This window comes from Cellulomonas marina (genome assembly GCF_900111925.1).
Classification (GTDB): domain Bacteria; phylum Actinomycetota; class Actinomycetes; order Actinomycetales; family Cellulomonadaceae; genus Cellulomonas; species Cellulomonas marina.
The window spans coordinates 1-57,671 of the sequence record NZ_FOKA01000006.1 but is presented as its reverse complement, the minus strand read 5'-3'; the positions used below and the strand labels follow the sequence as shown (position 1 = coordinate 57,671).

The following is a 57,671-nucleotide window of genomic DNA, read 5'->3' as shown; positions in this document are numbered from 1 at the left end:
CCGGAGCAGGCGCTGGTGCGGCGCGCGCGCGGCGCCCAGCACGGACGCGCCGACCGTGCCCAGCGCGTCCCCGACCGGCATCCGGCGGACCTGCGCCGCGGCGTCCCGCACCCGCGAGACGCCGTCGCCGAGGTCCGCACGGAGGGCGCGGAAGAGCACCAACGAGGTCATGGAGGCACGGGCCTCCCGGCCGACGACCGTACCGAAGCGCACGCCTCCGCCGGCAGCCGCCAGCACACCGACGCCGATGGCGCGGCTCAGGCCGCCCGACACCACGCCGAGGAGGTCGCCGGCGACCGTCCACCAGGTGGTCTCGTCGTCGCCCTGCAGCTTCCGGCACAGATCGCGCACGAGAGCCACGACGGCCGCGACGGTCGCGAGCACGATCAGCACCTGCCCGAGCACCGGCACCCACCCGAGCAGGAACGCGCCGATCGAGAGCACCGGCGCGATGGTGTCGAGGCGCTCCAGCAGCCACCGACCCGCTGCCACCACGCCGTCCCAGGCCGTCCCGGCGGCGGTCGCCACGCCGGTCCCCACGCCGGTCCCCACGGCGTGGACCACCGCCCCCAGGACGGCTCCCACCGAGGCCGCCAGCCCTCCCAGGGCGGACCACGGCAGCGGACCGTTCGCGTCGAGCACCCGCGCGGCCGCCAGGGCGGACGCGTCGCGGGCGGCCTCTACCGCCGCCACCGAGGCCCGCGCCGCCGCGAGGTCGTCCTCCGCGGCGGCCATCGCCCCCGCCGCGGCCGCCCCGTCGGCGGCCAGCGCCGCGACGCGGACCGGGTCGACCTCGCGGACCTGCTGCGCGACGACGTCGTCAGCCGCGGCAGCCGCACGGTCCCGCACCCGCTCCGCCGCGCGGGCGTGCTCGAGGGCCGTGCGGGCGCGAGCCTGCGCCTCCTCGAGGTCGGCGGCGTAGGTGCCGAGCGCGCGCGACGCGGCCGCCGCCCGGTCGGCGACCCGGTCGAGGTCGATGGCCGTCCCGCCGGCACGGGAGGCCAGGGCGGCGGCGGCCAGGGACTGCCCGGCGACCACCGAGCCCCGCACGCGGGAAGCGGCGTCGAGCAGGGCACCCGCCGCGAGGGCGAGCTCGGCCGCGGCAGCGCTCACGCGGTCCGGTCTCCCGGGGACGGGGTCTTCGGCCGCGAGCGGCGACAACCCGCCGGCGGGCCGGCTCACGCGGCGCCGCCCACGGCCGGCACCCCGGCCGCCAGCCGTCCGTCCGCCGACTCGAAGCCGTCGGCCACCGCCCGGCAGCCCTCGGCCAGGGACCGCAGCTCGTCGTCCATCCCGACCAGGTCCGCGCGGCGCCCGTCGACGTGGTCGCGCGCGGCGGCCGCCAGCGCCGGGTGCCCGACCGCGGCCGGCAGCTCGTCGAGCGCGGGTGTGCCGCCGGGCAGCAGCGCGCGCACGGCGTCGAGCGCGGCCGCGAGCGATCGCAGCGCCCCCGTGTCGACGACGAGGGTGCCGCCCGCCGGCGCGCCCCCGCCGCCCGTGTCCGTCGCCACCGCACCCACCCCGTCCCGGCGGGGACGGTCGCCCCGCGCGGAGCCGGACGCTAGGGCAGGGGCGGCGGCACGCGTGCGGCGGCCTGTGGACGACCGCCGCCGCCGCGCTCGGCGGCCGAGGTCAGCCCTGCGGCGTCCCCCCGGGCGCCGACGGTCCCGGCTCGCCGCTCGCGGTCCGCGGCGGGGTGGCGGGCGCGCCGGCCGTCGGGTCCACGCCCGGCGTCGGCTCCGTCGAGGACGAGCCCGACGAGCCCTGCAGCTTCGCCTTCGCCGCGCCCACGGCCTTGTCCTTCAGCGCCGACCCCTGGCTCTTGGCGAAGGTCGCGACCTGGTCCTCGGCGCCGTGGACGTAGTCCTGCACCTTCGGGTTCTGCCACACCTTGTCGGCCTGCGCCTTCAGGCGGTCGAACTGCTGGCGGCCGGCACGGGTGCCGAGCACGTAGCCCACCCCTGCCCCGAGGACGAACGCGACCTTGCCCCGCATGGGGACCTCCCTGACGTCGGTGCGGCACGCCCCCGCGCCGCGCACCGCCGGGCGGCGGCACGCGTCGAGCCTAAGAGGGCGGGGCAGCCTCCGCCCGGCGTCAGCCCGACGTCAGCCCGCCGTCAGCCCGGCGTCAGGCCGGCGTCAGAGCGCGCCCGTGCCGAACGCGAGCCCCAGCGCGTACGTGACGGCGGCGGCGCCGAAACCGATCGCCACCTGCCGCAGCGCCCGCCGCAGCGGCGGCGCCCCGGACAGCAGCCCGACGACGGCCCCCGTCGCGCACAGCGCCAGCCCGACGAGCGCGGCCGACCACGCGACGGCCACGAGCCCCTCGGCGCCGAGCAGGTAGGGCAGCACGGGGACCGCGGCGCCGGAGGCGAAGAACGCGAACGACGCGAGCGACGCCCCGACGGCCGTGCCGACCGTCTCGTGGTCGCCCTCGTCGTCCGACGGGCTGAGGCCGGACGCCGGGCGGCGCGGGTTGCCGGCCTGCAGGGCCGCCAGGACGGTGTGCGCCCGCTCGGCGGCCTCGTCGGGCGCCATGCCGCGCGCGCGGTAGACCAGCGCGAGCTCGTTCTCCTGCACGTCGACGTGCTCGAGGGCGCTGCGGGCGTGCGGCCCGGGGCGCGAGGCGTCGAGCAGCTCGCGCTGGGAGCGCACGGACACGTACTCCCCCGCCGCCATGGACAGCGCCCCGGCGAGCAGCCCGGCCAGGCCCGTCAGCAGCACCACCGACGTCGACACCCCGCCGGCCCCCACGCCCAGGACGAGCGCCAGGTTCGACACGAGCCCGTCGTTCGCTCCGAAGACCGCGGCCCGGAAGGTCCCGGACATGCGGTTGCGCCCCCGCATCGCCAGGCCGCGCACGACCTCCTCGTGGAGGCGCTCGTCGGCGGCCATGCGCGGCGTCGCGTCCTGGTCGCGCTCGTAGGTGGAGCGGGCCTCGGCGCGCTGCGCCAGCGCCAGCACGAACACCGACCCGAAGCGCCGCGCCAGCACGCCGAGCACGCGGCTGCGCCAGTCGCCCCGCAGCGGCCGGCCGACCTGGTCGCCGAGCAGGTCGAGCCAGTGCTGCTCGTGGCGCCGCTCGGCCTCCGCCAGCGCGAGCAGGATCTCCCGCTCCTCGCCCTCGCGCCGTGACGCCAGGTCCCGGTAGACCGCCGCCTCGGCGCGCTCGTCGGCCAGCATCTGCCGCCAGCGCCGCACCTGGGCCGGCGTGGGGGCGGCCGGCGCGGGCACGGCGGAGCCCGGGGTGGAGAAGGAGGTCATGGGACGATCCTGGCACGCGGCTGCGCCGCCGGTCACGCCCGAGCGCGGTGTTCGGGCGTACGAATCCGCAGGTCAGGGCGCCCGACGAGCGTCGGTGCGCCCCGACCTGCAGCGAGCCGACGGGCCCTCAGGCGCTGGGCGCGGCCGCGCGGAGCTTCTCCAGCAGCGGCCCGGCGGCCGTGTCGAGGAACTCCTGCTGGCCCTCGTCGCCCACCTGCACGAGGGCGATGTCGGTGAAGCCGGCCTCCCAGTAGGGCTGCACGGCCTCGACGATCGCGTCGAGGTCCGGGCCGCAGGGGATCGTCTCCGCGACGTCCTCGGGGCGGACGTACTGGCTCGCCGCCTCGAAGGCCTCGGTCGTCGGCAGGTCGGCGTTCACCCTCCAGCCGCCGGCGAACCAGCGGAACTGGTCGTGCGCCTTCGCGAGCGCGGCGTCCTTGTCCGGGCCCCAGCAGATGGGGATCTGGCCGACGGCGCGCGACGGCCCGGTCCCGGCCGGGCGCGCCTCCTGCCACATGTCGACGAGCTCCTTCTCCGGGTCCGTGGCGACGAGGTGGTCGCCCAGCGGCGCGAACCGGTGCACCGACTGCGGACCGGAGACGGCCAGGCCGATCTCGACCTTCTCGTCGGGCAGATCCCAGAGGCGGGCGGAGTCCGTGCGGAAGTGCGTCCCCTCGAAGGTCAGCCGCTCGCCCGAGAGGAGCTCGCGGATGATGTGCACGGCCTCCTCGAACATGTCGTGCCGCTCGCCCACGGCCGGCCAGCGCTCGCCGACGACGTGCTCGTTGAGGTTCTCCCCCGCGCCGAGGCCGAGGGTGAAGCGCCCGTCGGAGAGGATCCCCAGCGTCGCGGCCTTCTGGGCGACGACCGCGGGGTGGTACCGCAGGATCGGGCAGGTCACGTAGGTCATGAGGCCGACGCGCGACGTCGCCTGCGCGACCGCGCCGAGCATGCTCCACGCGTAGCCGGCGTGCCCCTGCGAGTCCAGCCAGGGGAAGTAGTGGTCGCTGGAGACCTCGAAGTCGAAGCCGACCTCCTCGGCCGCCACGGCATACCGCACGATGTCCTTGGGACCGGACTGCTCGGTCATGAGGGTGTAGCCGAAACGCGTCATGCGGCTACCGTCGCGCGGCCCCGGTCACGCCGCATCCGGAACGTCCCCGACGAGGGTCGTGCCACGTCAGGCCCACGCCTCCGCGACCGTGCGCACGACGCCGCCCGACGACGCCGCCTCCCCGATGGCGAGCCCGAGCAGGTGGTCCTGCAGGCCCTCGGCCAGGGGGTAGGGCGCCGGGCCGTCGCCGCGCACCCAGGCAGCGGTCGCGGCGAGCAGCCCCGCGACCGCGTGGTCGTCGTCGGCGAGCCGGCCGCCCTCGTGCTCCGCGCGCCACAGGACCCGGCCGTCGAGGCTGACGTGCTCGAGGTCGTACCCGTCGAGGTCCTGCTCGACGCCGGACTGCCGGCGCACCAGCGACGACGTGACGACCGTCCGCGGGTCGAGCCACCGCGTGAGCCGGTCGTCGACGAGCTCGCCGTGGCTGCCGCGCACCAGCAGGCGGTTGGCCCGCAGCGGGTTGTGCCACTGGTTGTCGGTGAAGTCGTACAGGCCCAGCCGCCCCTCGCCGAGGTCCAGCGTGGCGAGGGTCGTCGTCGCGGGAACCGGCTCGGTCGCCCCCGTCCAACCCGCGCGCGAGGCCGGGTCCAGCAGCGGGGCCACGTGCGTCGTCGCCCGCACCTCCGCCGGCCCCCGGCCCGCGCCCAGGAACCGGCGCAGCAGCGCCACCGCGTGGTACTGGTGCGTGGAGGACACGTGCACGGAGGTGACCGTCCCCAGCAGCCCCGCCCGCACGGCGGCCAGCCGGGCGACGTGCTGCGGCATGAAGACGCTGTGCTCGGCGACCTGCACCAGGTCGGTGCTGCCGACGTCGGCCCAGAGCTCGCGCATCGCGTCGACGTCCGGCGCGGGCGGCGTCTCGGCCAGCACGGGCACGCCCGCGGCGACGACCTCCCGCACGACGTCGGGCGTCACGGGCCAGGGCGTCGCGGTGACGACGAGCTGCGGGCGGTCGGCGCGGGCACCGGCACCGGGCAGGGCGCCGGTCACGAGCTCCTCGACCGTGCGCACGGTCGGCACGCCCCAGGCCCGCTCGACCTCCGCCCCGCGCTCCGCGGACCGCGCCACCACCCCGATCAGCGTGTAGCGCTCGGGGAAGAGCCGGGCGACGCGCGCGAAGAACTCCGCGCGCCACCCGCTGCCGACCAGCCCGAACCGCAGCGGCTCCGCCACGTGCACCTCCCCGTCGTCGTGGACCCCGGGCGCACGCTAGAGGACGGCACCGACAGACCACCGGCAGAGTCACCGGCAGCGCGCCCAGGGGGCGTCCAGGACCGTCGCGTACCGTCGACCCCGGACCGCAGCGCGTGCGGGCCGTCGCCGGGTCGCCGAAGGCCCGCCGGGCACCGCGCGCCGACACCCACCCCCAGCCCCGAGGACCGCCGTGCGCCGCACCGCCCGCTTCCGCAAGATCGTCGCCGCCGGCGGCGTGCTCACCCTCGGCCTCGTGGCCGTCGTCGCCGGGTGCTCCGCCGACGACGGCACCGACGGCGCGAGCGCCAGCCCCTCGTCGTCGGCCTCCGCGACGGCGGACACCAGCGCCGCCGACCAGGCGGCGCTGGAGCAGGTGGTGGTCGAGGGCGAGCCCGGGGCCGCCGCCACCGTGACGCTGCCCGAGACCCCCTTCACCGTCGGCGACGTCGCCGCCCGCATCCTCACGCCCGGCACCGGCGAGACCCTGGAGGAGGGCCAGATCGTCGCGCTGGACTCCACGTGGGTCTCCGGCGAGGACGGGTCCGCGCTCGGCTCCACGCACGACGAGGGCGGCGCCCCCGAGCAGCTCGTGCTCGACGGCACCTCCCTGCCGACCGCGTTCGTCGAGGCCCTCGTCGGGCAGCAGGTGGGCGTGCGCGCGCTCCTCGCCATCCCGGGCGAGCCGACGCGGGTCGCCGTGGTCGACATCCCCTCCGCGCAGACCGTCCCCGACCGTGCGGAGGGCACGGCCGTCACGCCCCCGGAGGGCCTGCCGACCGTGACGCTGGCGGAGGACGGCGCGCCGTCCATCGAGCCGGTCGCCGGCGACCCGCCCACGACCCTGGTCTCGCAGGACCTCATCACGGGGACCGGGCCGGTCGTCGCCGAGACCGACACGGTCATCGCGCACTACAGCGGGTGGCTGTGGGACGGCACCTCGTTCGACTCCTCCTGGGAGCGCGGCACGCCCGCGTCCTTCTCGCTGCAGCAGGTCGTGCAGGGGTGGACGCAGGGCCTGGCCGGCAAGACGGTGGGCTCGCAGGTGCTGCTGGTCATCCCGCCGGACCTCGGCTACGGCGCCGAGGACAACGGCGACATCCCGGGCGGCTCGACGCTCGTGTTCGTCGTCGACCTCCTCGGCACGGTCCCGGCGCCGGCGGCCTGACGCGCTCGCGCCCGCGCCGGGCGCCGCCCTCGCGGTGGCGCCCGGCGCGCGGCGGCCTAGCGTGGGCGTCGTGGCCCGCTACTACGACGTGCACCCGCAGGACCCGCAGCCGCGCGCGATCTCGCAGGTCGTGGCGCAGCTCCGCGACGACGCGCTCATCGCGTACCCGACGGACTCCTGCTACGCCCTCGGCGCGCGGCTGGAGAACCACGGGGGCGCGGAGCGGATCCGGCGCATCCGGCACCTCGACGACAAGCACCACTTCACGCTCGTGTGCGCGGACTTCGCGCAGCTCGGGCAGATGGTCGACCTGTCCAACAGCGCCTTCCGGGCCATCAAGGCCGCGACGCCGGGGCCGTACACCTTCATCCTCCCGGCCACGCCGGAGGTCCCGCGACGGCTGGCGCACCCCAAGAAGCGTTCCGTCGGCGTGCGGATCCCGCAGCACCCGGTGGCGCAGGCGATCCTCGCGGAGCTCGGCGAGCCGATCCTGTCCTCCTCGCTCCTGCTGCCCGGGGCCGAGTGGCCCATGACCGAGGGCTGGCAGATCAAGGAGGAGCTCGACGACGTGCTCGACGCCGTCGTCGACGCGGGCGACTGCGGCACCACGCCGACGACGGTCGTCGACCTCACGGGCGGGTCGCCCGAGGTCGTGCGGGAGGGGGCCGGGGACCCGTCGCGCTTCGCGTGACGGGTCACGCGACGAGTCACGCGTGACGGGTCCCGGCCGCCGTCCGGTCAGACGATCTTGCCGCCCGTGGCGACGATGCGGTCGCCGGTGACGTAGCTCGAGTCCGGCGAGGCCAGGTAGACGTAGGCCGGGGCCATCTCCGCCGGCTGGCCGGCGCGGCCGAGCGGCGTGTCGCCGCCGAACTCGTCGACCTTCTCCTCGGGCATCGTGGCGGGGATGAGCGGGGTCCAGATCGGGCCGGGGCACACCGCGTTCACGCGGATCCCCTTCTCGGCCAGGGTCTCCGCCAGGCCCTTCGTGAAGTTGAGGATGCCGGCCTTCGTCGTGGCGTAGTCCAGCAGCGGCGGGCTGGGCTGGAAGGCCTGCACGGAGCTCGTGTTGACGATGGTCGAGCCCGCGCCGAGGTGCGCCAGGGCCGCCCGCGTGATCCAGAACATCGCGTAGAGGTTGGTCTTGAAGACGCGGTCGAGCTGCTCGGTGGTGATGTCCTCGAGGCCCGCCGGCTGCGCCATCTGGTACGCGGCGTTGTTGACGAGCACGTCGAGGCCGCCGAGCCCGGAGGCGGCGCTCTCGACGAGCTGCGTGCAGAAGGACTCGTCGCGGATGTCCCCGGGCAGCAGGACGGCCTTCCGGCCGGCCTTCTCCACCCAGGACGCGGTGACCTTCGCGTCCTCCTCCTCCTCGGGCAGGTAGGAGATGGCCACGTCGGCACCCTCGCGGGCGAAGGCGATGGCGACGGCGCGGCCGATGCCGGAGTCGGCGCCGGTGATGAGGGCCTTGCGGCCGTCGAGCTTGCCGTGGCCGACGTAGCTCTCCTCGCCGTGGTCGGGCTCGGAGGGCATGTCGCCGGTGAGACCCGGGTGGGCGATGGTCTCGGCGTCCTGGGCCTCCGTGCCGGGGTGGGCCTCGCGCGGGTCGGGTGCGGTGTTGTCTGTCATCACTTCATCGTGTGACGTGCAGCGGATCCCGCCACCGGGGGCAGCGCTGCGTCCACGTCCTGGACGACACCGTCCGGGACGGTCAGCCACGCGGCCGCGGTCACGGTACGCACCGCGGCCCAGGAGCCCCCGTCGTCACGGCCCTGCAGCCAGGCCGACAGCGCCACGTCGCCGCTGCTGCTGCCGGCGGGCGCCCCGGGCGCCGGCCGGTCGAGCAGCACGGCGACCCCGGACCCGTCGGCCCGTCCGACGACGAGGTCCGCGACCGTCCCCTCCGGACCGGCCGGGTCGCGCACGACGAGGCCCGCCGCCACCAGCGCGGCGGCCACGGCCGCCCGGTGCCGCCCCCAGGCCGGGCCGCCGCCGGCCGCCCGCAGCTCCGGCCGCCGGGGGCCGCCGCCGTCCTGTACGGGGGACGCACCGGCGCCGAGGACGACGAGGGCGCTGGCCGGGTCGGGGGGCGCCCCTCCCGTGCGCTCGACGAGCAGCACGCGGCGCGCCCGCGACGCGGCCACCGCGACCCGCGCCGCCGGCACCCGGCCGGCGTCCTCCACGACGAGCACCGCGTCCTCGTGCTGCAGCGGCAGGGCACGGCCCAGCAGGTCCAGGGGCACGAGCACCGCCGGCAGCAGCACCGCCAGGTCGTCGCCGCGGCCCGCGAGGAACGCCCACAGGGGCCGCATCGGCACGGCCGCCGCGAGGTCGGCGACGAGGCCGTCGGCCAGGGCGACGCGGGCCTCCTCCGGCAGGGCCGCGAGCAGCCGCAGCGGCACGCGCGCCCGGGCCGCGGACCGCTCCGCGAGCTCCAGGGCGGCCAGCCGATCGACGACGGCCGCCCGCTCGGCCGGCCGCAGCACGGCGGTGCCCGAGGAGCGCGGGTCCAGGGCGGCCCGGCGCTCGTCGAGAACGGCGTGGGCCGCCGCGAGCTCCACCGTGCCCACGAGGTGCTCCGGTGCGACCCGCGCGCGTCGCCGGCCCCCGGGCCCGTCGGGCAGCAGGACCGCCGCGACCTCGTCGGGCAGCGCCGCCCGGGCCAGCCGCAGGCCCGCGCGCGCCCGCAGCCCGGGCAGGCCCGCCGCGACCTCGTCGGCCCACCGCGGACCGTCGTGGGTCAGCACCGCGGCCGGGGGCCGGTCGCCGCACGCCCTCGCGAGCCCCGCCAGGTCCGTGCCGAGCGCGGCCGGCAGGGCGGACCACGCGGCCGCGAGCGCGCGGACCGCCTCCGCCGCCGCGCGCGCCTCCGCCGGCCCGGGCGGCACGGCCGCGTCGACGGCCCCCGGGCCGACGCCGGGTGCCGTGGCCAGCGCGGCGGTGGCCGCGCGCAGGTCGAGGTCGGCGAGCAGGGCGTCGGCGGCGGCGTCGTCGAGGGGCTGCCACCCGGGGGGCAGCACGGTCCCCGGGACCGCGGCCACCCGCCGGACGACCTCCCTCGCGGCGTCCCGCAGCGCCAGCAGCGCCTCGACGAGCCCGGGCGCGTCGTCGGGCTCGAGCGCGACGTCCGGCCGACGGTGCGGGGCGAGCGCGGCGAGCACCGCGGCCCGGCGCCGGCGCCGGTCCCGCTCGGGCCACCAGCGCCGCTCCGGGGTCGCGACGAGGGTCGCGTCCAGGACGTCGAGGTCGAGGCCGAGGGCACCGGGGCCGACGGAGCCGTCCGGCCCGACGAGCTCCCTCCCGGCGGAACGGACCCCGGCGAGCGCGGCCCGCGCGGCGGACGCGGCGGCGTGCCAGGAGTCGTCGACGGTCCGGACGCACGCGGACGCGGCGACGGGACGCGAGGCCGCGCCCGCGTCCAGCCACGCGGCGACGAGTTCGAGGTGCGCCGCGACGTCGACCAGCACGCGCGGGGCGGCCACGAGGTCGGCGAGCGCGCTGCCCGTGGCGCGGACGGCGCGGTCGGCAGCGAGCAGGCCGGTGACCGCCACGGCGACGCGGTCGAGGTCGGCCTCCGCGGTGCCCGCGAGGTGCTCGGCGGCCCACGCGTCGGGGTCCCCGCCCCCCACGAGCGCCTCCGCCAGGTCGGCGACGGTCGACCGCAGCGCGGGCAGCGCGTCCGGACGCCGCGCGAGGTCGCCGACGGGCAGGGCCGGCGCGAGGGCGACCGCCTCGGGCGGCAGCTCCGCCTCGAGCCGCAGCACCGCCGCGAACGCGTCCCACAGCGCCACGCCGGCCGGGCCGGGCAGGTGCCCGGCCGCGTCGTCGCGCGCCAGGCGGGCCGTGAGCGCGGCGTGCTCCGCGGCGTCCCCCGTGACGCCCTCGAGCAGCGCCGCCGGGGGCCGCCCCGCGCTGCGCAGCCGGTCCCGCAGCCCCCCCACGGTGGCGCCGCGCCCGGTGAGCGCGAGCACGAAGGGTCCGAGGGCCGCGGCGTCGAGCCGGGCGGCCAGGTCGTCGAGGTCCGCGTCCTGCCCGGCGACGACCGTCACCGGCGTCCCGGCCGTGAGCGCGGCGACGAGCACGTCGGCCACGGCGCGCGTGCCGCCGGGCCCGGCGGGCGTCTCGAGCACCTCGACCCCCGGGCAAGGCCCGCGCGGGTTCAGCCCCGCGACCGGCAGCGGCAGCGCTCGGAGGGCGGCCGCGTCCTCGAGGGGCGCGAGCGGCAGGAGGGCGAGCTCGGCGGCGCGGGTCGCGCGCACCGGTGGCGTCGCGGCGGCGAGGACCTCGTCGAGCACCCCGGCCAGCCGGGTCACCGGGACGGGGGCGGGGTCGGCGAGCGCGGCGGCGAGCGGCCCGTGCTCGGCGGCCACGGCGCGGCCCGCGGCGGCGTTGCGGCGGGCGGGACGGCCCGGCTCGCACCGCAGCTCCCACGCGTCGGGGGCCTCGGGCGACGGGTGCAGCCGTACGGGCAGGAGCAGGGCGGCGGTGCGGCCGAGCCGGCTCCCGCCGGCGGCGACGGACCAGCCGGGGGCGTCGTCGGCGTCCGACAGCCGGCCGAGCGCGAGGACGAGCTCCGCGCCGTCGAGGCGCCGGTCCGCGGCCGCCGCCGCCCGGGCGAGCGCCTCGAGCGGGTCGCCCGGGGGCTCGTCGACGGGCACGGGCGGGGCACCGGGCGTGACACCGGGCGTGACACCGGGCGTGGTGGCCGGCCCAGCCGTCGCGGGCGGCGGGAGCACGCGCCACACGCCCTCGCCCCCCGCGGGCTCGCCGGCGACGAGCAGCACGCGGCGCCCCTCGACGAGGCGGTCGAGCAGGTCGCGGCCCTCGTCGGGCAGGTCGAGGACGACCGAGCGGACCGCGTCGAGGTCCCGCAGCGGGTGCCGGCGGGGGACGCCGAGCACCTCGTCGGCCCAGGGCACGGGAGCGGGCGAAGGGTCCGGCGCGGGCGGCGCCGCGGCGGCGGCCGTCTCGTCGTGCACGCGTCCCCCGTCCCAGGTCGCCGCTCGCGGCGGGCGGCGGCGGGCCGGCCGGCCCGTCAGCCCATCGGCGGCGCGGCGTCCGGCGTGAGCGCCCGCTGTGACGGACGACCCGTCCGCACCGGCCTCGGGGGACGCCGCGGACCACTACCGTCGGGCGCGCGGACGACGGGGGCGCGCTCCCGGCCGCCGGCGGGGCAGCGCTGCCTCGACCGAGGGGAGGCGACCGTGCCCAGGACGGTGGACCGCGACCGCCGCCGCGACGAGCTCGTGGCGGCGACGGGCCGGCTCATCCTCGACGAGGGGCTCGCCGCCGTGACCCTGCGCCGCGTGGCCGAGGTCACCGGGTTCGCCAACGGGGCGGTCAAGCCCTACTTCCCGACGAAGGACGAGCTGCTGCACGCCACGTGCCGGCAGGCGTTCGAGCGGGCGGAGGCCCGCGTCGCCACGGCGGTCGACGGCACGACGGGGCTCGAGGCGCTGCGGCGGCAGTGGGTGGAGCTGCTGCCCCTCGACGACGAGCGCCGCCTCGAGGCACGGGTCGTCACGGCCTTCTGGGAGGCGGCGACGCAGGACCGGGCCGTGGCGGCGCTGTTCGCCGGGCACCACGAGCGCTGCCGGACGCGGATGTACCAGCACCTGCGTGAGGGCCGCGCCCGGGGCGAGGTGCGGACGGCCGAGTCCGACGAGACGGTGGTGGACGAGGCCCTGTGGCTGCTCGTCGGGCTGCGTGCCTCAGTGGCGCTCGGCGGGGACGCGATCACCCCGCGGCGGCAGCGGATGCTCGTCGAGAAGCTGCTCGAGCACCTCACCGTCCCGCCGCGCTGAGCCCCAGCGCGGCCGCGACCGCCGGCAGCCCGTCCACCCGCCGCACCCGCGGGTGATCGGCCAGCGCGGCGGGCAGGACCGTGGCGGGCTGCACCGCGTACGTGAGGGCGCCCGCGGCGAGCGCGGCGGTCACGCCGGTGAGGGAGTCCTCCACCGCCACGCACCGCGCCGGGTCCGCGCCGAGGGTCGCCGCGGCCGTGAGGTACGCCTCGGGGTCGGGCTTGCCGCGGCGCACGTCATCGCCGGCGACGACGACCGCCAGCGCGCCGGGCGGCGCCGCGTCGCGGACCGTCGTCGCCAGCCGTCGGTAGGTCATCGTCACGAGCGCCGTCGGCACGCCGGCGTCCACGAGGGCGCCGAGCAGCGCGGTCGCACCCGGGCGCCACGGCGGCTCGGCCCCCATGAGCGCGGCGACGCGGTCGTTGAGCCACTCCTCGACCACGGGGGACGGCAGTGCCACGCCCCGCGCGACGAGCAGCGCCGCGATGTCCGGGATCGCCCACCCGACGATGCGGTGGCCGTCCGTGGCGTCGTCCCAGGGCGCGCCGTGCCGGGCGGCCAGCTCCGCCGTGGCCCGGGACCACAGCGGCTCGGAGTCCGCGAGGGTGCCGTCGAGGTCGAGCAGGACGGCGTCGGGCGGTGTGGCGGGCCGTGTGGCGGGCGGTGTGGCGGGCGGTGTGGCGGGCGGTGTGGCGGGCGGTGTGGCGGGCGGCGTGGCGGGCAGGGGGTCGGGCAGCAGGGCGATCTCCTCGGGTCCTGTGTCGCGGCACGTCGTCGCGATCGAACCACGCGTGCGGCGGCTCGGTACGGTTCGGGCCACGACCGCACCCGACCGGGGCGGCGCGCCGCGGACCGCGGGCAGGGGCGAGGGGCCGCACGACGGACGGAGGCCGGGCGTGGCACGAGGGCGGACGACGGGCAGCGGTCGGCGGCTGCGGACGGTGGCGGTGTGGTCGGTCAAGGGCGGGGTCGGCAAGACCACGGCGGCCGTCAACCTCGCCCACGCCGCCGCGGCGGGCCGGGAGGTGCTGCTGTGGGACCTCGACCCGCAGGGCGGCGCGACGTGGCTGCTCGACGTGAAGCCGCGGCTCAAGGGCGGCGCCGAGGCGCTCGTGCAGGGCCGGTCGACCGTCGCGTCGGCCATCCGGCAGACCGCGTGGGAGACGCTCGACGTGCTGCCCGGCGACGCCACCTACCGCGACCTGGAACTCGCGCTCGACGCCGCCAAACGGTCGGGGCGCCGCATCGAGGAGACGCTCGAGCCGGTCCGCGACCGCTACGACCTCGCCGTGCTCGACTGCCCGCCGGCGGCGTCGCTCGTCGCCCGCAACGTGCTGCGGGCCGCGGACGCGCTCGTCGTGCCGCTGCCGCCGTCCCCGCTGGCGCTTCGCTCGCTCGAGCAGGTGCTCGAGCTGGTCGCCGACGCGCCGCGGCCCGTGCCCGTGCTCGCCTTCCTGTCCATGGTCGACCGACGACGCACCGCGCACCGGCAGGCCGTGGGGGAGCTGGCGGGAGGGCGGCCCGACGTGCTGGACGTCGTCGTGCCCGCGGCGACCGCGGTCGAGCAGATGGGCGTGCACCGGGCGCCGCTGGTGACGTTCGCGCCGCGCTCCCCGGCGACGGCCGCCTTCGCGGCCCTGTGGGCGGCCGTCGAGCGCCAGGTGCTGCCCGCCGAGCCCGCCACCACCGCCGCGCCCACTACCGCGCCCACCACCGCGCCTGCCACCAAGACCACCACCGGTCGGACGAAGGCCGGGACGAAGCCGCCCAAGGGCGCGAAGGGCGGCAAGCGCTAGAGACCCGCGTCCCCCGGGCCTCAGGTCGGCCCGCACCCGTGCCGATGGAGGCGGCAGGGAGGCATCATGACCATGGACGACCTGCACGGGGCCCCGGTGCCGACGCGGCGCCTCGAGGGCTGGACCGTGCTGCACGGACCGCGTGTGGCGGAGCTGCCGGGCGCGGCGGCCGAGTGCATCGTCGTGGGCCCGGGCGGCGTCGTCGTCGTGGTGAGCGCGACCGGTGGCGGGCCCTTCGCCGCGCGCCGGCTCGACGCCGCACGCGGCGCGGTCCAGCGCGCGGGCAGCGTCATCACCTCGCTCCTCGACGCCCGGTTCCGGCACCTCGTCCGCGTGGCCGTCTGCGTGCCCGACGAGCGGTCGCCGCACGAGCTGTACCCGCTGGTCGGCGGCACCCGCGGCGTGGCGGTCGTGGGAACGCACGAGCTGCCGGGCATCCTGCACGCCCTGCCGGCGCGGCTCGGGCCCGACGAGGTGCGCGCCGTCACGGACGCCCTGGTCCGCGCGCTGGTCCGCCGTCCCGACGGCCCGATGCTGTCCACCGCCGACCTGCCGCACCGCATGCACGCGCAGGCGCGGCGGGAGCGCGCGGCGCTGGCCCGATCCGACGCCGGCGCCGGTACCGGCACGGCCGGGCCGGCGTCCTCGACCCGGACCCCCGACCCGGCCACCGATCAGGCCGCCGAACGGTCCGCCGACGCCACGCCGACCACCGACGCGACGCCGACCCTCCCGGTCCTGCCCACGCAGCGCTCCCGCTCCGCCGTCGGGCGGTTCCTCGCCCCGCTGCGCCGCGCCGCCGGTCGCTGATCGAGCCGTCCCCAGCCCCGCCCCACCCGGGCGGCGCGCCACGCCGCAGGGCTCGACCGGCGGACCGTGCCGCGGGTGGCACCCTGCTGCCCGGCTCGGGGCATCCCCGGGGCACGTCGTGGGGTGCCCGTGCGAGGTGCGTGCGGTGTGCGTGCCAGGTGCGTGCGAGGTGCGTGCCAGCGCGGGCGAGGTGAAGCGGGAGGTGGACGTGGCGAGGACCCGCCGAGGGACCCCTCGACCGGGCACCCGGCCACCCCGCCGACGACGCCGCTGGCATCTGCCCGGATGGGTGCCGCTGCTCGTGCTGCTCGCGGTCGCGGTGGCGGTCGGGGCCGGGACGCCGGTGTGGACGCAGGCCCAGCAGGCGGCCCGGTTCCCCGTCACCGCGCAGGACCTCGCGGCCGGGCGGTCCGCCCTCGAGGGTCTGGCGGTGAAGGGGCGCGCGCCGAGCAAGGGCTACGACCGCGCCCGGTTCGGCGAGCCGTGGGCGGACGTCGACGGCAACGGCTGCCGCACCCGTGACGACGTGCTGGCGCGCGACCTGGAGGCGGTGCGGACCGACCCCGAGGACGCCTGCGTCGTCGTGGCCGGGACGCTCGCGGACCCCTACACGGGGAGCACGCTGACCTTCCGCCGCGGCCCGGACTCCGCGGCGGTCCAGATCGATCACGTCGTGGCGCTGGCGGACGCCTGGCAGAAGGGCGCCCAGGGCTGGACGGTCGAGCAGCGCGAGGCCTTCGCGAACGACCCGGCGAACCTGCTCGCGGTCGACGGGCCCGCCAACCAGCAGAAGGGCGCGGGCGACGCCGCGACGTGGCTGCCCCCGCAGACCGGGTACCGGTGCGCGTACGTGCTGCGGCAGGTGCGGGTGAAGGCGGCGTACGGCCTGTGGGTCACGCCGGCCGAGCGGGACGCCATGGCGCGGTGGCTCGACCGGTGCGTCGTCGCGGGCTGAGTCCTCTCCCGCCGCGTCACGCGGTCGCCGCCGCCCAGAGCCACGTGGCCGCCAGCGCGGTGCACCCGACGCAGACCAGCCCGAACAAGGCGACCCAGAGCGTGCCGGGGACGCCGGTGAGCCCGGCGAGCTGCCCGGCGTCCGACGTGTCCTGGCGCCGGCCGCCGCGCAGCCGCCGCCGCGACCGGCCCAGCTCCACCACGGCCCGCACCGACCCCAGCAGCAGGAGGCCGGTCAGCGCGTGCGCGACGACCCCCTGCACCTCGGGCGACGCCTGCTGGGTGACGGCGACGAGAAGCCCCCCGGCGACGAGCACCGTCCACAGCCCGAACAGGTTCCGCACGACGAGCAGCACCAGGACGACGACGACGAGCAGCTTCCACAGCACGAGCGCGGCGCGACCCTCCGCCAGCACCCGCGCCGCCGCGAGGCCGACCAGCGCCGGACCCGGGTACCCGGCGAGCAGGGTCGCCACCATCCCCGGCCCGCGCGGCCGGCCCGCCGACACCGTGAGCCCCGACGTGTCGGAGTGCAGCCGGATCCCGGCCAGCCGCCGTCCGACGAGCAGCGCCACCGCGCCGTGCGCCGCCTCGTGGACCAGCGTCACGCCGTGCCGGGCGACGCGCCACGCCGGACCCCAGGACACGACGAGGACGACGAGCGCCGCGACGGCCAGCCCGAGCGCGGGCCGCGGCACCGCGGCGAGCTCGGCGCTCACGACGACGCCGTCAGGACCACGTCGGTCCCGGCCGCACGGACCCGCACGCCGTCGGCCACCACCTCGGCGTCCGTCAGCGCGAGGCCGGCCGGCAGGCCCGCGACCGGCACCTCGAGCCCCTGGACCCGGCTGGCCAGGACGCCCGGGAGGTCGTCGACGTCCACCCGCGCGCTCGCCACGGTGCCGCCGACGACGTCGACGAGCAGGCGGGCGTCCTCGACCCGCAGGCCCAGCTCGACCCGGACGGGCAGCCGCAGGACCTCCAGGTCGGCGGTCAGCGCGCCGTCCCGGACGGCCAGCTCGGTGTCCACGTCCACCTGCTCGTCGACGAGGGCCTGCAGCGACGCCACCGGCACGGTGGCGTGCAGGACGGCGTCCTCCGCGGTGGGGGCCACGCCCGTGCTGACCCCGCGGAGCCGCCCGCTCACGTCCGTGACGTCGACGCCGTCGAGCGTCGCGCCGTCGAGCCGGACGTCGACCCGCTCCAGCCGGCCGGCGACCAGCTGCGTGAGCACGGGCCACCCGTGCACGACGACCTCGGGCTCGCCGCGAGCGCCGGGGACGGCCTCGGCCACGGCAAGCGCCACCCCGTCGCGCACCCGCCGACCGGCCCAGCCGTCGGCCCACCACAGCCCGCCGAGCACCACGGCGACGAGCACCAGCACGGCGACGAGCACCGCCCAGCGGCCGGCTCGTCGCCCGTCAGCAGCCCGGGCGCTCATGTTTCCGTCCCCGTCCCGTCCCTGTGGATCGTGCGTCCGTTTCCTTCGCCCGCCGGAGAACGACGGCAGGACCGCTGGTCAGCGGCCCCGCGAGCGCTTCCCGGCGCCCGAGCTCCGCGCGACGGCCCCGCAGGTCGCCCCCAGCGGTACGCCCGGGGTGTCCGCTTCTGTTCGCAAGTGAGGCGTACGTCACGTAGCATCGTGCTCCCAGCCGAACGAAGGACACACGATGACGTGGGTGCTGCTGCTAGTCGTCACCATGGTGACCTCCTCGGTGCTGTGGCTCGTGTGGATGCTCGTCCCCACGGGACACGACGCCGACCGCCGCTCGTCCGCCCCTGCGCGGACGCCGGCCGTGCTGCCCCAGCAGGGGTCCGGCACCAACCGTGTCGCGCTCCTCGACGGCCCCATGAACGGCCGGGCCAAGGGCGAGGAGGGCGGCGCCCTCGACCCGTTCGACGCGCTGCTCCTGCAGACCCGGCTCAGCGCCGTCGTCAGCAACGTCCGTGAGCTCGAGGACGACCCCACGGCCTACGCCCGCACGACGCGCCTGCTCGCGTGCCAGCTCGCCTACGACGCCCTGCTCGCCGAGGCGTGCGGGCTCGCCGGCATCGAGGTCGACCGCCGGCGTCCGATGGACGAGTCGGAGCGGTTCCGCGAGGAGTCCGAGCTCGTCTCCCGCGGCTGGACCTGGTAGCCGCCGCTCCCGGGCACACGCCCTCCCGCTCATCCGGCCAGCACCCGCAGCGTGCTGGACCCGTCGCCGCACGGCCGCACCTCGATGCGGTCCGCGACCGCCTGCTTGAGCGCCTCCACGTGCGAGACGACGCCCACCGTGCGTCCACCGGCCCGCAGCCGGCCCAGCTCGGCCAGCACGCCCTCGAGCGTCCCGGGGTCGAGCGACCCGAAGCCCTCGTCGACGAAGAGCGTGCCCAGCCGGATGCCGCCCGCCTCGGCCGACACCACGTCGGCCAGCCCCAGCGCCAGGCACAGCGAGACGTAGAACGTCTCCCCGCCCGACAGCGTCCGCGGGTCGCGGGACGCGCCCGTCCGGTGGTCGAGGACCTTCATGGCAAGCCCCGTGCGCCGCGTCCGCACGTCCTCGCGCTCCTCGGACCGGGCCAGGGCGTACCGGCCGTCGGACATGACCGCGAGCCGCTCGTTGGCGGCCGCGACGACGTCCTCGAACCGGCGCCCCAGCACGTAGGTCGCCAGCGAGAGGCCGGTCGCGTTGTCCCGGCCGGTCCCGGACGCCAGCGCCGCCAGGCGCTGCACGGGGGCCGCCGCGGCCACCGCCGCGTCGAGGTCAGCGGCGGCGGCGGTCAGCGCGTCGGCGTGACGGCGCAACGCCTCGACGCGGTCCGCGGCGGCCTGCGCCCGGCCGGCCGCGTCCCGGGCGCGTGACCGCGCCTCCGCGCGGGCGGCCGTGAGCAGGGTCAGGTCGGGCAGGGCGTCGGCCGACAGGTCGGCCACGGCGGCGAGCTCGGGGTCGGCCAGCGCCGCCGTCACGGCCGCGAGGCGTGCCTCGTGGGCGCGGACCTGCGCGTCGAGCCGCTCCTCCTCCTCCGGCTCGAGCAGGGCCGCCCGGCAGGCGGCCTCGTCGCCGTGACCGGCGGCGAGCAGCGCCGCGGCCAGATCGGCCTCGCAGCGCGCCGCCGTCCGGTCGGCCTCGGCGTGCGCCCGCACGGCCTCGAGGAGCTCGACGAGCACGTCGACCTCGGCGGCGGCCGCCGAGTGCCGGGCCGCGACCGTCGGGTGCCCGTCGCGGGCCGCCCGCACCTCGGCCTCGTCGGCCTCCAGCGCGCCGACGAGGACGACGAGCCCTGCCTCCGCCTCGGCCCGCCGCCCGGCGGCCTCCTGCGCCTCCGCCCGCAGCCTCTCCGTCCGCGCGTCGTGCTCGCGCAGGTCCGCCTCGGCGCGGAGGAGGGCCGTCCGGTCCGCCTCCGCCGCCTCGAGCGCGGCACGCGCCGCCGCGAGCACCTCCCGCGCGTCGTCGGCCGTGGCACCGCCGACGGCGGCGTGCGCGGCGTCCGCGAGGGCCGTCACCTCCGCGAGCCGTGCGGCAGCGGCCGACAGCCGGGCCTCCGCCCGCTCGCGCGCCGCCGTGAGCCGCTCGACGTCCTCCTCCGTGACGTGGTCGGGGGCCAGCGGCGCCGGCAGCGGGTGCTCCCGCCCGCCGCACACCGCGCACGGCGTGCCCGGGACGAGGTCCTGCGCCAGCTCGCCGGCGAGCCCCGCGACCCGCCGCGTGCGCGCCTCCGCCTCGGCCGCCACCGCGACCCCGGCAGCACCGGCGCACCGCGTGACGGCGTCCTGCGCCGCCCCCACCTCCTCGGCCGCGGCCGCCGCGGCGAGCACCCCCCGCGCGAGCGCCTCGGCCTCCGCGACGGCGCCCTCCGCCCGCACCAGCGCGGCCGGTGCGTCGGCGAGCGCCTCGCGGGCCTCCTCCAGCGCTGCGCGCCCCTCCGGCCGCGCGGCGAGGGCGACCGCCACCGCCGCGGCGACCGCCGACGCGTCGTCCACCTCAGCCCGCGCCTCGCGGACGCCGCGCCGCCGGGCCTCCAGACCCGCCTCCAGCGCGACGGGACGCTCCAGCCGGGCGAGCACCGCGCGCGCCTGCGCCTCCCGCTCCGCCAGCACTCCGAGCGTCACACCCGCCGATCCCGCGCCGCCCGCGTGCTCACCGCCGGTACCGGTGCCGGTGCCGCCCCCGGCCGTCGCACCGCCCAGGGCGGTCAGGAGCGCCGCCGGCGCTGCGTCGCACGCGGCCTCGAGGGCCTTGGCGGCGGCGGTCCGTTCCGTGCGGGCGCGGTCGGCCGCCGACAGCGGACCTCGTACGGGCCCGGCCGTCCGCGATGCGACCAGCAGCCCGCGCCGGACCTGCACGGCCGGCTCCTCGGCCTGCAGTGCCGAGCGCTGCCCCAGCAGGTCGGTACGTCGGCGCACGAGCACCACCGTGCGCTCGGCCGCGTGCAGTGCCTCCTCCACGCCGGAGAGCACGTCACCCGCGACGGCCGCCGCCTCCCCGGCAGCTGCCGCGTCCTCGGCCAGCCCGGCCGCGACGGCCGCCAGCGGCGCGGTCAGCGCGAGCACGGCGCCCGTCGTGGGTCCGGCCTCCTCCAGCGCGGCGGCCAGCGCGGTCGCGGCACCCTCGTCGAGCCCGGCCGCGCCCACCGTGCGCGCCAGCGCGCCCGTCACGCGGTTCCGCGCCTCCTCGGTCGCCCGGTCGGCCTCGCGCCGCAGCTCGACGAGCCGCGCCTGCAGCCGCTCGTACACCTCCGTGCCGAAGATCGTCTGCAGCAGGCCGCGGCGCTCCTCCGGGTCGGCGCGCAGGAACCGGGCGAACTCCCCCTGCGGCAGCACCATCGTCTGGACGAACTGCGCGCGGTCCAGCCCGACGACGCGGAGGATCTCGGCCCCCGCCTCGTCCAGCCGGCTCGCCACCAGCGTCCCCTCCGGGTCGTCCGGCGTCAGCCGCCACAGGCGGACGCTCGCCTGCTGCCGCACCGAGCCCGTCCCGCGCTTCTTCGCCCGGTCGTACGCCGGGGTCCGGCGCACCCGGAAGAGGCCTGCCTCGACCTCGAAGACCAGGTCGACGACCGTCTCCACGTCGTCGGCCGCCAGGGTGCAGCGCAGCCGCTCGTCGCTGGCGTCCGCCGAGGCGACCTTGCCGTAGAGCGCGAAGACCACGGCGTCGATGAGGGTGGACTTGCCGGCGCCGGTGGGGCCCTCGAGCAGGAAGAGCCCGGAGGCGCCCAGCGCGGCCAGGTCGACGATGTGGCGGCCCCGGAACGGCCCCAGGGCCTGCAGGGTCAGCGTGCGCAGGTGCATCAGGCGCTCCTCTCCGCGGCCAGGACGTCCTCCGTCGCGCGCCGCAGCACCGCCAGCTCCGCCGGCGTGGCGTCCCGGCCGGTCACGTGCGCGACGAACTCCGCCGAGACCTCCCACGGGTCCCGCGCGGCCGTCACCAGCGCGGACCGGGCGCCGGCCCCGACGGCCTCCGGTGGCCGGTGGTGCACGACGAGCGCGTGCGGGAACCGGGCCCGCACGCGGGCGTACAGGTCCGGCGGCCGGTGCGCGTCCGTCACCGTGACGCGCGTCCAGGCGTCGACGTGCGGCTCCCCCGCCGCGCCGAGCAGCTCCTCCAACGAGCCCCGGACGTCCACCAGCCGCCGCGGCACGGGCGCCGCGACGAGCTCCGTCCGCACGCCGCCGGCCGCGTCGAGGTCGACGAGGACCGTCGACTTGCGGTGGTGCTGCTCGGAGAAGGAGAACGCCAGCGGCGAGCCGGAGTACTGCACGACCGTGCCCTCGACGCCGCTCAGCCGCTGCGGGCCGTGCAGGTGCCCGAGCGCGACGTAGTCCGCACCGGCGAACACGCCGGCCGGCACGTGGTCGACGCCCCCGACACGGATGTCCCGCTCGGACTCGCTGGCCTGGCCGCCGACGACGAACGCGTGGCCCGCGACGACCACGCGCAGCCGCCGCCCCGGGGCCGCGGCACGGCGACGGGCGACGTCCGCCGCCACCCGGCGCATCGCGGCGCCCGTCACGGCGGCGTGCGAGCGCGCGAGCGGCTCCGCCCCCTCGTCGGCCAGGGCCGCGCGGGTGGCGTCCGGGTCCAGGTACGGCAGGCCGTAGACCAGGACGTCCTCGGCGTCCCCGGGCAGCACCACCGGCTCGGCCAGCGCCGCCACGGTGGTGCGCAGCCGCACCTGCTCGCGCATGAGCGCCCCGCCGAACCCGAGCCGCGTCGCGGAGTCGTGGTTGCCCGACGTGAGCACGACGACCGTGTGCTCGGCCAGCCGGGCGAGCGTCGCCGACAGCAGCGCCACCGCCTCGACCGGCGGGATCGCGCGGTCGTACACGTCCCCCGCCACGACGACCGCCGCCGGGCGCTCGGCACGGACCAGCTCCACCAGGTGGTCGGCGTAGGCCGCCTGGTGGTCGAGGAGGTCCACGCCGTGCAACGACCGGCCCAGGTGCCAGTCGGACGTGTGCAGGATCCGCATGCCGGGGACGGTAGACGGGGGCACCGACACGACCCCGGACGCGGGCGGCGGGTCGGGCCGGTCCGTACCTCCGGCACACCCCCGGCACAGGGTCGGCACAGACGCCGCGGGCTTCATGGTCCCCGTCCCCAGCAGCACCCCCGAGCCCCACCGGAGCCCGACATGAGCCTCCCCCTCCTCGCGGCCGACCTCGTCGCCGTCTGCCTCCTCGCCTTCGCGGTCTACCTGCCGCGCCACCGCCGCCGCGACCTCGTCGTGTCCTTCCTCGCCGTCAACGTCGGCGTGCTCGCGGTGTCGGCGGCCCTGGCGACGAGCACGGTCGGCGCCGGCCTGGGGCTGGGGCTGTTCGGGGTGCTGTCGATCATCCGGCTGCGGTCCACCGAGCTCGGCCAGCACGAGGTCGCCTACTACTTCGCGGCCCTGGCGCTGGGCCTCCTCGGCGGCCTGGCGACGACGGACGTCCTCGTGTCGGTCGCGCTCATGGCGCTGGTCGTCCTCGTCCTCGCCGTGGGCGACCACCCGCGGCTGCTGCGGCGGTACCGCCGCCAGGACATGGTGCTCGACCGCGCCTTCACGGACGAGACGGCCCTCGTCGCGCACCTCGAGCGGCTGCTCGGTGCCCGCGTGCACTCCGTGGGCGTCCACCGGGTCGACCTGGTGAACGACACGACGGCGCTGGAGGTGCGGTACGAGCTGGTGGAGGCCGGGCGACCGACGCAGCCGCCGGTGCAGGCCCCGCCGCAGGCCGCGCTGCACACCCCTGCGCGCGACCCTCTCCCGCTCCCCCTGCAGCACCGCGTCGACCAGGGCGTGTCCCGATGAGCGCCCCGATGAGCGCCCCGACGGGCGGCCCCGCGGGCACCCGGGTCCCCGTCACGGCCGGCGTGCCGCCGCTCGGCGAGGCGGTCCTGCACCGGCTGCCGCCCGTGGGCCTGGCCGAGCTCGTCGAGCGGGCCTCGCGGCAGACCCGCGTGGACCGCAAGTACGTGGTCCCGCTGGCCGAGCTGGACCACGTGCTCGCCGGGATCGGCGCGGGCGTCGAGGACGGCGCCCGCGTCCTCGAGATCGACGGCGCCCGCTCCTTCGCCTACGAGTCCGTCTACTTCGACACCCCCGACCTGGTGTCGTACCTCGGCGCGGCACGTCGGCGGCGGCGGCGGTTCAAGGTCCGCACCCGCACCTACGTCGACGCGGCGAGCTGCTGGGTGGAGGTCAAGACGCGCGGCACGCGCGGCACCACCGTCAAGGAGCGGCTGCCGTACGACCTCGTCCACCGGGACGTGCTCGACGAGGACGGCCTGCGCTTCACCGCCGAGGTCCTCGACGCCGCCGCGGTCCCCCTGGGCGACGGCGACGGGATCCCCGACCTGCGACCCACGCTCGTCAGCCGCTACCGCCGGGCCACGCTGCACCTGCCCGCCACGGACAGCCGCACGACGATCGACACGGGTCTCACCTGGACGGCCCTCGGCCCCGACGGCACCCCGTCGGCTCCGCCGCTGGCCCTGGCCGGCATGGCGGTCGTCGAGACCAAGACCGGGTCGACCCCGTCGTCGACGGACCGCCTGCTGTGGCGCCACGGGTACCGGCCCGTCCGCATCTCGAAGTACGGCACCGGCATGGCGGCCCTGCACCCCGGCCTGCCCGCCACCCCCTGGCACCGCGTGCTGACCCAGGACGTCGGCCCGCACCTCGTCGCCGCTTGACCGGCGGCACCACCTCGACCCGCCTCACCCCACCACCGGTCCGTACCGGGCCACCAGGAGACCTCCCATGCGCATCGCCCGCCGCCCCGTCCTCGCCCGGACGCTCGCGTCCGCCACCCTCGTCGCCGCCGTGCTCACCGGCTGCTCGACGGCCGCCGCGACCACCTCCGCCGACTCGACGACCAGCGCGTCGAGCGGCTCCACCACGACCGTCGACGACGCCACCGACGGCACCGTGACCAGCACCGACGCCGCGCAGTCCGTCACCGACGCCCTGGCCGCGAACCTCGCCACCCACACCGACGGCACGGAGGCCGACGGGGACCTGTCCACCGCCACGACGGTCACCCTCGACGGCGGCTCGGCGACGAGCAGCGGCGACGGCGTCACCGTCGACGGCTCGACCGTCACCGTGACCGCGGCCGGCACCTACGTCCTCTCCGGCACGCTCGACGACGGCCAGGTCGTCGTCGACACCGCCGACGAGGGCACGGTCACGCTCGTGCTGGACGGCGCGGACGTCACGTCGTCGACCGGGGCCGCGCTGTCCGTCGTCGCCGCCGACGAGGTCACCGTGCTCCTCGCCGAGGGCAGCGAGAACCACCTCGCCGATACCGCGGGCTGGACCGCCGCGGACGGCGCCGGCCCGACCGCCGCGCTCGCGAGCCAGGCCGACCTGACGATCACCGGCACCGGCAAGCTGAGCGTGGAGGGCAGCAGCAACGACGGCATCTCCTCCTCCGACGGCCTCGTCGTCCAGTCCGGCGAGCTCGTCGTCACCGCGGTCGACGACGGCGTGCGCGGGCAGGACTACCTCGTCGTCGAGGGCGGCACGCTCGACGTCACCGCCGGCGGCGACGGGCTGAAGTCCGACGACGACACCGATGCCACGGCGGGCTACGTCGCGATCACGGGCGGCACCACCACGGTGACCGCCACGGACGACGGCGTGGACGCCACGACGGACGTGGTCGTCGGGGACGGCGTCCTCGCGGTCACCGCCGGCGACGGCAGCGGCAGCACGCCGACAGGGACGGAGTCGCCGCGCGGCCTCGTCGCGGGCGTGTCCGTCGTCGTCGGCGGCGGCACGGTCGACGTCGACGCCACCGACGACGCGATCCACACGAACGGCGCGGTCGGCATCCACGGCGGCACCGTGACGGTCGCGTCGGGCGACGACGGGATCCACGGCGACGGTGCGGTCACGGTCGACGGCGGGACCGTCACCGTCACGGACTCCTACGAGGGCCTCGAGTCCGGCGTCATCACCCTCGCCGGCGGGGAGGTCGACATCACCGCGAGCGACGACGGCGTCAACGCCTCCGACCCCACCGCCACCGAGGCCGCCGGTGGCGACCCGATGGCGCAGAGCACGAGCGACGCCTACGGCCTGACGATCAGCGGCGGCACGGTCGTCGTGCGGTCGGACGGCGACGGTCTCGACGCCAACGGCTACCTGACGATGACCGGCGGCACGGTCGTCGTGAACGGCCCCGAGGGCAGCGGCAACGGCGCACTGGACGTCGACGGGACCTTCGAGGTCTCGGGCGGCACGCTGCTGGCGGCTGGCTCGTCGGGCATGGCCATGACCCCCTCGGCCTCGTCGCCGCAGTCCTTCGTCTCCTTCACCCTCAGCTCCCCCGTCGGTGACGGCACCGTCCTGCAGCTGCTCGACGAGAGCGGCGCCGTGCTGGCCACCTTCACCACGAGCACCACCGTCGGCAACGTCGTCCTCTCCTCGGCGGACGTCGTCGCGGACGCGACGTACACCCTCGCGGAGGGCGGCACGGCGTCCGGCGACGAGGTCGGCGGGCTCGCGGCGTCCGGGGACGCCTCGGGCGCGACGACGCTCGTCACCGCCACCGCCGGGGTCGAGGTCGCCGGCATGGGCGGGGGCGGCGGGATGGGCGGCGGCCCCGCCGGCGGCGGACGCGGCCCCCGCCCCTGACCGGGACGCCCCTAGCATCGCCGCATGCTCCGCAGCGACGACGCCATCCTCACCACCCACGCCGGCTCCCTGCCGCGCACCCACGAGCTCGTCGCGGCGAACCGCGCGCGACAGGAGGCGGCGCAGGAGTCGGCGCAGGGGGCCGGCAACGGCGTGCCCGAGGACTGGGACGCCTTCCTCGGAGAGCAGGTCCGCGCCCTCGTCGAGCGCCAGCTGGCCCTCGGCATCTCCGTCCCCGGGGACGGCGAGTACGGCAAGGCCATGAGCTCGCCCATGGACTTCGGCGCCTGGTGGTCCTACTCCTTCCAGCGCACGGGCGGCCTGGCGCTCGACGAGCGGGCGGCCTGGGCGACGGAGAAGGTCGTGTCCGGCCCCGGCGAGGTGCGGCTCACGGGCTTCTCCCACCGCCGCGACCAGCAGCGGTTCGCGGAGGCCTACACCGACCCGACGTCGGGCATCTTCCACGGCGCCCCGCCCGTCTTCCCGGAGGCGGTCGGCGACCTCACGTACACGGGCCAGGACGCGATCGCCGCCGACGTCCGGCACCTGCGGGCGGCCCTCGACGCCACCGGGGCGCCCGAGGGCTTCGTCACCTCGCTGGCCCCCGGGTCGGCCGCCCGCATCCACGACGCCACCGGCCGCAGCGACGAGGAGTTCCTCTACGCCTGGGCCGACGTCCTGCGCGAGGAGTACACGGCGATCATCGACGCGGGCCTCGTCCTGCAGATCGACGACCCCTCCGTCGCCGAGAGCTGGGACCAGATCGAGCCCGAGCCGTCGCTCGAGGACTACCTGGCCTTCACGCGGCTGCGCGTCGAGGCGCTCAACCACGCGCTGCGCGGCCTGCCGAAGGACCGCATCCGCTTCCACCTGTGCTGGGGCTCGTGGCACGGGCCGCACACCACCGACCTGCCGATGGCCGACATCGTCTCGACGATGCTGGGGGTGCACGCCGGCGCCTTCTCCTTCGAGGCGGCGAACGTGCGGCACGAGCACGAGTACCGGGTGTGGGACGACGTGGTGCTCCCCGACGACGCCGTCATCCTGCCGGGCGTCGTCTCGCACGCGACGAACGTCGTCGAGCACCCGGAGCTCGTCGCCGAGCGGATCGAGCGCTTCGCGCAGCGCGTCGGGCGCGAGCGCGTGGTCGCGTCCACGGACTGCGGTCTCGGCGGCCGGGTCCACGCGCAGATCGCGTGGGCGAAGCTCGAGTCGCTCGTCGCCGGGGCGGAGCTGGCCAGCCGCCGTCTCTGGCGCTAGCCCCGCGGCGCCTGCCGGGCGCCGACGGCCGGCGTGCCCGCCGTGGCGGCCGCGGGCTCGTCGTCGGGGATGCGGTCGGACAGCCCGACCGTCTCCAGGACCGTCCGCAGGACGCGGGACGGGTCCCGCAGGCGCAGCTCGAGGCCGGCCTCCTGCGTGGCCATGTGCAGCTGCAGCACGAACGCCAGGCCGGAGGAGTCGACGAAGGTGGTGCTCGTCGCGTCGACGACGACGCGCTGGTCGGCGAACAGGGCCAGCCCCATGGTGTGGCTGGCCTGCTCGCGCAGAGCCCCGTCGATCTCCCCGACGAGCCGGACGAGCGTGGTGCCGCTCTCGTGCTCGACGAGGATCGCGCCGGCAGGGCTGTCGGCGAGATGGGTCATGACGTGGTGCTCCTTGCCGCGCGCAGCCGTGGTCCCCTGCGGGTTGCGTCGCTCTCGTGGTGCGGGTGGTGCACGTGCGGCCCTCGCTGGACCGCCGGGACCGGCCGAGGTGTCCTCGGTGATCCAGCCGGACGCTCCGGTGCGTCCTGCTCACCGGTCCGCCCGTGGGGTGCCACGTGGCATCCCGCAGGTCCGACCGGTCAACGTCCGGGGACCCGCACGACGTTCCCACGAGGGACCGACACGGGCATGCCGGGCGACCAGGATAGGCCACAGTCTTCACCCGGAGGAGGGACGTCCGCCCTCGTCCGGCCCTCTCACGCCTCCGTCACACGTCCGGCACGGGATCCGTCACGTCCGCCACGGTTGCGGCCAGGACGCGCACGACGTCGTCCCCGGCCATGGTCGCCGCGACGCCGTGCGCCCCCGCCCCGAGCGAGATCGTGCGGCCGCGCACCCGGTGGTCGGCGACGACGGGCCAGGCCGTCGTCGAGCCGAACGGCGTGATGGTGCCGCGCTCGTAGCCGGTCACGTCGCGGGCGGTCTCGGCGTCGGGCATCGACAGGCGCGAGACGCCCAGGAGGGCCCGCAGCTTGGGCCAGGAGATCGTCCGGTCGCCCGGCACCAGCACGAACAGGAAGTCGTCGTCGCCGCGCCGCACGACGAGCGTCTTCACGACGTCCGCCGGCGTCACGCCCCGCGCCGCCGCCGCCTCGGCCAGCGACGCCACCGGCCCGTGCCGCGTCAGCGTGAACGCGGCCCCGCACGCCTCCAACGCCGCCCGCGCCCGCCGCTCGCCGTCGCTGCCGGTCTCACCACGGTCGGGCGCCATGGCGTCCACTGAATTCAGCCCTCCTGCTCCTGCACGGGCGGCACCTCGTCCGGCACCTGGTCCAGCAGCGGGTCCAGCAGCGGGTCCAGCAGCGGGTCCAGCACCAGGTGCGCTGAAGCCGTGTCCGCGTCCGTCCAGCCCTCGGGCGCCGCCACCGCCGCCCACGCGTCGAGCAGCACGGCCTCGTAGTTGTGCCCGTGCCCGTCGGGCACCGACTTGGCGTTGACGAGGTCGAACGTGAGCTGCCAGAACGTGACGACGGGGTACCACGTCATCGTCGGCCGGTCGCCGTCCACGGGCGGCTCGGCGAGCCAGTCCGGGCGCTCGAGCAGGAGCTCCGGCGACCACCACACCACGGGGTCCGACCGGTTCTGCAGGTACAGCACCCGCGGCTCCTCCCACGGCGTCGGCGGCTCGGCGATGTCGGCGGCGTCGTCGGCGAACCGCACGACGAGCCCGCTGGCGTACACGGGCTCGGCCTCCGGCGTCCCGGGGTCGCGGCGCTCGACGAGCGCGTGCCACACCGTGTTCGCGTGCGGCGGCCCGGACCAGACCGCACCGTCGGACCGCGCCCGGATGTCGGCCAGCGACGTGAAGACGCTCTCCGACCCCAGCGACCCGAGGCTCTCGCCGTAGGACAGCAGCCGCGGCTGCTCGTCGGCGGGCATCGCCTCCACCCGCGCCTCGACGGCGTCGTACAGCGCCCGCGCCTCGACCTCCGCGCGCGACCGGTCGACGAGGAACGACAGCCAGCTCGGCAGGTAGGAGTACTGCGTGGCGACGGCCGCGGTGTCGCCGCCGTGCAGCAGCTCCAGCGCGTCCACGGCCGCGGCGTTCACCCAGCCGCTGCCCGTCGTCGTCACGACGAGCAGCACCTCCCGGTCGAAGCCCCCGACCCGCTCGAGCTCGGCGACGGCGAGGTCGGCCCGCGCCGCCGCGCCCTCGGCGCTGTCGATGCCGACGTAGACGCGCACCGGGTCGGCGACGGCCCCGCGCGGCGCCGCGGCCAGCGTCGCCGCCGACAGCTCCCCGTCCACGAACGCCCGCCCCCAGTGCCCCAGCGTCTCCCATGCCACGAGCGACCCCGGCCCGCCCGTGCGGTCCGCCTCGACGGGCGCCGGCGCCCCGGGCAGGTCCGCCTGGTTCGACCCGCGGAACGCCGCGTCGACCGCCGACAGCGCCCGCGCGAGCAGCACGTCGTCCACGACGACGACGAGCCCGGTCGCCACCAGCAGGGTCGCCACCAGCCCGGCGACACCGCTCGGCACGCGGAGCCGGCGCAGCCCCGCAGCCGCCAGCCGCACGAGCAGGCCCACCCCGCGCCCGACCCCGACGAGCACGCCGGCGACGAGGACGAGCAGCGGGGCGGCCCGCAGCCAGCCCGACGTCGTCGTCGACGGCATGCCCATGGCCGTCGTCAGCTCCCGCTGCCACCCCGCCCCGACCGCGAGCGCCACGACGAGGGCCGCCGCCGCGAGCACCCCCAGCAGCGGCAGCCCGGCGCGCCGCAGGCGCGCCGGCACCCGGTCCCGCACGCGGACGTCGACCCGCGCCCGCCACGCCCGCCACCGCGACGACCGCCGCAGCAGCCACGCCCCGGCGACGCCCACGCCGTACCCCGCGGCTCCGGAGACGCCCGAGACCAGGCCCTGGAACAGCCAGTCCCGCGGCAGCAGCGAGGGGGTCGTCGCCAGGACCGCGAAGAGCGTCGCGACCACGAGACCGGCCGGGTGCGGCGGTGCCGGGCGCAGGACGGGGTGCCGCACGCAGGCCTCCCCTCGCCGGGCCGGCCGGCTGCGGTCCCGGGAGGCGCGATGCTACGGGCGATCGGCGGCGGGCGCCGGTGCCTCGTCCCCGATGCGCACCAGGTCCCCGTCGTCGATGCCGTCCTCGTTCATGTCCCGGGTCCGGTCGTGCCGCGCGTCCCAGCGCAGCATCACCGACCCGAGCACGGCCGCCAGGACCGAGCCCAGCAGCACCGCGACCTTCGCCCCGTCCGTGTGCTCGCCGTCCGCGAAGGACAGCTCCGCGATGAGCAGCGACACCGTGAACCCGATCCCGGCCAGCAGCCCGACGGGCAGCAGGTCGCGCAGGCCGATCCCGTCCGCCAGGCGCAGCGGCGTCAGGCGCACGACGAGGGCCGTCGTGCCGAGCACCCCCACGACCTTGCCGACCACCAGGCCGAGGACCACCGCGGCGACCACCGGCTGGCCGAGCACCTCGCCCACCACCGGGCTGCCCTCCTCGTCGAGCAGGCTGACGCCGGCGGCGAAGAACGCGAAGACGGGCAGCGCGAAGCCGGCCGACACCGGCCGCCACACGCCCTCCCAGCTGTGCGTGCGGGAGTGGTGCTCGCCGTGCAGGGCCTTCGCGGGCACGGTCAGGCCCAGGAGGACGCCCGCGATCGTCGCGTGCACCCCCGAGGAGTGCATGAGCACCCAGGCCGCCACGCCGATGGGCACCAGCAGCCACACCGGCGGCCGGCGCAGCCGCACGAGCACCCCGAAGACGGCGACGAGCGCGAGCGCGCCCAGCAGCGCCGGCACCGCGAGCTCGCTCGTGTAGAACGCGGCGATGACGACGATGGCCAGCAGGTCGTCGACGACCGCCAGAGTGAGCAGGAACGTCCGCAGCGCTACGGGCAGCCCGCGGCCGAAGATCGCCAGCACCGCCAGCGCGAAGGCGATGTCGGTGGCGCTGGGGATGGCCCACCCGTGCGACGCGGTCGGCTCCCCGAGCCCGTGCACGACGCCCAGGTAGACCAGCGCCGGCACGGCCATGCCGCCCACCGCGGCGATCATCGGCACCCCGGCCTGCCGCGGGTTGCGCAGGCTGCCGGCGACGAGCTCGTGCTTGAGCTCGATGCCGACGACGAGGAAGAAGATCGCCAGCAGCCCGTCGGCCGCCCACGTCGCGATGCTGAGGTCGAGGTGCAGGGCGGCGGGCCCGACGACCGTGCTCGACACCGTCTCGTACACGCCGCGCCACGGGGAGTTGGCCCAGAGCAGCGCGAGCAGCGCGGCGCCGAGGAGCAGCAGCCCGCCCGTCGTCTCCTGCGCGGCCCAGCGGCCGAAGCGGACGACGAGGGACCGCGGCGCCACCGGTGCGGCGGTCGGGCCGGGGGCGGCGGAGCCGGGCGGGGTGGGCGACGAGGACGACACGGTTCCTCCGGAGGGGCGGCGGCTTGCCGGCGGGGACGCCGACGGGACTGCCGACCAGACTTCCCGGCGCACCTGACCCTCATCATGCCCGCCGCCGACGCGCGGCGCCCTCCGTCGGGGCGGGCGGGAGCGGTGGTCTCCGTCACCGGCTCCGGCGTCGGGCGTCAGGCCCCCCTGCCGGGCGGCGGGCTCGGGATGACGCCCGGCAGCGCGCGGCCGTGCACCGCGATGAGGTCGCGGCCGCCCTTCTTCCCGCGGTAGAGCGCCTCGTCGGCGCGGGCCAGGGCGTCCGCCACCGACAGCCCCGGCCGCCACTCGGCGATGCCGATCGTGCACGTCTGCCCCTGCGGGACCACGGCCTGGACCCGCCGGGCGAGCTGCGCCGCGTCCGTCGCGGTGCAGCCCGGCAGCGCGAGCGCGAACTCCTCGCCGCCCCACCGCGCGACGACGTCCGTCTCCCGCAGGCACCGACCCAGCAGCCGGCCGAAGTCGACGAGCAGCGCATCGCCGGCCAGGTGCCCGCGGGTGTCGTTGAACGCCTTGAAGTGGTCGAGGTCGACGAGCGCGAAGCTCAGGGGGGTGCCGGCCCGGTGCGCCCGCGCGACCTCCGTCGCGGCGAGGTGGTCCCAGCGTCGGCGGTTGGCCAGGCCGGTGAGCACGTCGCGCTCGGCGGCGACCTCGAGCTGCGCCAGCAGGTCCGCCCGCTCCACGGCGTGGGACGCACCCGCGCCCAGCGCCCGCAACGTGGCGACGTCCTCGGGCGGCAGCTCCGCACGCGGCGTCCGCCAGATGACGACGAGCACCGCCACGGTGACGCCGGCGCGCGCCTGCACCGGCTCCCAGAGCGCGGACGCGGGGCCGAGCGCCTCGCTCATCACGGGCGCGACCCGCGGGTGCCGCGTGACGTCCGGGGCGAACGCCCCCTCGCCGGACAGGTACACGCGCAGGCTCAGGCTCTCGTCGGTCATGGACAGCCGGATGGGCACGTCCCACCCCGACTCCCCGGTCGACACGAGGTCCCCGGACCCGTCGGGCTCGACGAGGAACGCCGAGTCGGCGCCCGTCAGCCGGCACGCGGCGGCGCAGACCTCCGCGCGGGGGTCGGCGGCCTGCGTCACGGCTGCGACGGCCGCCGCGAGGTCGCGCACCCGGTCGGTGGTCCGCTCCGCCTCGGCGACCGCGCCGCGCAGCCGGTCCGCGAGCGCGGTCCGCTCGTCGCGCCCCGTGGCCAGCGCCAGGCCGAGCACGTGCAGGAGCACGACGAACAGCTGCGCGACGAGCGCCTGCTCCACGTGGTTCGTCACCAGGGAGAACGTACCGGCGCCGCGCACGGTCGCGACGAGCACCACGGCACCGACGGCCGCGTCGTGCAGGACGGCCACGGACGTCCGGAACCGCACCGCGACCCACGCGGTGACCGCCAGCACCGTGAACGCCAGCGGCAGCCGCAGCAGCCCGAAGGCGACCGTGCACAGGGCGGCCGAGACCACCAGCGCGAGCGCGAGCTCGGCCGCGGCCCACCGGCGGGCGGCCGGCACCCGTCCGGGTGCACGTCCGGGTGCACGTCCGGGTGCACGTCCGGGTGCACGTCCGGGTGCACGGCCCGGTGCACGGCGCTCGAGCGCCCGTGCCCGCCAGTCGCGCGCCATCTGCGGCACCCGCAGCGCGACCAGCGAGACGACGACGATGCCCGCCGCGCTGCGCGTCACGAGCAGCAGGACGGTGTCGGGCCACGGCGCGCCCGGTCCCAGCGCGACGGCGGGCCACGACACGGTCGACCCTGCGAGCGACGCGACGACCGCGGCCGCGAGCACCGGGACGATCTGCCCGGGCCGGTGCAGCTCCCAGCCGCCGTCGGGACCCGTCAGGTCCGGTGCCCAGCGGCGCAGGAGCCGGACGAAGACGTGGACGCGGACGACACCGGCCAGCGCGAGACCGACCGCGGTGACCGTCGGGACGCCGTCCAGGAGACCCACGGTCGTGGCGATGCCGACGAGGAGGGCGTGGTCGAGCACCACCACGCGGGTGGGCCGTGGCCGGAGCCCCTGCACGACGAACCACACCGCCGCGACACCGGCCGCCGGGTGGACGAGCCCGACCGGCGAGGTGCCGGCACTCAGCCGGGTGACGACGGACGCGGCGGCGAACAGCAGGGCGAAGGCGAGGCTGGGCGCGATGCTCGTCGCCACCGGGGACCACCTGCTCGTCCTGCCGCCCACCGGTCACCCCGATCCGTCGTCCGCGAGGGGCCGGTCGCGGCCCTCGTCCTGTCCATCGGGCGGGTGCGGAGGGGTGAGGACACGCCGCGGGCACGGTCACCCGGGCGGCGCAACGCCCCTGCGGCCAGGTCCCTCGTCGGGCAGGGGTCGTCACGGCTGCGAGGATGGGACGTCGTGAGCGCGTCCGTCCCGGTCGACCCACCGCCCCCCGCGGGCGGCGAGCCGTCGCGCCCGGGGTCGGGCGGCGGTCCGGGCCGCAGCGAGGGCCGCAGCGGGGGCCGAAGCGAGGGGCAGGGCCGACGACGAGGCCGGCGGCCTCGCGACGTCGCCCGGTCGGACGCACGCGGCGACGTCCGCGGCCGGGCCGCCGGGCCGCAGCAGCCCCGGGGCCGTCGCCCCGAGGACGACGCCCGCGCCGAGGCCCGCCGCGCCCGCGCGGCCGAGCACCGCGCCGCCGTCGACCTCGGCACGATCGCCTTCCCGGAGGACCTGCCGGTCAGCGCGCGCCGGGAGGAGATCGCCGCGGCGATCCGCGACCACCAGGTCGTCGTCGTCGCGGGCGAGACCGGGTCCGGCAAGACGACGCAGCTGCCCAAGATCGCCCTCGAGCTGGGCCGCGGGCGCGCCGGCCAGATCGGCCACACCCAGCCCCGCCGCATCGCCGCGCGGTCCGTCGCCGAGCGCATCGCGGAGGAGCTGGGCGGCCGCATCGGCGGCGTCGTCGGCTACCAGGTGCGCTTCACCGACGAGTCGAGCGAGGACACGCTCGTCAAGGTCATGACCGACGGCATCCTGCTCGCGCAGATCCAGCGCGACCCGATGCTGCGCCAGTACGACACGCTCATCGTCGACGAGGCGCACGAGCGGTCGCTCAACATCGACTTCATCCTCGGGTACCTCACGCGCCTGCTGCCGCGCCGCCCGGACCTCAAGCTGATCATCACCTCGGCGACGATCGACTCGGCGCGGTTCGCCCGGCACTTCGGCACGCCGGTGGACCCGGCGACGGGCCTCGCCGGCCTGACGGAGGCCGAGCGCGCGCGCGTCGACCCGGAGCACCCCGACGTCCTGCCCGCCCCCGTCGTCGAGGTCACGGGCCGCACCTACCCCGTCGAGGTGCGCTACCGGCCGCTGTCGCCGGACCGCACCGGCGTCGAGGACGAGGACGACGAGCTGTTCGTCGACGAGGACGACCGCGCCCCCGCGACGGCCGCACGGGCCGCGCGCGGCGGCAGCGCCCGCACGGGCCGGGCCTCGGGCGCGGCGGCCGCGGCCCGCGGCGCCGACAAGGACCTCGTCACGGGCATCGTCGAGGCGGTCGAGGAGCTGCTCGTCGACTCCCCCGGCGACGTGCTGGTCTTCCTGTCCGGGGAGCGGGAGATCCGCGACGCCGAGGACGCCCTGCGCACGGCGCTCGGGACGCGCGTCACCGACCCGCGGCACCCGCGGCCGGTGGAGCTGCTGCCGCTGTACTCGCGGCTGTCGGCGGCGGAGCAGCACCGCGTCTTCGAGGCGCACACCGCCCGCCGGGTCGTCCTGGCGACGAACGTCGCCGAGACGTCCCTCACCGTCCCCGGCATCACGTCCGTCGTCGACCCCGGCACCGCCCGCATCTCGCGCTACTCCAAGGCGACGAAGGTGCAGCGCCTGCCGATCGAGCCGATCTCGCGCGCGTCCGCGAACCAGCGCTCGGGGCGCTCGGGCCGCCTCTCCCCCGGCGTCGCCATCCGCCTCTACTCGGAGGAGGACTACCTCTCGCGGCCGGAGTTCACCGAGCCGGAGATCCTGCGCACGTCCCTGGCGTCGGTGGTCCTGCAGATGATCGCGGTGGGCGTCGTCGCCTCGCCCGACGAGGTCGTCGACTTCCCGTTCGTCGACCCGCCGGACGTGCGGTCGGTGCGGGACGGGGTCGCGCTGCTCACCGAGCTGGGGGCGCTGGCGGCGGAGGACGGCCGGCTGCGGCTCACGTCGACGGGGCAGGCGCTGGCGCAGCTGCCGATCGACCCGCGGCTCGCGCGGATGATCGTCGAGGCGGGGCGGCGCGGGGTCGCCCGCGAGGTGGCGGTCATCGCCGCGGCGCTGTCCATCCAGGACCCCCGCGAGCGCCCGGCCGACCAGCGCGAGCAGGCCGACGCGCTGCACCGCCGCTTCGCCGACCCCTCGTCGGACCTGCTGACGTACCTCAACCTGTGGACGTGGCTGCGCGAGCAGCGCCGAGCGCTGTCCGGGTCGGCGTTCCGGCGCCAGGTGCGCGCCGAGCACCTCAACTACCTGCGGCTGCGCGAGTGGCAGGACGTCGTCACGCAGCTGCGCGACCTCACGGCCCCCCTCGGCATCGACGCGAAGGGCGCCCCCCGCCCCACCGACCGCGGCGTCGTCGACGCGCCGGGCGACGCGGCCGGTCGGCGGAACGGTGCGGAGCGCGGTCCGGGTGACCGGCGTGTCGCCGGAGACACGCCGTCGGGGACCGGTGCCGCCGACGCGCTCCGCACCGAGGCGCCACCCGCTGACGCCCCCGCGGACGCCGAGGCCCTCGAGGCCGACCGGACGCGCTGGGGCTGGGACGGGGACCGCATCCACCAGGCCGTGCTGTCCGGGCTGCTGTCGCAGATCGGCATGCAGGAGGCCACGGAGGTCCAGGCCACGACGAAGGGCCGCGGCGACCGGGGTCGCGACGCCGCCCGCGGTGCCCGCCCCGACCGCCGGGCCCGCAACGAGTACATCGGTGCTCGCGGCGCGCGGTTCGCGATCTTCCCGGGCTCCGGCCTGGCCCGGCGCCCCCCGGCGTGGGTCATGGCGGCCGAGCTCGTCGAGACGTCGCGGCTGTGGGCGCGGGACGCCGCGCGCATCCAGCCCGAGTGGGCCGAGGAGCTGGCGGCCCACCTCGTCCGGCGCACGTACTCCGAGCCGGCGTGGTCGACCCGCCAGGGCGCGGCCATGGTGACGGAGAAGGTGCTGCTCTACGGCGTCCCGATCGTCGCCGACCGCCGGGTCCTGTACTCGAAGGTCGACCCCGGCCACGCGCGGGAGCTGTTCCTGCGCCACGCGCTCGTGCAGGGCGAGTGGACGACGCCGCACCGCTTCTTCCACGAGAACCGGCGCCTGCTGGCCGAGGCCGAGCAGCTCGAGGCACGCGCCCGCCGCCGCGACCTCGTCGTCGACGACGACGTGCTGTTCGACTTCTACGACGAGCGCGTGCCGGACGACGTGGTGTCGGCCGCGCACTTCGACCGGTGGTGGAAGGGCGCGCGGCGCGCCGACCCCGACCTCCTGACCTTCACGCGCGAGCTGCTCGTCGGCGAGGGGCACGGCGTCGACGAGCGCGCGTTCCCGTCCCGCTGGCCGCAGGGCGACCTCAGCCTGCCGCTGACGTACCAGTTCGAGCCCGGCACCGAGGCGGACGGCGTCACCGTGCACGTGCCGCTCGTGACGCTGGCCCGGCTGCGGCCGGAGGGCTTCGACTGGATGGTGCCCGGGCTGCGCGCCGACCTCGTCACCGCGACCATCCGCGCCCTGCCGAAGCCCGTGCGCGTGCAGCTCGTGCCGGCGCCGGACGTCGCGCGGCTCGTCGACGCGTGGATGCACGAGCACCTGGCGTCGTGGGAGGCCACCGTGCGCGCCGGCGACGCGGCGCCGTCGTTCCGGGAGGCGTTCGCCCAGGCCGTGCGCGCGGTCCGCGGCGTGGACGTCGACCCGGCGGACGTCGACGAGGACCGGCTCCCCGCGCACCTGCGCATGACGTTCCGCGTCGTCGGGGACCGCGGCGGTGTGCTCGACGAGGGCAAGGACCTCCTCGTGCTGCAGCGCCGGCTGGCGGGCCGGGCGCAGGACGCCGTCTCCTCGGCGGTGCGCACGGCGGTGCAGGCCGCGATGGCCGAGGCGCAGGCAGCGGCGGGCGGCGGGCCGGCGGGGCCGGGCGCCGGTCCCCGCGCGGACGGGGAGGTGCGCGCCCGGGGGCGCGGCGGCCGCCGCGACGGGTCGCCGGCGCCGCGACCCGGTCCCGGGGCGGCGCCGGCCGCCCCACCGAGCCCGCCCCTGGAGCGCAGCGGGCTCACCACGTGGCCGGACCTGCCCGGCGGCACCCTGCCCGACGTGGTGGAGACGACCGTCGGAGGCGTCCCCGTCCGGGCGTACCCCTCCCTGGTCGAGGAGGGCACGGGCGCCGGCGCGACGGCGGCCGTGCGGACGCTCGCCGACGCAGCCGCCCGCCCGACGGCCTCCCGGCGCGGGCTGCGTCGCCTGCTGCTGGCCGACGTCGGTCTGCCGTCCGGCCGGGTCACCTCGCGCTGGACCGGCACGCAGGCGTTGGCCCTGGCCGCCTCGCCGTACCCCAGCACCGACGCGCTCGTCGCGGACGTGCAGCTCGCGGCGATCGACGCGCTGGTGGCGCGCCACCTCGCACCCGCGGCCGGCGCCGCCGCCCCCGGGTCCGTGCCCGCCGAGCGCGTCCGCACCGCGGAGGACTACGCCGCCGTGCGCGCGGCCGTGCGCGCGGGGCTCGAGGACGCCGTGCACGGCCTGGTCGGGCACCTCGTCGCCGTGCTGACCGCGTGGCGCGAGCTGGAGGCAGCCGTCCGCGGGACGACGAGCCTCGCGCTCCTGGCGACGGTGCAGGACGTCCGCGAGCAGGCGGCGGCGCTGGTCCACCCGGGCTTCGTCGTCGAGACCGGGGCCGACCGGCTGCCGCAGCTCACCCGGTACCTGCGCGCGGCGCGGCTGCGGCTGGAGAAGGCCGCGGACAGCCCCCAGCGCGACGCCGACCTCGCGTGGCAGGTCCGCGACGTGACGGAGGCCTACCGCGCGGCCGTGACCCGGGCCGCGGCCGCCCCGCCCGACGTGGCGCGCGACGCCGCACTCGAGGCCGTGCGCTGGCAGCTCGAGGAGCTGCGGGTGAGCCTCTTCGCCCAGACGCTCGGCGTCCCGGTGCCCGTCTCGACCACCCGTATCCGCAAGGCCCTGGCCACCCTGCCCTGACCGGCCACCTCGCAGGTCAGGAGCCCTGCCGCGCCACCTGAACGGGCGCACCCGGGCACGACCGGGCGCGGACACCGGTCACGATCGTGCATCGGTGGTTGACAGCGCACCGGGCACCCGGCCATCCTCGGGGTGCTGGTCAATCGGTTTACCTGCTCAGAGGAGAGCTCGTGACGCGCGTGAGGATCGCCGACGTGGCCCGTGCGGCCGGCGTCTCGGTGACCACGGTGTCCCTCGTCCTCAACGACCGGAACGCGGCCCGGTTCCCGGAGACCACCCGGACCCGCATCCGCGACCTGGCGCGGGAGATGGGCTACGAGCCCAACGTCCTGGCCCGGGGGCTGCGCACCCGCCGCACCCACACCATCGGCCTGCTCTCGGACCGCATCGCGACCACCCCGTTCGCCGTCGGCATGGTGGAGGCGGCGCAGGACGTGGCCCGCGAGCACGGCCGGCTGCTGTTCCTCGTCGGCACCGGGGGCGTGCGCGAGGTCGAGGAGGACGCCGTGCGCGCCCTGCTCGCCCAGCAGGTCGACGGCATGATCTACGCCTCGATGTGGCACCGGCCGGTCGACCCGCCGGCGGACCTGCCCCCCGGCACCGTCTTCCTCGACTGCTACCCCGTGGGCGACGACGCCCGGCCGGCCGTCGTCCCGGACGACCTCGGCGGCGCCCGCGCGGCGATCGCGCACCTGGTCGCCGCGGGGCACCGGCGCATCGGGCTCGTCGACATCGACGAGGACCCGAGGCCCGTGGCCTCCGTCCTGCGCGAGCAGGGCTACCGGGAGGTCCTCGCCGAGGCCGGCGTCGCACCGGACCCGCGATGGCACGTCCGCTCGGCCACGACGGCGGCGGCCGACGCCGCCGCGGCGACGGAGACCCTGCTGGCCCTGCCGCCGGCCGACCGTCCGACCGCGGTGTTCTGCTACAACGACCAGGTCGCCCACGGCGCGTACACCGCGGCCCGCCGGCACGGCCTGCGCATCCCGCAGGATCTGTCCGTCGTCGGCTACGACGACCTGGTCCTCATCGCCCCCGAGCTCGACCCGCCGCTCACCACCGTCGCGCTGCCGCACCACGCGATGGGCCGGTGGGCCACCGAGGTCCTCCTCGGGGTCCGACCACCCCCCGACGAGGCCGACGGCGTCCTGCGGATGCCGTGCCCCCTCGTCGAGCGGGGTTCCGTGAGCCCGCCGCCGGTCGTTCCTGGACAGAGGACCGGCGACGGGCAGTGACACACCCGTGGACGCCGCGACCGCGGCGCCCACCGAGCACGGGGCACGGGCGCGGCAACGCCCGACCCCAGGAGAGGAACCGCGATGAAGCGCACGTCCCTCGCGTCGATCGTAGCGATCGCCGCCGCGTCGGCCACGGCCCTGACGGCCTGCGGCCAGGCCGGCCAGTCGGAGGGCTCCTCCGGCGACGGCCCCGCCCAGATCACGCTCTGGACGCACTCCGCCGGCAACCCGGCCGAGCTCGCCGTCTACGAGCAGATCATCGACGACTTCAACGCCTCGCAGGACGACTACGAGGTCGTCGAGGAGTCGTTCCCGCAGGGCGCGTACAACGACGCGATCGTCGCCGCCGCCGCGTCCGGCGACCTGCCGTGCCTGCTCGACATGGACGGACCCATCGTCCCGAACTGGGCGTGGGCCGGCTACATCCAACCGCTCGGCATCTCCTCCGAGATCACGGACGCGCTGCTGCCCACGGCGGTGGGCGAGTGGGACGGTGAGATCTACTCCGCCGGCTACTGGGACGCGGCGCTGTCGCTGTTCGCGCGGCAGTCGGTGCTCGAGGCCAACGGCATCCGCATCCCGACGGTCGACTCCCCGTGGACCATCGAGGAGTTCGACGCGGCGCTGGTGACCCTCAAGGCCGCGGGCTACGAGACGCCCCTCGACATCGGTGCCGAGGACACCGGAGAGTGGTGGCCCTACGCCTACTCCCCCATGCTGCAGAGCGCCGGCGGCGACCTCATCGACCGCGAGGACTACCAGTCGGCCGACGGCGTCCTCAACGGTCCCGAGGCGGTGGCGTTCTTCACCTGGTTCCAGAGCGCGTTCGAGCGCGGCCTGACGAGCAACGGCGGCACGGTGGGCAACACCGAGTTCAACGAGGACGAGGCCGCCATCAGCTACACCGGCGTCTGGAACGCGAAGGACTCCCTCACGGCGGCCGGTGACGACCTGCTGATCCTCCCGCCGCCGGACTTCGGCCAGGGCCCGAAGATCGGTGGCGGGTCCTGGCAGTGGGGCATCTCCAGCTCCTGCGACCAGGTCGAGGGTGCGCGCGCGTACCTCGAGCACAGCTTCGACACGGAGTACGTGACCGCCTTCAGCGACGGCCAGGTCGTCATCCCGGCGACGGAGGAGGCCGAGGCCGCCTCGCAGGACTTCGCGGAGGGCGCGCCGCTGCGGCCGTTCGTCGACCTGACGCAGTTCGCGGTCCTGCGGCCCCCGACGCCCGCCTACGCCGTCATCAGCAGCACCTTCGAGCGCGCGGCCAAGGACATCATGGCCGGCGCCGACATCCAGTCGACCCTCGACCAGGCGGTCGCGGACATCGACGCGGACATCCAGGCCAACGACGGCTACGGCTCCTGAGCCGCTGAGCTCGGCAGCCCCCGACCACGCCAGGCGGGTGGGCAGGCGCGAGCCCGCCCACCCGCCGGAACGGACCCGTCATGAGCATCCCCGTCCAGCAGCAGGGGACGCCGGCCACCGCGACCGCGCGCGCCGCGTCCCCGGAGACCCGCCCGACGACCCGCCGTCGGCGGTCGCCCGCCCTGCGCGGCCACCGGTCGGCCTACGGCATGGTCGCCCCCGCCGTCGTGCTCCTCCTGCTCTTCCTCGTCGTCCCGGTGGCGCTCGCCTTCGGGCTCTCCTTCACCAACGCCCGCCTCATCTCGCCCGAGCCGCCCCGCTTCGTCGGCGGCGACAACTTCGTGCGGGCCTTCACCGCGGACCCGGTGTTCCTCCGCTCGGTGCTCAACACCGCGCTGTTCGCGGTCGTCGTCGTCCCCGTGCAGGCCGGCCTCGGGCTCGTGCTGGCCCTGCTGGTCAACCAGCGGCTGCGCGGCGTGACGGCCTACCGCGTCATCTTCTTCATCCCCGTGGTGACGTCGATCGTCGTCGTGTCGATCCTCTGGAAGTTCATGTACCAGCAGGACGGCCTGGTGAACTCCGCGATCGACACGCTCACCTTCGGGGCCTGGCAGGGCACCGCGTGGCTCAACAACACCGCCACGGCGCTGCCCGCGATCATCGTGCTCTCGATCTGGCAGGCCGTCGGCTTCCACATGATCATCTGGCTCTCGGGCCTGCAGACCATCCCGGAGGAGCTGTACGAGGCCGCCCGCATGGACGGCGCGACGCCGCGGCAGCAGTTCACCAACGTCACGTGGCCGGGCCTGCGCCCGACGATGGTCTTCATCCTCGTGACCATCACGATCGCCGCCCTGGGCCTGTTCGTGCAGATCGACGTCATGACGCAGGGCGGTCCGGTCAACTCCACGACGACGCTCGTGTACCACGCCGTCCGCCGCGGCTACCGCGAGCAGCAGGTCGGCTACGGCGCGGCCATCTCCCTCATCTTCTTCGTGCTGGTCCTGGCCGTGGCGCTCGTGCAGCGCCGGCTGACCCGAGACAAGGACTGACCATGGCCAACGCCGCCGCCCCGCCGCGCGGCCGGTCCGCCCGTCGCACCCCCGCGACCGCGCCCGCCACCGGCCCCCGCACCACCCGCGCCTGGCGCTCCTACGCGCTCATGACCGTGCTCGCGGTGTTCTTCCTCTTCCCGCTGGTCTTCATGTTCGTCTCGAGCCTCAAGCCGGACGCGCAGATCCTGTCCGACGTCGACTCGCCGCGCGCCTTCCTGCCGGTCGGAGACATCTCGCTGCAGAACTACGCCGACGTCTTCGACCGCGTCCCCGTCGGCCGGTTCCTGCTCAACTCGGTGGTCGTCACCGTGCTCATCGTGGGCCTCGGGCTCGTCGTGAACTCCATGGCCGGGTTCGCCCTGTCGCGGATGGAGTTCCGGGGCCGCAAGGTCCTCCTGACCGTCATCATCGCCACGCTCATCGTCCCCTTCGAGACGATCGCGGTGCCGATGGTCTACTGGGTCTCGAAGCTGCCGACGCTGGTGTTCGAGGGGTTCGTGCTCAAGTACGACTTCGGCTGGCTCAACACCTACCAGGTGCAGGTCGTCCCGTTCGTCGCGAACGCGTTCTCGATCTTCCTGTTCACGCAGTACTTCTCGACGATCCCGAAGTCGCTCGACGAGGCCGCCCGCATCGACGGGGCCGGCTGGTTCACGATCTACCGCCGCATCGTCGCGCCGCTGGCGGGGCCGGCGTTCGCCACCGTCGCGATCCTCACCTTCCTGCCCGCGTGGAACTCCTACCTCTGGCCGCTCATGACGGTGCAGAAGGAGGAGCTGCGGCCCGTGATGGTCGGCATGCAGTACTTCTTCCAGCTCAACACGGCCTGGGGTGAGGTCATGGCGTACACGTCGCTCATCACCCTGCCGGTCCTCCTGGTGTTCCTGGTCTTCCAGCGCGCCTTCGTCAGCAGCATCGCCGCCAGCGGCGTGAAGGGGTAGGGCCGGTGCTCAAGCTCGCCGACCACTGGGTGTGGGACAGCTGGACCGCCTACGACGGGACGCACCACCACCTGTTCTTCCTCCGGGCCTCCCGCGCCCTCCTCGAGCCCGACCGGCGGCACCTGCGCGCCTCCATCGGGCACGCCCGCTCGACCGACCTGCGCTCCTGGGAGCTGCTGCCCGACGCCCTGGTGGCGGCGGACCCCGACGCGTGGGACGACCAGGCGACGTGGACCGGGTCCGTCGTCCGCGCCGACGACGGGTCGTGGCGGATGTTCTACACAGGCGTGTCCCGCGCCGACCGCGGGCTGGTCCAGCGGATCGGGGTCGCGCGCTCCGACGACCTCGTCGTCTGGGAGCGCCTGCCCGGTCCGGTGACGTCGGCCGACCCGCGCTGGTACGAGACGCTGGACCAGGGCACCTGGTTCGACGAGGCCTGGCGCGACCCGTGGGTGCTGCGCGACCCGGACGGCGACGGCTGGCACATGCTGGTCACCGCCCGGGTGCGAACCGGGGACCCGATCGGCCGCAGCGTCGTCGGCCACGCCCGCAGCCAGGACCTCGAGCACTGGGAGGTCGGACCTCCGCTCACCTCGCCGGCCGGCTTCGGCCAGCTCGAGGTCACGCAGGTCGAGGTCGTCGACGGGCTGCCCGTGCTCATCTTCTGCTGCTTGTCGGAGCACCTGTCGCCCGAGCGGCGCCAGGAGTGGACCGGCGGCGGCATGTGGGTGGTCCCCGGGGAGTCGCTGCTCGGGCCGTGGGACTTCTCCCGCGCGCACACGTTCGACCACCCGTCGCTGTACGCCGCCCGGCTGGTGCAGGACCCGGTCCTCGGGTGGTCCCTGATCGGCTTCCGGGACACCGAGGACGGGCAGTTCGTCGGGGAGATCACCGACCCGCTGCCGGTCGTGCGGGTGGGCGACAGGCTCCAGCTCGCCTGAGCGGTGCCGGTACACCCGGGGACGGCTCGCCGAGCCGTCCCCGGGCCCGTCCTCGACGCCGCCGTCCACACCCGCGCCCGGGCGCTGCGGCCGTGTCCCCGTGCTCCGGCAGGATCACCGGCATGACCAGCGACACGACCGGTGCGATGACCGGTGCGATGACCGGTGCGATGACCGGTGCGGTGACCGGCCGCTGCTTCGGCGACGGCGACCCGCTCTACGAGGAGTACCACGACACGGAGTGGGGCGTGCCCGTCCACGGGGACCGGGCGCTCTTCGAGCGCATCGCGCTGGAGGGCTTCCAGTCGGGGCTGTCGTGGATCACCGTGCTGCGCAAACGGCCCGCCTTCCGCCGGGGCTTCGCGGACTTCGAACCCGCGGCGGTGGCGGCGTTCGACGAGGCCGACGTCGCCCGGCTGCTCACCGACGCGGGCATCGTCCGCAATCGTCTGAAGATCGAGGCGACGGTCGCCAACGCGCGGGCGGTCGTCGCGCTGCAGGACGCGGGCCGGTCGCTCGACGAGGTCGTCTGGTCCCACGCGCCGGCGGACGACGAGGGCGGTGCGCGGCCACGGCCCACCAGCTGGGCCGACGTACCCGCCCGCACCCCGGCGTCCGCCGCCCTCGCGAAGGAGCTCAAGGGCCTCGGCTTCCGGTTCGTCGGGCCGACGACGATGTACGCGACGATGCAGGCGTGCGGGCTCGTCGACGACCACCTCGCGACCTGCCCGGTCGTGACGCGACGCTAGGCCGACCGGTCCGTCCCGGTCCGTCCGGCTCCACGAGACCGATCGTCTCGGCTGGTGGACGGTTCTTGCCCACGCTGCGAGACCTTCCCTAGCCTCACCGCGACCATCCAGAGCGGCCGAGAGACCTGGCTCAGCGACGCCGCAGCAACCCGCCCTCCTCACCGAGGGTGTGGGTGCTTCCGCCAGGACCGATGGAGCCGGACGATGACCGACCGACCTCGCTGTCCCCGCGGCGCCGACGTGTGCCCGCCGGGCCCCGAGCACCTGCCCGCCGTGACCGAGCGCCCCACGCTCTCCTTCGAGCTGTTCCCGCCGCGCACCCCCGCGGCCGAGCCCCGCCTGTGGCAGACCGTGCGCGCGCTCGAGGCGGCCCGCCCCGACTTCGTCTCCGTGACCTACGGCGCTTCGGGGCGCACGCGGGAGACGACGCGGGCGCTGGTGCGGCGGCTGCTGCGCGAGACGTCCCTGACGGCGATCGTCCACCTCACCTGCGTGGGCACCTCGCGCGAGGAGGTGTCCCAGGTCGTGCGCGAGTTCCTCGACGAGGGCGTGCGCGCGTTCCTGGCGCTGCGCGGGGACCCGCCCGCCGACGCCGAGGACTGGCAGCCGCACCCCGACGGCGTCGACACGGCCGCCGACCTCGTGGCGCTGCTGCGCCGCATCGAGGCCGAACGCGTCGCGGTCAGCCCGGCGCAGGCCGTGCGCGCCACCGTGCGCCCGCTGTCGCTGGCCGTCGCCGCGTTCCCGCGGGGCAACCACGCCACCGGCGGCACCCGCGCGCAGGACGTCCAGTCGCTGCTCGCGAAGCAGGAGGCGGGTGCGGACTTCGCCATCACGCAGGTCGTGCACACGGCGGACGACTTCGCGGGCCTCGTCGAGGAGGCGCGGTCCGCCGGGGTGCGCATCCCGATCATCCCGGGCGTCATCCCGCTCACCGACCCCGGGCGCCTGCGCCGCCTCGAGCAGCTCACGGGCGTCCCGGCGCCGGCCGCGCTCGTCGGGCGGCTCGACGCCATCGAGGACCCCGAGCACCGGCACGAGGTCGGCGTGGACGCCACCGCCGAGCTGCTGCGCGGCGTCCTCGACGCCGGCGCCCCCGGCGTGCACGTCTACACGTTCAACCAGCACCGGGGGCCGCTCGACGCCCTCGAGCGCGCAGGCCTGCTCGGCCACGCGCACGACGACGCGCCCGACGAAGCGCCCGGCGAAGCGCCCGGCGACACCCCCGCCGCCGGCGACCGCGTCCCCGCCGCCGTCGGCTGACCGCGCCGCCGTCGACCGCTCGCACGACGACCTGCACGACCCGCACCTCCACGACCCGCACCTCCACGACGTACCGCCCTGACGACCGACCGACCGAAGGCCAGGACCATGACCAGCACCGTCCCGTTCCCCCGCGCGACCGTCCTCGGGTACCCGCGCATCGGCCCGCGCCGCGAGCTCAAGCGCGCGCTGGAGTCCTTCTGGGCCGGCCGCAGCACCGCCGACGAGCTCGATACCGTCGCCGCCGACCTGTGCCGCCGCACCCGCACCCGCCTGGCCGAGCTGGGCCTGGGCACCGACGACGCCTCGATCCCCAGCGCCTTCTCCTTCTACGACCACGTGCTCGACGCGGCGGTCGTCACCGGGGCGGTGCCCGAGCGCTTCGCGGACCTCGTCGACGCCGACGGCGGCCTCGACCTCGCCGGCTACAGCACGGTGGCACGCGGCCGCGGGGACGACCTGCCGCTGGAGATGACGAAGTGGTTCGACTCGAACTACCACTACCTCGTCCCCGAGATCGGCCCGGGCACGACCTTCCGCCTCGCGTCCGACCGGCCCGTCCGGGAGTTCGCCGAGGCCCTCGCCGACGGGGTCCTCACGCGCCCCGTGCTCGTCGGGCCCGTCACGTTCCTCGCGCTGTCCAAGCCGGCCGCCGGGAGCCCTGAGGGCTTCGTCCCGCTCGACCGCCTCGAGGACCTGCTGCCCGTGTACGCCGAGCTGCTGCGCCGCCTGGCCGCCGCCGGCGCCACGTGGGTGCAGCTCGACGAGCCGACCCTCGTGTCGGACTCCGTCGACGCGGACCACGACGCCCTCCTGGCGGCGACGGCCCGCGCCTACGCCGTGCTGGCCGACGAGCTCGCGCGGCCCGAGCGCCCGGCGCTGCTCGTCGCCGCGCCCTACGGCGACCTGCAGGACGCGCTGCCGGTGCTGGCCGCCACGTCCGTCGAGGCCCTCGCGATCGACCTCGTCAAGGGGTCGGCGCCCGCGGCCGCCGTGCCGGGCCTGGAGAGCACGACCCTCGTCGCCGGCGTCGTCGACGGCCACAACGTGTGGCGTGCCGACCTCGACGCGAAGCTGACCCAGCTCGAGCAGCTCGAGCGCCTCGGCGCCGGGGCCGTCACGGTCGCCTCGTCGACCAGCCTGTTCCACCTCCCCCACGACGTCGCCGACGAGCCGCAGCTCGACGCGACCCTGCGGTCCTGGCTCGCGTTCGCCGACCAGAAGGTCGGCGAGGTCGTCACGCTCGCCGAGGGGCTCGTCGAGGGCCGCGAGGCCGTGCACGCGCAGCTCCTCGAGGCCGGCGACGCCCTGCGGACCCGCGCGCAGACCCCCGGTGTCGTGCGGCCCGAGGTCCGCGAGCGCACCGGCGCCCTCACCGACGCCGACGCCGAGCGCACCCCGTACGCCCAGCGCGAGCCCGCGCAGACCGCCCGCTTCTCCCTGCCGCCGCTGCCGACGACGACCATCGGCTCCTTCCCCCAGACGCAGGAGATCCGCAAGGCGCGCGCCGCCTTCGGCAAGGGCGAGCTCACGGCCGAGCAGTACGAGGACGAGATGAAGGCGGAGATCCGCCGTGTCGTCGAGCTGCAGGAGAACGTCGGCATCGACGTCCTCGTCCACGGCGAGCCCGAGCGCAACGACATGGTCCAGTACTTCGCGGAGAACCTCGACGGGTTCGCGGTCACCGCCAACGGCTGGGTGCAGTCCTACGGCTCGCGCTGCACGCGCCCGTCGCTGCTGTGGGGCGACGTGTCCCGCCCGGCGCCGATCACCGTCGGCTGGTCGACCTACACGCAGTCGCTCACGCCGAAGCCGGTCAAGGGCATGCTCACCGGTCCGGTGACGATCCTCGCCTGGTCCTTCGTCCGCGACGACCAGCCGCTCGGCGACACGGCCGACCAGGTGGCCCTCGCCCTGCGCGACGAGATCGCCGACCTCGAGGCCGCCGGCATCGGCATCATCCAGGTCGACGAGCCCGCCCTGCGCGAGCTCCTGCCGCTGCGCCGGGCCGACCACGCCGCGTACCTCGCCTGGTCGGTGCGGTCCTTCCGTCTGGCCACGGCCGGCGTGCGCGACGAGACGCAGATCCACACGCACCTGTGCTACTCGGAGTTCGGCGAGGTCATCGACGCGATCGACGGCCTCGACGCGGACGTCACGAGCATCGAGGCCGCGCGCTCCAAGATGGAGATCCTCGCGGACGTCGCCGCCTCGGGCTTCGAGCGCCAGATCGGCCCGGGCGTCTACGACATCCACTCCCCCCGCGTGCCCAGCACGGAGGAGGTCACGGAGCTGCTCACGGAGGCGGTGCGGTCCATCGACCCGCAGCGCGTGTGGGTCAACCCGGACTGCGGCCTCAAGACCCGCCGCTACGAGGAGGTCGTGCCCTCGCTGGAGCACCTCGTCGCCGCGACGCGGGCCGTCCGTGAGCGGCGCGCGGTGACGGCCGACGCCTGACGGTCTGACACCTGACGGCTGACGCCTGACGCTGACGCCTCACGCGGCGAGAGCCCGGGACCCTCGCGGTCCCGGGCTCTCGCTGTCGGTGCCGGCGCAGCCGACCGGCAGCCGGATCACGCAGCCGGATCAGGCGCTGGCCGGCTCCGACGCGCCGATCTGGGTGGCGCTGCCGCCGTGCTGCACCTCGATGCGCCGCGGCTTCGCCTCCTCGGCGACGGGGATCGTCAGCGTGAGGACGCCGTCGGCGTAGGTGGCCGAGATCCGGTCGAGCGCGAGCCCGCGGCCGACGGTGAGCTGCCGGGCGTAGGTGCCCACGGGCCGCTCCTTGGCCAGCCACTGGACGTCCTGCTCCGTGCGCGGCGTGCGCTGGGCGCGGATCGTCAGGGTGCGGTCCTCGACGTTCACGTCGATCGTCCCCGGGTCCGCGCCCGGCAGGTCGACGTGCAGGACGTAGTGGTCGCCGGACCGGTACAGGTCCATCGGCATGCTGGCCGTCGCGCGGTCGGCCGCGAACATCTGGCCGAGCAGACGGTCCATCTCCTGGAACGGGTCGAGTCGCGTAGCCACAGCCGTCACCTCCCTCGGGACGGCGCCGGACCTCCCGGCGCCGGGGCGCTCACGCGGTGGCGGTCGGCGTCACCGCGCAGCGGCTACGGGAGATGTTATAGCACTCGACGCACGTGAGTGCCAGCCCTTCGAGGGCGGTCGTGGCCTCGTTCGCCCAGGACGAACGAGACGAGCTCAGGCAGCGTCCGCGCTGGTCAGCGCGACGACGGCCGTGACGATGGGGACGTCGGCGTCCAACCACGGCACGTCGAACCACTGCCCGGCCGGGAGCCAGCGCAGCTCGTCGTGCTCGACGAGGGGGGCCGGCACGCCGCTGACCACCTCGGCCAGCCAGAGCCGCAGCACGTGCGTGGGGGTGATGCGCCAGACGCCGTCCTCGGGCCCGGGGACCTCGTCCCCCAGCCCGACGGCGACGCCGAGCTCCTCGCGCAGCTCGCGGTGGAGGGCCTCCTCCGGCGTCTCGCCCGGCTCCACCTTGCCGCCGGGGAACTCCCAGCGGCCGGCGAGGCTGGCCGGCGTGCGGCGACGAGCGCTGAGCAGGACGGTGGGCGCGTCGAGGTCGTCGACGAGGGCGGCTGCCACGACGAGGGTGGGCTGCGAGCCGGTCATGCGCCGATCCTGCCAGCCGGGCTGCCTGCTCCGCCCGGCGGCGGTCCTGCGGGGTGCGTCAGCGGATGCCGTGGGCGATCGCCCAGGCCACGGCCTCGTGGCGCGTGGAGACGCCGATCTTCTTGTAGACGCTGCGGACCTGGCTCTTCACCGTGTTGCGGGTGACGAACAGGCGCGTGGCGATCTCCTCGAGCGTCACGTCCTCACCCAGCTCGGCCAGCACGACGCGCTCGCGACGTGTCAGCGTGACGAGGGACGTCATCGGCTCGCGCATCTCGACCATGGTGCTCATCTGGGCCCTCCGGGTTCCGACGGCCCCCGGCAGGGGTCCGTCCGTGTGCGTCGTGCATGAGAGGTGCCCCGCTCACGCCTATGACGCCGTTTCCGCGACTTCTTCTGACACGGGGGGTTCGGAGCCCATCGTTCACCGGTTTGGGTGAACGACGCGACCTTTTCCGCGCCCCTCGGCACAGCAGGAACGCCGGAGGAGCGTCCTGATACGTGCGCGGACACGACGACGCCGGGACCCTCCCGGGTCCCGGCGTCGTGCGGCTGCCGTCGTCGTACGGCGGTCGTCGTGCGGCGGAGCCGCGGTCAGCCCGCGGTGCCGGCCGCGTACTCCTCGGCGGTGAGCAGCGACCCGGTAGCCGTCACGTCGACCTTGAGCAGCCAGCCGGCGCCGTACGGGTCGGCGTTGACGACGGAGGGGTCGTCGACGGCCGCGGTGTTCACCTCGACGACCGTGCCGGTCACCGGGGAGTAGAGCTCGGAGACGGACTTCGTCGACTCGATCTCGCCGACGACCGCGCCGGCCGTGACCTCGTCGCCCACGGCCGGCAGCTCGAGGTAGACGACGTCCCCGAGCGCGTCGGCGGCCACGGCGGTGATGCCGAACGTGGCGGGCTCGCCGTCGCGCAGCCACTCGTGCTCGGCGGTGTAGTGCAGGTCGGCGGGCAGCTCGGGCGACGTCATGGGGTCTCCTCCGGGTGGGGACGGTCGGGGGTCACGCTAGGGGGTCGCGCCAGGGGTCGCGCCAGGGGGTAGGGGTCAGCGCGCGCGGCGGTAGAACGGCAACGCCACGACCCGCACGGGCTCGGGGCGGCCGCGCACGTCGACGGCCAGCTCCGTCCCCGGCGCCGACAGCTCCGGCGTCACGTAGGCCATGGCGACGGGCCGGCCCAGCGTCGGCGACGGCGCCCCGGACGTCACCGTGCCGACGCGCGGCGCGTCGGCGGCGGCGGACGCCAGGACCGGATAGCCCTCCCGGGCGGCCCGCCGGCCCAGGCCCTCCAGCCCGACGAGCACGCGCGCGGGTGCCGAGCCGGCGCGGGCGGCCAACGCCTCCCGCCCGACGAACGGCACCGGCTCCCCGGCGGCGTCGACCTTGTCCAGGCGGACCACGCGGCCCAGCCCGGCCTCGAACGGCGTCGTCGTGGTGTCCAGCTCGTGCCCGTAGAGCGGCATCCCGGCCTCGAGGCGCAGGCTGTCCCGGGCGGCCAGGCCCGCGGGTACCAGGCCGAGCGGCGTCCCGACCGCCAGCAGCGCGCGCCACAGCGCGGGGGCGTCGGCCGCGTCGCAGAACAGCTCGAACCCGTCCTCCCCCGTGTAGCCGGTCCGCGCGAGGAGCACCGGCCGCCCGTCGACGGCTGCCGGCAGGCAGGCGTAGTACTTCAGCACCGCCAGCCCGGTGGGCAGGTCGGTGACCGACCCGTCCGGCCCCGCCGCCAGCACGAGCCCCGGCAGAGCGACGAGCACGTCCAGCGCCCGCGGACCCTGCACGGCGACGAGCGCGGTCGCCGCCGACCGGTCCTCGACCCGCACCTCGCCGACGACACCCGCCGCGGCCGCCGCCCGCTCGCGCAGCGCCGCCAGGACGACCTCGTGGTTGGCCGCGTTCGCGACGACGAGGTACGCCTCGTCGCCCGTGCGGTAGACGACGAGGTCGTCGAGCACCCCGCCGTCCTCCCGGCAGAGCATCGTGTAGCGGGCGCCGAGCACGCGCAGGGCCGACAGCGCCCCGACGAGCGCCCGGTCGAGGAACGCGCCGGCGCCCGGGCCCTCGACGACGATCTCGCCCATGTGCGACAGGTCGAACAGCCCCGCCGCGGTCCGGACGGCCGTGTGCTCCGCCAGGTCCGAGGTGTAGCGCAGCGGCATCGTCCAGCCGGCGAACGGCACGAGCGTCCCGCCGAGGGCGACGTGCTCGTCGTGCAGCGGGGACCGCCGCGTCGAGTCCGTCGTGGTGCCGGTCGGCGTGCCCGTCGTCGCGTCAGTCGTCGTGCCCACCGTCACGTCCCCGCTCACGCCCGGTCCCCCTGGTCGAACGCGCTGACCGGCGGGCAGGAGCACACGAGCGTGCGGTCCCCGCGGGCGCCGTCGATGCGTCGCACCGGCGGCCAGTACTTCGCGCGCCGCAGCCCCGGCACGGGGAAGGCCGCCAGCTCGCGGCCGTACGGCAGGTCCCACGCGTCGGCGGACACGCTCGCGGCGGTGTGCGGCGCGCGGCGCAGCGGGGAGTCGGCCAACGGCCAGCGGCCCTGCGCCACCGCGTCGATCTCGCCGCGGATGGCGACGAGGGCGTCGACGAAGCGGTCGAGCTCGCCGAGGTCCTCGCTCTCCGTCGGCTCCACCATGAGGGTGCCCGGCACGGGGAACGACAGCGTCGGGGCGTGGAAGCCGTAGTCCATGAGCCGCTTGGCCACGTCCTCGGCGGTCACGCCCGTCTCGGCGGTGAGCGGCCGCAGGTCGAGGATGCACTCGTGCGCGACGTGCCCGCCCGGGCCGGTGTAGAGCACCGGGAAGTGGTCGCGCAGCCGCACGGCGAGGTAGTTCGCCGCCAGGACTGCGGTCTCGGTCGCCCGCCGCAGGCCGTCGGGCCCCATGAGCGCGACGTACGCCCAGGAGATCGGCAGGATCCCGGCCGACCCCCACGGCGCCGCCGACACCGGCGTGCCGGCCAGCGGGACGTCCCCGGGGGCGACGAGCACCGCCCCCGGACGGCCCGCGCGCTCGTCGGCCCGCACCTCGTCGGACGCCGCCGCACCGCCCGCCGCACCGCCGGCCGCGGGGTGCGGCGCACGGGAGCGCAGGCGCTCCGGCGTCGGGTCCCCGGGCAGATAGGGCACCAGGTGCGCGGCGACCGCGACCGGCCCGACGCCCGGCCCGCCCCCGCCGTGCGGGATGCAGAACGTCTTGTGCAGGTTGAGGTGGGACACGTCGCCGCCCAGCTCGGCCGGGCGCGCCAGCCCGACGAGGGCGTTGAGGTTCGCGCCGTCGATGTACACCTGGCCGCCCGCGGCGTGGACGCGGCCGGTCACCTCGCGCACGTGCTCCTCGTACACGCCGTGCGTCGAGGGGTAGGTGAGCATGATCGCGGCGACGCGCGGGCCGTGCTGCTCGAGCTTCGCGTCGAGGTCGGCCAGGTCGACGGACCCGTCCGGCGCGGTGGCGACGACGACGACGCGCAGGCCCGCGAGCGCCGCGGACGCCGCGTTCGTGCCGTGCGCGGAGGCGGGGATGAGGCACACGTCGCGGTCGGGCTCACCCTCGGCGCGGTTCGCCTGGTGGTAGGCGTGGATCGCGAGCAGGCCCGCGAGCTCGCCCTGGCTGCCGGCGTTGGGCTGCACGGACACCGCCGCGTAGCCCGTGATCTCGGCCAGCCAGCCCTGGAGCTGCTCGACGAGCTCCGCGTAGCCGCGGGTCTGGTCGGCCGGGGCGTAGGGGTGCACGTCCGCGAAGCCCGGCCAGGAGATGGGCTCCATCTCCACCGTCGCGTTGAGCTTCATGGTGCAGGAGCCCAGCGGGATCATCGTGCGGTCGAGCGCCAGGTCCAGGTCCGACAGCCGGCGCAGGAAGCGCAGCATCGCCGTCTCCGAGCGGTGGCGGTGGAAGACGGGGTGCGTGAGGTAGTCCGACGTGCGCAGCAGGTGCGCGGGCGGCGTGGCGGCGTCGAGCACCGTGACGCCGGGCGTCGTGGCGACGACGGCGTCGTCGCCGTCGGTGCCGTCGGCCTCGCCCAGCACCGCCGCCTCGGCGAACGCCTCGACGACCTGCACGACGTGGTCGGCGGTCGTCCGCTCGTCGCAGGCCACCTGGACGTGGTCCGCGTCGGGCGCCCAGAGGTTGATGCCCCGCGCCTCCGCAGCCGCGAGGACCGCGCCGGCGCGCCCCGGCACGACGACGCGCACGGTGTCGAAGACCTCCGCGTGCTCGACCGTCAGCCCGTGCCCGCGCAGCGCGTCGGCCACGGACACGGCGCGGCCGTGCACCCGCTCGGCGATGGCGCGCAGCCCGTCCGGCCCGTGGTGGACGGCGTACATGGCGGCGACGACGGCCAGGAGCGCCTGGGCCGTGCAGATGTTGCTCGTCGCCTTCTCGCGGCGGATGTGCTGCTCGCGCGTCTGCAGCGCGAGCCGGTAGGCCGGCGCGCCGTCCGCGTCGAGGCTCACGCCGACGAGCCGCCCGGGCAGCGTGCGCTCCAGCCCGGCCCGGACGGCGACGAAGGCCGCGTGCGGGCCGCCCCCGAACAGCGGCACGCCGAAGCGCTGCGCGGACCCGACGGCCACGTCGGCGCCGAGGTCGCCGGGGGCCTGCAGCAGCGTCAGCGCGAGCAGGTCCGCGGCGACGGTGACGAGCGCCCCCTGCTCGTGCGCGGCGGAGACGACCGGACCGAGGTCCAGCGCCCGCCCGGACGCCCCGACCTGCTGCACGACGACCCCGAGGAGCTTGCCCTCGACCTCCGGCAGGCCCTGGGTGAGGTCCGCGACGACGACCGGCAGGCCGATCGCGTTCGCGCGCCCGAGGGTCACCGCGAGGGACTGCCCGAACAGGTCCGCGTCGAGCACGACCGTGCCGGGAGCGTTCTTCTGCGCGCGCCACATGAGCGCGACGGCCTCGGCGACGGCGGTGGCCTCGTCGAGCAGGGAGGCGTTGGCCGTGGGCAGGCCGGTGAGGTCGGAGACCACGGTCTGGAAGGTGAGCAGCGCCTCGAGCCGGCCCTGGGAGATCTCCGGCTGGTAGGGCGTGTAGGCGGTGTACCAGGCCGGCGACTCGAGCAGGTTGCGGCGGATGACCGGCGGCGTGATGGTGCCGCTGTAGCCCTGGCCGATCATGGAGGTGAGCACGCGGTTGCGGTCGGCGATGCCGCGCAGGGCCGCCAGGACCTCCTCCTCCGAGCGCGCGGCCGGCAGGTCGAGGGGGCGCTCCGAGCGGATGGCGGCGGGGACCGCGGCGTCGACGAAGGCGTCGAGGTCCGCGTAGCCGAGCGCGGACAGCATGTGCTCGGCCTCGGTACCGCGCGGGCCGACGTGCCGGTCGGCGAAGATGGTGGCGGCCGGCGACCACTCGTCGCCGTGCGTCGCAATGACGGGGGCGTCGGTACCGGACGTGCCGGTGGCGCCGGCGGGCAGGGTGCGCTCGAGCTGGTCGGTCACGGGGGCTCCACGGGGTCGTCCGGGCAGGCCGGGACGGGCAGGGGGCTCCCCGCTCTGTCATCGGCGCGCCTGCGGGCGCACGACCTGAGAGCTTCGCCGGTCCGTCGTGCGGGACGCGCCGGCTTGCACCGTCGGTGGGCCGGCCCGTCGGGGACGGGCGGCCGCTTTCCAGAGTCGCCTCGCCGTGGCGGTGCGGGGGCCTGAGAGTTTCCCGGGGAGGGTTGCTCCTACGGCGTCGCGCCGGTGGGTGCGGCGGGAGCTCTCCCACCACGGCTCGAGCAGCGTGTTCGGTTGTCGATCCGCGCCCAGGCTATCGCGCAGGCGCAAGAGCCGGGCGGCACTACGTCGTGATCCTCGCCGAGCTGTGGCGGCCCTGCGCGCCGACAAGGGCATGGTCCGGGACTGCCGTCGGCGGAGATCGCGGTGCCGAACTCCTCGCCGCCCGTACCGTCACGGCTCAGGGTCGGGCTCGGAGCGATGCATCGTGCCGAACTGCCCGCCGCGCGGGCTGCCCTTCGGTCGGCGCGGCTGCGTCGCGTGCGCGCGCCCCTGGGGACGCGCAGCACGCTGCACGGGTGCGAGCTGGTCCGCGAGCTGCTGCGTGCGCTTCTCGACGGTGCGCCACGCCAGATCGCGGACGCCGGGGTGCCGGTCGCGGTCGATCTCCTCCAGCGCGGTGCGCAGCTCGTCGAGGGTGGCCGCGACGACGCGTTCGGCGCGACGCGCAGGCATGCCCCAGCTCATGGCTTCCTGAAGCAGGTCGGGTCCGGTGACGTCGCGCATGGCGCGTCGGCCGGCGATGTCCATGGCGCTCTCGCCGGGCACGTCCGCGTGCAGGTGCATCGCGACGTCGTAGGCCGGTGCCAGCGACACCGTGCCGTCGTCCGGGTGCAGCAGGGAGATGTTCTTGGCGTGGGCGTCGGTGTTCCCGATGGCCAGGTTGAAGGTCGTCAGGCGCAGCAGCTCGTCCGGCTCCGAGGCGCCCTCACGCAGCAGCTGCGCGATCCTGAGCAGCGAGGGCAGCGAGCGCCCGAACTGGAACTTCCTGTCGGGATTGCGGGTGTCGAGTCCCATCGCCTGGGCGCAGTCCTCCTGGTGGAGCCGCGCGGTGACCCCGTCTGAAGAGGCGATCCGGTCGTAGCGGCTGACGACGATCGCCCGCACGCCGCCGAAGGTCGCCACGTGGGCGTCGACGGTGGTGAGGCCGATCCGCCGGGCCAGGTCCAGCGCGGCCGCCTCGGTGTCGATCGTGTCAGCGGTGGCGCTGCCGGCCTCGCGCGACAGCTTGAGGATGTGGGTGGACGGCGCCCCGTCCACGCACCGGTTCCACCGCCCCTGCGGGTCCAGGGCGAGCGCGATCTTCGGCTCCATGCCGGGGAGCGAGGTGAGTGAGTCCCGACGGCCGCTCGCCCCTCCCGCTCGCCCGGCAGCCCGGAGCAGCATGCGGGCGATCTCCTCGTCGTCGACGGTCTCGAGGTGACCGATGCGGTCGACCGACGTCTCCCCTGCCGGGACGAGCACCAGGGCTCCGGCGGTGTCGCGGCCGTAGATGGCGAGGAACCCCAGCGTGTCCTCCGGGTCGACCCCGACCTCGACGGCCTGGTGGGTGCGCGCGCGCCCCTCCGGAAGGAGTCCCTCGAGCCAGGCGCGCGCCCGTGCCGGGTGGGGGAGTTGAGTCCAGCAGAGTGGTGTACCGGTAGCCCGGTGGGCGCGTCGTCGTAGACGAGGACGCGGTCACCGCGTGACCCTTCGAGTGAACCTCTCACAGCACTCTCGAAGTGGAGCAACACGATGACCGCACCGACGAGTATCGACCCTGCCCGGTTCTTGCACGAGCACCTGGAGCAGGCTTCCCCAGATCTGATGCGTCACCTGCTGAGCACGTTCATCGACGTGCTGCTCTCGGCGGATGCCGACGCGGTGTGCGGCGCCGAGTGGGGCCAGCGCAGCCAGGACCGGGTCAACCGCCGCAACGGGTACCGGCACCGGGACCTGGACACCCGGGTCGGGA

The 57,671-nt window shown here is 76.5% G+C and carries 46 protein-coding genes, 1 pseudogene and 2 riboswitches (1 of these 49 running past the window's edge); of the genes and pseudogenes, 21 read left to right on the top strand and 26 right to left on the bottom strand.

Annotation, left to right across the window (positions count from 1 at the left end; all coding sequences use genetic code 11):
* From BM048_RS08060 to BM048_RS08035, 6 genes are all read right to left on the bottom strand, one after another.
* Positions 1–1,113: the 5' portion of a hypothetical protein gene (locus BM048_RS08060; RefSeq protein WP_090032214.1), read on the bottom strand. The gene continues 237 nt to the left of window position 1, outside the view; only the first 1,113 of its 1,350 coding nucleotides appear in the window; it begins with the start codon at positions 1,111–1,113; its stop codon lies beyond the left edge, outside the window.
* A gap of 65 nt (positions 1,114–1,178) precedes the next feature.
* Positions 1,179–1,511 (bottom strand): hypothetical protein, encoded by a 333-nt coding sequence (locus tag BM048_RS08055; RefSeq protein ID WP_139224367.1) that lies wholly within the window; start codon positions 1,509–1,511, stop codon positions 1,179–1,181.
* A 121-nt stretch (positions 1,512–1,632) separates the two neighbouring features.
* Positions 1,633–1,995, bottom strand: coding sequence for a hypothetical protein (locus BM048_RS08050; protein ID WP_090032209.1), 363 nt, complete (start codon positions 1,993–1,995; stop codon positions 1,633–1,635).
* A gap of 144 nt (positions 1,996–2,139) precedes the next feature.
* Entirely contained in the window at positions 2,140–3,264 is a 1,125-nt protein-coding gene (locus tag BM048_RS08045; protein ID WP_090032207.1) for a VIT1/CCC1 transporter family protein, read from the bottom strand.
* A gap of 127 nt (positions 3,265–3,391) precedes the next feature.
* On the bottom strand, positions 3,392–4,378 hold the full coding sequence (locus tag BM048_RS08040; protein WP_090032205.1) for an LLM class F420-dependent oxidoreductase: 987 nt from the start codon (positions 4,376–4,378) through the stop codon (positions 3,392–3,394).
* 66 nt (positions 4,379–4,444) lie between these two features.
* Positions 4,445–5,551, bottom strand: coding sequence for a Gfo/Idh/MocA family protein (locus BM048_RS08035; RefSeq protein WP_308439497.1), 1,107 nt, complete (start codon positions 5,549–5,551; stop codon positions 4,445–4,447).
* A gap of 211 nt (positions 5,552–5,762) precedes the next feature.
* Here BM048_RS08035 and BM048_RS08030 point away from each other — a divergent pair, with 211 nt between their 5' ends.
* A complete protein-coding gene (locus BM048_RS08030) occupies positions 5,763–6,737 on the top strand; it encodes an FKBP-type peptidyl-prolyl cis-trans isomerase (protein ID WP_239078724.1) in 975 nt (324 codons plus the stop codon).
* Positions 6,738–6,807: 70 nt separating this feature from the next.
* Positions 6,808–7,428, top strand: a complete 621-nt coding sequence (locus BM048_RS08025) for an L-threonylcarbamoyladenylate synthase (protein WP_090032459.1) — start codon at positions 6,808–6,810, stop codon at positions 7,426–7,428.
* Between the two features lie 47 nt (positions 7,429–7,475).
* Here the strand turns inward: BM048_RS08025 and BM048_RS08020 are convergent, their stop codons facing one another.
* Both BM048_RS08020 and BM048_RS08015 read right to left on the bottom strand, forming a co-directional pair.
* Entirely contained in the window at positions 7,476–8,366 is an 891-nt protein-coding gene (locus tag BM048_RS08020; RefSeq protein WP_090032201.1) for an SDR family oxidoreductase, read from the bottom strand.
* On the bottom strand, positions 8,366–11,716 hold the full coding sequence (locus BM048_RS08015; RefSeq protein WP_175499387.1) for a hypothetical protein: 3,351 nt from the start codon (positions 11,714–11,716) through the stop codon (positions 8,366–8,368). Before BM048_RS08015 ends, BM048_RS08020 begins: the two co-directional genes overlap by 1 nt.
* A 225-nt stretch (positions 11,717–11,941) precedes the next feature.
* On the opposite strand from BM048_RS08015, the gene BM048_RS18135 reads away from it, so the two are divergent.
* A complete protein-coding gene (locus BM048_RS18135) occupies positions 11,942–12,541 on the top strand; it encodes a TetR/AcrR family transcriptional regulator (protein ID WP_175499385.1) in 600 nt (199 codons plus the stop codon).
* Here the strand turns inward: BM048_RS18135 and BM048_RS08005 are convergent.
* The gene (locus BM048_RS08005; protein ID WP_139224365.1) at positions 12,522–13,361 is read right to left on the bottom strand and encodes an HAD family hydrolase; all 840 of its coding nucleotides are present in this window, start codon (positions 13,359–13,361) and stop codon (positions 12,522–12,524) included. The two genes, BM048_RS18135 and BM048_RS08005, sit on opposite strands and share 20 nt — an antisense overlap.
* 76 nt (positions 13,362–13,437) lie before the next feature.
* Here BM048_RS08005 and BM048_RS08000 point away from each other — a divergent pair, with 76 nt between their 5' ends.
* The 3 genes from BM048_RS08000 to BM048_RS07990 all read left to right on the top strand — a co-directional run bounded on the left by BM048_RS08000 (position 13,438) and on the right by BM048_RS07990 (position 16,102).
* The gene (locus BM048_RS08000; RefSeq protein ID WP_175499383.1) at positions 13,438–14,337 is read left to right on the top strand and encodes a ParA family protein; all 900 of its coding nucleotides are present in this window, start codon (positions 13,438–13,440) and stop codon (positions 14,335–14,337) included.
* Positions 14,338–14,403: 66 nt separating this feature from the next.
* Positions 14,404–15,147 (top strand): hypothetical protein, encoded by a 744-nt coding sequence (locus BM048_RS07995; RefSeq protein WP_139224363.1) that lies wholly within the window; start codon positions 14,404–14,406, stop codon positions 15,145–15,147.
* A 289-nt stretch (positions 15,148–15,436) separates the two neighbouring features.
* Complete coding sequence (locus BM048_RS07990; protein WP_239078725.1) at positions 15,437–16,102, top strand: HNH endonuclease family protein; 666 nt, start codon at positions 15,437–15,439, stop codon at positions 16,100–16,102.
* A 16-nt stretch (positions 16,103–16,118) separates the two neighbouring features.
* On the opposite strand, the gene BM048_RS07985 is transcribed toward BM048_RS07990, so the two are convergent.
* Together BM048_RS07985 and BM048_RS07980 are read right to left on the bottom strand one after the other, a co-directional pair.
* Complete coding sequence (locus BM048_RS07985; protein WP_090032191.1) at positions 16,119–16,820, bottom strand: M50 family metallopeptidase; 702 nt, start codon at positions 16,818–16,820, stop codon at positions 16,119–16,121.
* Complete coding sequence (locus BM048_RS07980) at positions 16,817–17,542, bottom strand: LmeA family phospholipid-binding protein (protein WP_090032189.1); 726 nt, start codon at positions 17,540–17,542, stop codon at positions 16,817–16,819. Before BM048_RS07980 ends, BM048_RS07985 begins: the two co-directional genes overlap by 4 nt.
* Positions 17,543–17,771: 229 nt before the next feature.
* On the opposite strand from BM048_RS07980, the gene BM048_RS07975 reads away from it, so the two are divergent.
* Positions 17,772–18,239 (top strand): hypothetical protein, encoded by a 468-nt coding sequence (locus BM048_RS07975; protein ID WP_090032187.1) that lies wholly within the window; start codon positions 17,772–17,774, stop codon positions 18,237–18,239.
* Positions 18,240–18,268: 29 nt separating this feature from the next.
* Here the strand turns inward: BM048_RS07975 and BM048_RS07970 are convergent, their stop codons facing one another.
* Both BM048_RS07970 and BM048_RS07965 read right to left on the bottom strand, forming a co-directional pair.
* A complete protein-coding gene (locus BM048_RS07970) occupies positions 18,269–21,373 on the bottom strand; it encodes an AAA family ATPase (protein WP_090032185.1) in 3,105 nt (1,034 codons plus the stop codon).
* On the bottom strand, positions 21,373–22,554 hold the full coding sequence (locus BM048_RS07965) for an exonuclease SbcCD subunit D (RefSeq protein WP_090032183.1): 1,182 nt from the start codon (positions 22,552–22,554) through the stop codon (positions 21,373–21,375). The genes BM048_RS07970 and BM048_RS07965 overlap by 1 nt, the downstream gene beginning before the upstream one ends.
* A gap of 162 nt (positions 22,555–22,716) precedes the next feature.
* On the opposite strand from BM048_RS07965, the gene BM048_RS07960 reads away from it, so the two are divergent.
* From BM048_RS07960 to BM048_RS07945, 4 genes are all read left to right on the top strand, one after another.
* Entirely contained in the window at positions 22,717–23,376 is a 660-nt protein-coding gene (locus BM048_RS07960) for a DUF4956 domain-containing protein (protein WP_090032181.1), read from the top strand.
* An 8-nt stretch (positions 23,377–23,384) separates the two neighbouring features.
* A complete protein-coding gene (locus BM048_RS07955) occupies positions 23,385–24,260 on the top strand; it encodes a polyphosphate polymerase domain-containing protein (protein WP_090032180.1) in 876 nt (291 codons plus the stop codon).
* A 67-nt stretch (positions 24,261–24,327) separates the two neighbouring features.
* Complete coding sequence (locus tag BM048_RS07950; protein ID WP_090032178.1) at positions 24,328–26,208, top strand: carbohydrate-binding domain-containing protein; 1,881 nt, start codon at positions 24,328–24,330, stop codon at positions 26,206–26,208.
* Positions 26,209–26,232: 24 nt separating this feature from the next.
* Positions 26,233–27,468, top strand: coding sequence for a cobalamin-independent methionine synthase II family protein (locus BM048_RS07945; RefSeq protein WP_090032176.1), 1,236 nt, complete (start codon positions 26,233–26,235; stop codon positions 27,466–27,468).
* Here BM048_RS07945 and BM048_RS07940 read toward each other — a convergent pair.
* From BM048_RS07940 to BM048_RS07920, 5 genes are all read right to left on the bottom strand, one after another.
* On the bottom strand, positions 27,465–27,851 hold the full coding sequence (locus BM048_RS07940; protein ID WP_090032174.1) for an STAS domain-containing protein: 387 nt from the start codon (positions 27,849–27,851) through the stop codon (positions 27,465–27,467). The two genes, BM048_RS07945 and BM048_RS07940, sit on opposite strands and share 4 nt — an antisense overlap.
* A 328-nt stretch (positions 27,852–28,179) precedes the next feature.
* On the bottom strand, positions 28,180–28,683 hold the full coding sequence (locus BM048_RS07935) for an aminoacyl-tRNA deacylase (RefSeq protein WP_090032453.1): 504 nt from the start codon (positions 28,681–28,683) through the stop codon (positions 28,180–28,182).
* 14 nt (positions 28,684–28,697) lie between these two features.
* A complete protein-coding gene (locus tag BM048_RS07930; RefSeq protein ID WP_090032172.1) occupies positions 28,698–30,449 on the bottom strand; it encodes an alpha/beta hydrolase in 1,752 nt (583 codons plus the stop codon).
* 51 nt (positions 30,450–30,500) lie between these two features.
* Entirely contained in the window at positions 30,501–31,844 is a 1,344-nt protein-coding gene (gene nhaA / locus BM048_RS07925) for a Na+/H+ antiporter NhaA (RefSeq protein ID WP_373308405.1), read from the bottom strand.
* A gap of 164 nt (positions 31,845–32,008) precedes the next feature.
* On the bottom strand, positions 32,009–34,033 hold the full coding sequence (locus BM048_RS07920) for a GGDEF domain-containing protein (protein ID WP_090032168.1): 2,025 nt from the start codon (positions 34,031–34,033) through the stop codon (positions 32,009–32,011).
* A 204-nt stretch (positions 34,034–34,237) separates the two neighbouring features.
* Between BM048_RS07920 and BM048_RS07915 the strand changes: the two genes are divergently transcribed.
* From BM048_RS07915 to metE, 9 genes are all read left to right on the top strand, one after another.
* Entirely contained in the window at positions 34,238–39,037 is a 4,800-nt protein-coding gene (locus BM048_RS07915) for a DUF3418 domain-containing protein (RefSeq protein ID WP_090032166.1), read from the top strand.
* A gap of 170 nt (positions 39,038–39,207) precedes the next feature.
* A complete protein-coding gene (locus tag BM048_RS07910; protein WP_090032164.1) occupies positions 39,208–40,272 on the top strand; it encodes a LacI family DNA-binding transcriptional regulator in 1,065 nt (354 codons plus the stop codon).
* An 84-nt stretch (positions 40,273–40,356) separates the two neighbouring features.
* Positions 40,357–41,643: a sugar ABC transporter substrate-binding protein gene (locus BM048_RS07905; protein ID WP_090032162.1), complete on the top strand. Its 1,287-nt coding sequence runs from the start codon at positions 40,357–40,359 to the stop codon at positions 41,641–41,643.
* Positions 41,644–41,852: 209 nt separating this feature from the next.
* On the top strand, positions 41,853–42,695 hold the full coding sequence (locus tag BM048_RS07900; protein WP_175499412.1) for a carbohydrate ABC transporter permease: 843 nt from the start codon (positions 41,853–41,855) through the stop codon (positions 42,693–42,695).
* Between the two features lie 2 nt (positions 42,696–42,697).
* The gene (locus BM048_RS07895) at positions 42,698–43,639 is read left to right on the top strand and encodes a carbohydrate ABC transporter permease (protein ID WP_090032158.1); all 942 of its coding nucleotides are present in this window, start codon (positions 42,698–42,700) and stop codon (positions 43,637–43,639) included.
* Positions 43,640–43,644: 5 nt separating this feature from the next.
* Positions 43,645–44,580 (top strand): glycoside hydrolase family protein, encoded by a 936-nt coding sequence (locus tag BM048_RS07890; protein ID WP_090032157.1) that lies wholly within the window; start codon positions 43,645–43,647, stop codon positions 44,578–44,580.
* 158 nt (positions 44,581–44,738) lie between these two features.
* Positions 44,739–45,329, top strand: a complete 591-nt coding sequence (locus tag BM048_RS07885) for a DNA-3-methyladenine glycosylase I (RefSeq protein WP_175499410.1) — start codon at positions 44,739–44,741, stop codon at positions 45,327–45,329.
* A 100-nt stretch (positions 45,330–45,429) separates the two neighbouring features.
* Positions 45,430–45,540: riboswitch (SAM riboswitch) on the top strand.
* Between the two features lie 62 nt (positions 45,541–45,602).
* Positions 45,603–46,592 (top strand): methylenetetrahydrofolate reductase, encoded by a 990-nt coding sequence (locus BM048_RS07880; protein WP_239078726.1) that lies wholly within the window; start codon positions 45,603–45,605, stop codon positions 46,590–46,592.
* Positions 46,593–46,700: 108 nt separating this feature from the next.
* Positions 46,701–49,049, top strand: a complete 2,349-nt coding sequence (gene metE, locus BM048_RS07875) for a 5-methyltetrahydropteroyltriglutamate--homocysteine S-methyltransferase (RefSeq protein WP_090032151.1) — start codon at positions 46,701–46,703, stop codon at positions 49,047–49,049.
* A 129-nt stretch (positions 49,050–49,178) separates the two neighbouring features.
* Here metE and BM048_RS07870 read toward each other — a convergent pair whose 3' ends face one another.
* The 8 genes and pseudogenes from BM048_RS07870 to BM048_RS19135 form a co-directional block, all read right to left on the bottom strand.
* On the bottom strand, positions 49,179–49,619 hold the full coding sequence (locus BM048_RS07870) for an Hsp20/alpha crystallin family protein (RefSeq protein WP_090032150.1): 441 nt from the start codon (positions 49,617–49,619) through the stop codon (positions 49,179–49,181).
* 174 nt (positions 49,620–49,793) lie between these two features.
* Entirely contained in the window at positions 49,794–50,228 is a 435-nt protein-coding gene (locus BM048_RS07865; RefSeq protein WP_090032148.1) for a (deoxy)nucleoside triphosphate pyrophosphohydrolase, read from the bottom strand.
* A 58-nt stretch (positions 50,229–50,286) separates the two neighbouring features.
* Positions 50,287–50,520, bottom strand: coding sequence for a LuxR C-terminal-related transcriptional regulator (locus tag BM048_RS07860; RefSeq protein WP_090032146.1), 234 nt, complete (start codon positions 50,518–50,520; stop codon positions 50,287–50,289).
* 302 nt (positions 50,521–50,822) lie between these two features.
* Positions 50,823–51,200, bottom strand: a complete 378-nt coding sequence (gene gcvH / locus BM048_RS07855) for a glycine cleavage system protein GcvH (RefSeq protein WP_090032144.1) — start codon at positions 51,198–51,200, stop codon at positions 50,823–50,825.
* Positions 51,201–51,275: 75 nt separating this feature from the next.
* Positions 51,276–52,514: a glycine cleavage system aminomethyltransferase GcvT gene (gene gcvT / locus BM048_RS07850; RefSeq protein WP_090032451.1), complete on the bottom strand. Its 1,239-nt coding sequence runs from the start codon at positions 52,512–52,514 to the stop codon at positions 51,276–51,278.
* A gap of 14 nt (positions 52,515–52,528) precedes the next feature.
* The gene (gcvP, locus tag BM048_RS07845; protein WP_090032450.1) at positions 52,529–55,591 is read right to left on the bottom strand and encodes an aminomethyl-transferring glycine dehydrogenase; all 3,063 of its coding nucleotides are present in this window, start codon (positions 55,589–55,591) and stop codon (positions 52,529–52,531) included.
* A 247-nt stretch (positions 55,592–55,838) separates the two neighbouring features.
* A riboswitch (glycine riboswitch) is annotated at positions 55,839–55,937 on the bottom strand.
* A 173-nt stretch (positions 55,938–56,110) separates the two neighbouring features.
* The gene (locus tag BM048_RS07840; protein ID WP_090032142.1) at positions 56,111–57,181 is read right to left on the bottom strand and encodes a HipA domain-containing protein; all 1,071 of its coding nucleotides are present in this window, start codon (positions 57,179–57,181) and stop codon (positions 56,111–56,113) included.
* A gap of 6 nt (positions 57,182–57,187) precedes the next feature.
* Positions 57,188–57,313 (bottom strand): annotated as a pseudogene (locus BM048_RS19135) (HipA N-terminal domain-containing protein); the annotation flags it as partial.
* A 138-nt stretch (positions 57,314–57,451) separates the two neighbouring features.
* On the opposite strand from BM048_RS19135, the gene BM048_RS07835 reads away from it, so the two are divergent.
* Positions 57,452–57,671 (top strand): transposase (locus BM048_RS07835; RefSeq protein ID WP_175499381.1); only part of this gene is annotated, 220 nt, incomplete at its 3' end.

Coding starts and splice junctions, on each gene's coding strand:
- gcvH (WP_090032144.1), bottom strand. CDS start 51,200: ATGACGTCGCCCGAGCTGCCCGCCGACCTGCACTACACCGCCGAGCAC.
- BM048_RS07955 (WP_090032180.1), top strand. CDS start 23,385: ATGAGCGCCCCGACGGGCGGCCCCGCGGGCACCCGGGTCCCCGTCACG.
- BM048_RS08020 (WP_090032201.1), bottom strand. CDS start 8,366: ATGACAGACAACACCGCACCCGACCCGCGCGAGGCCCACCCCGGCACG.
- BM048_RS07970 (WP_090032185.1), bottom strand. CDS start 21,373: ATGCACCTGCGCACGCTGACCCTGCAGGCCCTGGGGCCGTTCCGGGGC.
- BM048_RS07950 (WP_090032178.1), top strand. CDS start 24,328: ATGCGCATCGCCCGCCGCCCCGTCCTCGCCCGGACGCTCGCGTCCGCC.
- BM048_RS07960 (WP_090032181.1), top strand. CDS start 22,717: ATGAGCCTCCCCCTCCTCGCGGCCGACCTCGTCGCCGTCTGCCTCCTC.
- BM048_RS07975 (WP_090032187.1), top strand. CDS start 17,772: ATGACGTGGGTGCTGCTGCTAGTCGTCACCATGGTGACCTCCTCGGTG.
- BM048_RS07900 (WP_175499412.1), top strand. CDS start 41,853: ATGGTCGCCCCCGCCGTCGTGCTCCTCCTGCTCTTCCTCGTCGTCCCG.
- metE (WP_090032151.1), top strand. CDS start 46,701: ATGACCAGCACCGTCCCGTTCCCCCGCGCGACCGTCCTCGGGTACCCG.
- BM048_RS07865 (WP_090032148.1), bottom strand. CDS start 50,228: ATGACCGGCTCGCAGCCCACCCTCGTCGTGGCAGCCGCCCTCGTCGAC.
- BM048_RS08045 (WP_090032207.1), bottom strand. CDS start 3,264: ATGACCTCCTTCTCCACCCCGGGCTCCGCCGTGCCCGCGCCGGCCGCC.
- BM048_RS07965 (WP_090032183.1), bottom strand. CDS start 22,554: ATGCGGATCCTGCACACGTCCGACTGGCACCTGGGCCGGTCGTTGCAC.
- BM048_RS07980 (WP_090032189.1), bottom strand. CDS start 17,542: ATGAGCGCCCGGGCTGCTGACGGGCGACGAGCCGGCCGCTGGGCGGTG.
- BM048_RS07885 (WP_175499410.1), top strand. CDS start 44,739: ATGACCGGTGCGATGACCGGTGCGGTGACCGGCCGCTGCTTCGGCGAC.
- BM048_RS07995 (WP_139224363.1), top strand. CDS start 14,404: ATGACCATGGACGACCTGCACGGGGCCCCGGTGCCGACGCGGCGCCTC.
- BM048_RS07945 (WP_090032176.1), top strand. CDS start 26,233: ATGCTCCGCAGCGACGACGCCATCCTCACCACCCACGCCGGCTCCCTG.
- BM048_RS07935 (WP_090032453.1), bottom strand. CDS start 28,683: ATGGCGCCCGACCGTGGTGAGACCGGCAGCGACGGCGAGCGGCGGGCG.
- BM048_RS07860 (WP_090032146.1), bottom strand. CDS start 50,520: ATGAGCACCATGGTCGAGATGCGCGAGCCGATGACGTCCCTCGTCACG.
- BM048_RS07905 (WP_090032162.1), top strand. CDS start 40,357: ATGAAGCGCACGTCCCTCGCGTCGATCGTAGCGATCGCCGCCGCGTCG.
- BM048_RS08050 (WP_090032209.1), bottom strand. CDS start 1,995: ATGCGGGGCAAGGTCGCGTTCGTCCTCGGGGCAGGGGTGGGCTACGTG.
- BM048_RS07940 (WP_090032174.1), bottom strand. CDS start 27,851: ATGACCCATCTCGCCGACAGCCCTGCCGGCGCGATCCTCGTCGAGCAC.
- BM048_RS08040 (WP_090032205.1), bottom strand. CDS start 4,378: ATGACGCGTTTCGGCTACACCCTCATGACCGAGCAGTCCGGTCCCAAG.
- BM048_RS07895 (WP_090032158.1), top strand. CDS start 42,698: ATGGCCAACGCCGCCGCCCCGCCGCGCGGCCGGTCCGCCCGTCGCACC.